Origin of the sequence: Streptomyces sp. M-16 (genome assembly GCF_052114405.1) — a bacterium.
Taxonomy (GTDB): domain Bacteria; phylum Actinomycetota; class Actinomycetes; order Streptomycetales; family Streptomycetaceae; genus Streptomyces.
This window is the reverse complement of record NZ_JBFRER010000041.1, coordinates 1-55,596: the sequence shown is the minus strand read 5'-3', so window position 1 is coordinate 55,596 and position 55,596 is coordinate 1. Positions and strand designations below refer to the sequence as shown.

39 protein-coding genes and 1 tRNA gene are annotated in these 55,596 nt (G+C 73.8%); 26 read left to right on the top strand and 14 right to left on the bottom strand.

The genetic code is table 11. The features are described from left to right. From AB4039_RS20235 to AB4039_RS20205, 7 genes are all read left to right on the top strand, one after another. Window positions 1–1,611: AAA family ATPase (locus tag AB4039_RS20235; RefSeq protein WP_442271407.1), on the top strand; the 1,611-nt coding region annotated here is incomplete at its 5' end. After that, the gene (locus tag AB4039_RS20230) at window positions 1,608–3,707 is read left to right on the top strand and encodes an Hsp70 family protein (RefSeq protein WP_442271406.1); all 2,100 of its coding nucleotides are present in this window, start codon (window positions 1,608–1,610) and stop codon (window positions 3,705–3,707) included. The genes AB4039_RS20235 and AB4039_RS20230, both read left to right, overlap by 4 nt. Then, window positions 3,707–4,897 carry a TRAFAC clade GTPase domain-containing protein gene (locus tag AB4039_RS20225; RefSeq protein ID WP_266845780.1) on the top strand — a complete coding sequence of 397 codons (1,191 nt, stop codon included), beginning with the start codon at window positions 3,707–3,709 and terminating at the stop codon, window positions 4,895–4,897. Before AB4039_RS20230 ends, AB4039_RS20225 begins: the two co-directional genes overlap by 1 nt. Next, window positions 4,894–7,413, top strand: a complete 2,520-nt coding sequence (locus AB4039_RS20220; protein ID WP_266845781.1) for a GTPase-associated protein 1-related protein — start codon at window positions 4,894–4,896, stop codon at window positions 7,411–7,413. The genes AB4039_RS20225 and AB4039_RS20220 overlap by 4 nt, the downstream gene beginning before the upstream one ends. A gap of 6 nt (window positions 7,414–7,419) precedes the next feature. Beyond that, window positions 7,420–8,970: a TRAFAC clade GTPase domain-containing protein gene (locus AB4039_RS20215; protein WP_266845782.1), complete on the top strand. Its 1,551-nt coding sequence runs from the start codon at window positions 7,420–7,422 to the stop codon at window positions 8,968–8,970. A gap of 127 nt (window positions 8,971–9,097) precedes the next feature. Further along, the gene (locus tag AB4039_RS20210; RefSeq protein ID WP_266845783.1) at window positions 9,098–11,944 is read left to right on the top strand and encodes a SpoIIE family protein phosphatase; all 2,847 of its coding nucleotides are present in this window, start codon (window positions 9,098–9,100) and stop codon (window positions 11,942–11,944) included. Window positions 11,945–12,199: 255 nt separating this feature from the next. Next, window positions 12,200–13,204: an ABC transporter substrate-binding protein gene (locus tag AB4039_RS20205; RefSeq protein WP_442271405.1), complete on the top strand. Its 1,005-nt coding sequence runs from the start codon at window positions 12,200–12,202 to the stop codon at window positions 13,202–13,204. A gap of 27 nt (window positions 13,205–13,231) precedes the next feature. On the opposite strand, the gene AB4039_RS20200 is transcribed toward AB4039_RS20205, so the two are convergent. Further along, window positions 13,232–14,188 carry a DUF4344 domain-containing metallopeptidase gene (locus AB4039_RS20200; protein ID WP_442271404.1) on the bottom strand — a complete coding sequence of 319 codons (957 nt, stop codon included), beginning with the start codon at window positions 14,186–14,188 and terminating at the stop codon, window positions 13,232–13,234. A gap of 483 nt (window positions 14,189–14,671) precedes the next feature. Between AB4039_RS20200 and AB4039_RS20195 the strand changes: the two genes are divergently transcribed. From AB4039_RS20195 to AB4039_RS20185, 3 genes are all read left to right on the top strand, one after another. Further along, complete coding sequence (locus AB4039_RS20195) at window positions 14,672–15,424, top strand: DUF4142 domain-containing protein (RefSeq protein ID WP_266845786.1); 753 nt, start codon at window positions 14,672–14,674, stop codon at window positions 15,422–15,424. A 9-nt stretch (window positions 15,425–15,433) separates the two neighbouring features. Further along, window positions 15,434–16,849 carry a DUF1996 domain-containing protein gene (locus tag AB4039_RS20190; protein WP_266845787.1) on the top strand — a complete coding sequence of 472 codons (1,416 nt, stop codon included), beginning with the start codon at window positions 15,434–15,436 and terminating at the stop codon, window positions 16,847–16,849. 133 nt (window positions 16,850–16,982) lie between these two features. Next, window positions 16,983–17,795: an RNA polymerase sigma factor gene (locus tag AB4039_RS20185; RefSeq protein ID WP_442271403.1), complete on the top strand. Its 813-nt coding sequence runs from the start codon at window positions 16,983–16,985 to the stop codon at window positions 17,793–17,795. A gap of 100 nt (window positions 17,796–17,895) precedes the next feature. Here AB4039_RS20185 and AB4039_RS20180 read toward each other — a convergent pair whose 3' ends face one another. Then, complete coding sequence (locus tag AB4039_RS20180) at window positions 17,896–19,125, bottom strand: PucR family transcriptional regulator (protein WP_266845789.1); 1,230 nt, start codon at window positions 19,123–19,125, stop codon at window positions 17,896–17,898. A 634-nt stretch (window positions 19,126–19,759) separates the two neighbouring features. On the opposite strand from AB4039_RS20180, the gene AB4039_RS20175 reads away from it, so the two are divergent. The 4 genes from AB4039_RS20175 (at window position 19,760) to AB4039_RS20160 (ending at window position 24,221) form a co-directional block, all read left to right on the top strand. Further along, window positions 19,760–20,875, top strand: coding sequence for a hypothetical protein (locus AB4039_RS20175; protein WP_442271402.1), 1,116 nt, complete (start codon window positions 19,760–19,762; stop codon window positions 20,873–20,875). Then, entirely contained in the window at window positions 20,872–22,320 is a 1,449-nt protein-coding gene (locus AB4039_RS20170; RefSeq protein ID WP_442271401.1) for an NADH-ubiquinone oxidoreductase-F iron-sulfur binding region domain-containing protein, read from the top strand. The genes AB4039_RS20175 and AB4039_RS20170 overlap by 4 nt, the downstream gene beginning before the upstream one ends. 155 nt (window positions 22,321–22,475) lie before the next feature. After that, on the top strand, window positions 22,476–23,522 hold the full coding sequence (locus AB4039_RS20165; RefSeq protein WP_442271409.1) for an SCO0930 family lipoprotein: 1,047 nt from the start codon (window positions 22,476–22,478) through the stop codon (window positions 23,520–23,522). A gap of 90 nt (window positions 23,523–23,612) precedes the next feature. Beyond that, window positions 23,613–24,221, top strand: coding sequence for a hypothetical protein (locus AB4039_RS20160; protein WP_442271400.1), 609 nt, complete (start codon window positions 23,613–23,615; stop codon window positions 24,219–24,221). A 77-nt stretch (window positions 24,222–24,298) separates the two neighbouring features. Here the strand turns inward: AB4039_RS20160 and AB4039_RS20155 are convergent, their stop codons facing one another. Then, window positions 24,299–25,213, bottom strand: a complete 915-nt coding sequence (locus tag AB4039_RS20155; RefSeq protein ID WP_266845793.1) for a cobalamin-binding protein — start codon at window positions 25,211–25,213, stop codon at window positions 24,299–24,301. A gap of 216 nt (window positions 25,214–25,429) precedes the next feature. Between AB4039_RS20155 and AB4039_RS20150 the strand changes: the two genes are divergently transcribed. After that, the gene (locus tag AB4039_RS20150; protein WP_442271399.1) at window positions 25,430–27,019 is read left to right on the top strand and encodes an alpha/beta fold hydrolase; all 1,590 of its coding nucleotides are present in this window, start codon (window positions 25,430–25,432) and stop codon (window positions 27,017–27,019) included. Window positions 27,020–27,045: 26 nt separating this feature from the next. On the opposite strand, the gene AB4039_RS20145 is transcribed toward AB4039_RS20150, so the two are convergent. The 3 genes from AB4039_RS20145 to AB4039_RS20135 form a co-directional block, all read right to left on the bottom strand. Next, the gene (locus tag AB4039_RS20145; RefSeq protein ID WP_442271398.1) at window positions 27,046–28,317 is read right to left on the bottom strand and encodes an MFS transporter; all 1,272 of its coding nucleotides are present in this window, start codon (window positions 28,315–28,317) and stop codon (window positions 27,046–27,048) included. Window positions 28,318–28,409: 92 nt separating this feature from the next. After that, on the bottom strand, window positions 28,410–28,823 hold the full coding sequence (locus AB4039_RS20140) for a PaaI family thioesterase (protein WP_266845796.1): 414 nt from the start codon (window positions 28,821–28,823) through the stop codon (window positions 28,410–28,412). A 54-nt stretch (window positions 28,824–28,877) separates the two neighbouring features. Continuing rightward, entirely contained in the window at window positions 28,878–30,893 is a 2,016-nt protein-coding gene (locus tag AB4039_RS20135) for an NADPH-dependent 2,4-dienoyl-CoA reductase (RefSeq protein ID WP_266845797.1), read from the bottom strand. A 192-nt stretch (window positions 30,894–31,085) separates the two neighbouring features. Here AB4039_RS20135 and AB4039_RS20130 point away from each other — a divergent pair, with 192 nt between their 5' ends. Beyond that, a complete protein-coding gene (locus tag AB4039_RS20130) occupies window positions 31,086–32,561 on the top strand; it encodes an alpha/beta fold hydrolase (RefSeq protein WP_442271397.1) in 1,476 nt (491 codons plus the stop codon). On the opposite strand, the gene AB4039_RS20125 is transcribed toward AB4039_RS20130, so the two are convergent. The 5 genes from AB4039_RS20125 to AB4039_RS20105 form a co-directional block, all read right to left on the bottom strand. Continuing rightward, window positions 32,524–33,393 (bottom strand): GNAT family N-acetyltransferase, encoded by an 870-nt coding sequence (locus AB4039_RS20125; protein ID WP_442271396.1) that lies wholly within the window; start codon window positions 33,391–33,393, stop codon window positions 32,524–32,526. The genes AB4039_RS20130 and AB4039_RS20125 overlap by 38 nt on opposite strands. 9 nt (window positions 33,394–33,402) lie before the next feature. Then, window positions 33,403–36,432, bottom strand: coding sequence for an alpha-mannosidase (locus AB4039_RS20120; protein ID WP_442271395.1), 3,030 nt, complete (start codon window positions 36,430–36,432; stop codon window positions 33,403–33,405). A gap of 108 nt (window positions 36,433–36,540) precedes the next feature. After that, entirely contained in the window at window positions 36,541–37,392 is an 852-nt protein-coding gene (locus AB4039_RS20115; RefSeq protein WP_266845800.1) for a carbohydrate ABC transporter permease, read from the bottom strand. Then, a complete protein-coding gene (locus AB4039_RS20110) occupies window positions 37,389–38,264 on the bottom strand; it encodes a carbohydrate ABC transporter permease (RefSeq protein WP_442271408.1) in 876 nt (291 codons plus the stop codon). The genes AB4039_RS20115 and AB4039_RS20110 overlap by 4 nt, the downstream gene beginning before the upstream one ends. 146 nt (window positions 38,265–38,410) lie before the next feature. Next, on the bottom strand, window positions 38,411–39,742 hold the full coding sequence (locus AB4039_RS20105; RefSeq protein WP_266845801.1) for an ABC transporter substrate-binding protein: 1,332 nt from the start codon (window positions 39,740–39,742) through the stop codon (window positions 38,411–38,413). A gap of 411 nt (window positions 39,743–40,153) precedes the next feature. On the opposite strand from AB4039_RS20105, the gene AB4039_RS20100 reads away from it, so the two are divergent. From AB4039_RS20100 to AB4039_RS20065, 8 genes are all read left to right on the top strand, one after another. Beyond that, window positions 40,154–40,228, top strand: a tRNA-Gly gene (locus tag AB4039_RS20100). Then, window positions 40,228–42,564, top strand: a complete 2,337-nt coding sequence (locus AB4039_RS20095; RefSeq protein WP_442271394.1) for a hypothetical protein — start codon at window positions 40,228–40,230, stop codon at window positions 42,562–42,564. The genes AB4039_RS20100 and AB4039_RS20095 overlap by 1 nt, the downstream gene beginning before the upstream one ends. 241 nt (window positions 42,565–42,805) lie before the next feature. Next, window positions 42,806–44,416, top strand: coding sequence for a benzoylformate decarboxylase (mdlC, locus tag AB4039_RS20090; protein WP_266845803.1), 1,611 nt, complete (start codon window positions 42,806–42,808; stop codon window positions 44,414–44,416). Window positions 44,417–44,471: 55 nt separating this feature from the next. After that, window positions 44,472–45,884, top strand: coding sequence for an FAD-binding oxidoreductase (locus AB4039_RS20085; protein ID WP_442271393.1), 1,413 nt, complete (start codon window positions 44,472–44,474; stop codon window positions 45,882–45,884). Continuing rightward, on the top strand, window positions 45,881–47,302 hold the full coding sequence (locus AB4039_RS20080; RefSeq protein WP_442271392.1) for a cytochrome P450: 1,422 nt from the start codon (window positions 45,881–45,883) through the stop codon (window positions 47,300–47,302). Before AB4039_RS20085 ends, AB4039_RS20080 begins: the two co-directional genes overlap by 4 nt. A 63-nt stretch (window positions 47,303–47,365) precedes the next feature. Beyond that, complete coding sequence (locus AB4039_RS20075; RefSeq protein WP_442271391.1) at window positions 47,366–48,733, top strand: hypothetical protein; 1,368 nt, start codon at window positions 47,366–47,368, stop codon at window positions 48,731–48,733. 8 nt (window positions 48,734–48,741) lie between these two features. Then, window positions 48,742–50,682 carry a peroxidase family protein gene (locus AB4039_RS20070; RefSeq protein WP_442271390.1) on the top strand — a complete coding sequence of 647 codons (1,941 nt, stop codon included), beginning with the start codon at window positions 48,742–48,744 and terminating at the stop codon, window positions 50,680–50,682. Further along, entirely contained in the window at window positions 50,679–50,903 is a 225-nt protein-coding gene (locus AB4039_RS20065; protein ID WP_266845808.1) for a hypothetical protein, read from the top strand. The genes AB4039_RS20070 and AB4039_RS20065 overlap by 4 nt, the downstream gene beginning before the upstream one ends. A 16-nt stretch (window positions 50,904–50,919) precedes the next feature. On the opposite strand, the gene AB4039_RS20060 is transcribed toward AB4039_RS20065, so the two are convergent. Then, entirely contained in the window at window positions 50,920–51,276 is a 357-nt protein-coding gene (locus tag AB4039_RS20060) for a hypothetical protein (RefSeq protein ID WP_266845809.1), read from the bottom strand. A gap of 190 nt (window positions 51,277–51,466) precedes the next feature. On the opposite strand from AB4039_RS20060, the gene AB4039_RS20055 reads away from it, so the two are divergent. After that, window positions 51,467–51,919, top strand: coding sequence for a universal stress protein (locus AB4039_RS20055; protein ID WP_266845810.1), 453 nt, complete (start codon window positions 51,467–51,469; stop codon window positions 51,917–51,919). Window positions 51,920–51,979: 60 nt separating this feature from the next. Here the strand turns inward: AB4039_RS20055 and AB4039_RS20050 are convergent, their stop codons facing one another. Together AB4039_RS20050 and AB4039_RS20045 are read right to left on the bottom strand one after the other, a co-directional pair. Further along, on the bottom strand, window positions 51,980–52,900 hold the full coding sequence (locus AB4039_RS20050; RefSeq protein WP_442271389.1) for a serine/threonine dehydratase: 921 nt from the start codon (window positions 52,898–52,900) through the stop codon (window positions 51,980–51,982). Window positions 52,901–52,914: 14 nt separating this feature from the next. Then, window positions 52,915–53,556 carry a TetR/AcrR family transcriptional regulator gene (locus tag AB4039_RS20045; RefSeq protein WP_266845812.1) on the bottom strand — a complete coding sequence of 214 codons (642 nt, stop codon included), beginning with the start codon at window positions 53,554–53,556 and terminating at the stop codon, window positions 52,915–52,917. 193 nt (window positions 53,557–53,749) lie between these two features. Between AB4039_RS20045 and AB4039_RS20040 the strand changes: the two genes are divergently transcribed. Next, the gene (locus tag AB4039_RS20040) at window positions 53,750–55,432 is read left to right on the top strand and encodes an alpha-galactosidase (RefSeq protein WP_266845813.1); all 1,683 of its coding nucleotides are present in this window, start codon (window positions 53,750–53,752) and stop codon (window positions 55,430–55,432) included. Window positions 55,433–55,596: the final 164 nt, after the last annotated feature.

Below are 55,596 nucleotides of genomic sequence, written 5' to 3'. Positions count from 1 at the left end.
GAGCGGGACCGCGGCCGGGAGCGCCTGCTGGCGCCCCGGCAGTCGGGCCGGCCGCGTGCCTTCGAGGACGTCGTGGCCACCGTGCACCGCCTCGTGGCCTCGCCGGACGCGGCGACCGCCTTCGTCTTCGAGGACGTCGACCACCACCTCCCTCCCGGCCAGGCCGAGTCCCGCCTGGGCTACCTGAGGCTGCGCGCCGCGATGACGGAGGCCGTGACCCCGCACGCGGCGCCCGGACCGGCCCCGCACGCGCGCAACGCGGTCCTGTGCGCGGTCGGTGACATCGGCCGGCTGCCCGGCTGGTTCCACCTGGAGGACCCCCGGATCGCCGCACTGCACATCGGCCCGCCCGACCCGAGCGAGCGCCGTCTGTGGCTCAGCTGGCTGCGGCGCTACTTCAACGGGGGGCAGGACTCCTCCCGCGCCGACCTCGAAGCCCTCGTCGGCGCCACCGACGGCATGGCGGGCTGGGACATCGACTCACTGGCCAGGACCTCGTGGCTGCGCAACGCGCCCGTGCGCAAGCCGGACCGGCTGCTGGAGCTGCACCGGCTCAACGTGAGCGTCGATCCGTGGACCCAGCTCGACCGGGAGACCGTCGCGGGGGCCGCGAGGGCCCTCGGCACGAGGGTGGTGGGGCAGTCCACGGCCGTGAACGCCGTCGCCTCGGCCCTCCAGTCGGCGTTCGTGGGCGTCGACTTCGGCAGTTCGGGTACGGCTCGCCCCCGGGGCGCGTTCTTCTTCGTGGGACCCACCGGCGTCGGCAAGACCGAACTCGCCAAAGCCGTCGCCGAGTTGATGTTCGGGGACCAGAGCGCCTACGCCCGCTTCGACATGAGCGAGTACCAGCAGGAGCACGCCGCCGAGCGGCTGGCCGGTGCGCCGCCCGGCTTCATCGGCCACGAACAGGGCGGCGAGCTGACCCGCCGGGTGCAGGAACGGCCTTTCAGCGTGCTGCTCTTCGACGAGATCGAGAAGGCCCACCCCAAGGTCCTGGACAAGTTCCTGCAGATCCTGGAGGACGGCCGGCTCACCGACGGGCGCGGTCAGACGGCGCACTTCTCCCAGTGCCTGATCATCTTCACCTCCAACACGGGCGCGGAGCAGGTCCAGAGCCTGCTGGAGGAGCGGGGCGAGCTCTCGTACCGGCAGCTGGAGGCGCACTTCACCCGGGCGGTGGAGGACAAGTTCCGAACGATCGGCAGGCCCGAGATCTATGGGCGGCTCAAGCCGGGAGTGGTCGTGTTCGACATGCTGCGCCACGAGCACGTCGTCAGCATCGCCGACCGGCTGCTGCGCCAGCTCGCCGAGTCGGTCCGCGAACGCCACCGCCTGGAGCTGGTCCCCGACCCGGACACCCTCCACCCGTGGATCACGGACCGGATGTCGGACCCCGAGCACCAGGCTTACGGGGGACGGCAGATCCGCAACGAGCTGGAGGTGGTGCGCTCGGCCGTCGTCAGCCACCTGCTGACGCACCGGCCGGATCCGGGCAGCCGGATCCGGGTCGGCATCGCGGCCGACGGTACGGCGCGGGTCGCCCCCGAGGGCGCGTGGCGGGACGGCGCCGCCGCGGCGTCGCGCGCGGACGAAGGGGGCGGACCGGCATGATCGCCATCGACCTCGGGCACCGGTACGGGCGCGTCGCGCGGATCGGCCCCGACGGCCGTCCCGAAGTGACGACGGCCGAGCTGACGGGCGTGGACGGGGTGCTCGACCCGGTCCGCGCGCTGCCGGGGCTGCTCGGCGCGTCCCGGGCCGAAGCGGGCTCCCCCGCCGTGGAGCCGGAGCGCGCGGCCCTCCTCGGGCTCCCGGTGTCGGGCGGGCGGGAGGACGAGCTGCGCTACGCGGTGGAGCGGGCCGGACTCGACGTCGCGCGCGTCGTACCGGAGCCCGTGGCCGTGGCCCTGCACTACGGGGCGGTCGCGGAGGGCGTGGACCACACGGTGCTCGTCTGCGACCAGGGGGCGACGACGCTGGACCTGAGCGTCCTGGCGATCGCCCCCGACCTCACCGTGCACGTGGTCCGCACCCTCAGCCTGCGGCTCGGCGGCGACGCCTGGGACGCGGCGCTCGCCGCGGCGCTGACCGGGGGCCTGCCGGAGGGCGCGGACCCGCTCGGGGCCGCGCGGACGCTCCGGGAAGGGCTCGACGGGTCGGACGTCGCCACCGCGTCCGCGGCGGACGCGGGCGGCGGGGGGCACCCGCTGACCCTGGAACGCGCCGCCTTCGAGCGGGCCGTGGCGCCCTTGCGGGAGCGCGTGCTCGCCGCCGTCGCGGAACAACTGACCACCGCGGAACCGGCCGTGGACACGGTGCTGCTCGCCGGCGGGATGGCCGCGGCGCCCGGGCTGCGGGCCGGGATCGAGGCCCTCCCGGCCGCGCGGGGCCTTTCGGTGCGCTGCGACCGGCCCGGACTGGCGGTCGTGCTCGGGCTGTTGTCCCTGCGGGACTTCGGCGTCCTGCGCGTGGTCACCGGATCCGCCGCGCCGTCGGCGCGGGCCGGCGCGTGGTACGCGGGAGCGGACCCCGGTCACGCGCGCGGGGAGGCCGGGTACCCCGGCCGGGACGCCGCCGGTGTCCGGCCGGACCCGGAGCCCGCCGTCACCGCGACGGACCCGGAGCCCCGCGACGGGCGCCCCCGGGCGCAGGACCCCGAGCCGGGGTCACGGCAGGGCGGCGCCCCGGCCGTCCATGACACCGGGCCGCCGGCGGGGGAGGCCGGCGCGGGCGGATTCCGGAGCGCCTCCGGACCGCCCGAGTCCGAGGGGGCCGTACGGGCGGAAACCGGGCCGCCGGACGCCGATCCGCCGCCCGCCGGGGCTCCGCACGCGCCGTACACCGGACCCGGGTACGACGAAGCACCCCCCGCGCAGGCCCCGGACGACGAAGCGCCCCCCGCCGGGCCCCCGTACAGCGGACCGTCCCCCGCCGGGCCGACGTACACCGGACCGCCGGACACCACCCCCGCGGAGGCTGCGGAGCCGCCCGGGGCCCGGGCCGCGGACCCGCCCGGCCGCGGCAGCCCGTACGACACCACGGCCGGGGCCCCGACGGGTTCCCCGTCGGAGCCGCGGGCCCTGTTCGCGGTGCCGGTGGACCAGCTCCAGGCCATCCGGCGCGGGGACCACCTCCTCGTCCTGTGGGCCTGGCCCGGGGACGCCCTGAGCGCACGGGTCCGCTGGCGCCGGGAGGGAGGCACCGCCGGTGCGGGCCCCGGCGCCGGGGACGTGGTGTGCCGGCGCCGGGTGTACGAGCACGACGGCGGGTTCGACCTGGCCGCGGGCCGGGAGGCCGTCATCCTCACCGTGGAGGCCCTGGTCCCGGAGCTCCACGAGGGCTGCGAGGGCGCGTCCTCGCTGGTCGTCCCCGCCGCGCCGCCCGTCGTCGCGTACGAGCCGATCGTGCGCCGGCGCCTCAAGGGCCGGGTCGCCACGGTCACCTTCACCTCGGCGACCGGCTGTGACCTGCCCGGTCTCCGCATCGTCCACAGCCTCGGCCGCTTCCGCCCCACCAGCACCGCCGAGGGCACCGTCCTGCACGAGGTACCCGCGCAGCGGCTGACCGCCGGCGCCCCCATGACCGTGGAGTTCCCGCTGCCCGCCACCCGCGGTCCGTCCTGGCTGGTCTGCTTCCCGGCGGACGCGGGCACCGACTCCGGAATCGACATCCGCCCGACGGCGCTGCACAGACTGCGAGTCACCTGATGGCCAAACGCCTCACCTGCCCCTACTGCTACGAGGGCTTCACCCCGCGGGAGATCCGCTTCCGCTGCAACAGTCGGCTGAGCCGTACCGGGAAGCAGTGCGCGCGCCGCCGCGACCAGGTGCTCGACCAGCGCAAGGGACCGCGCCGCAGCCACGACCTCGGCCCGGACTTCGCCGCGGACGGCCGCAAGCCCACGGCCGTCTGCCCGGACTGCGACGGTGAGAGCACCTACCGGATCTGCCCGGTGTGCCACTCCGAACTCCCCGTGCAGTTCGGCATGGTGGAGAACCGCCTGATCGCCATGGTCGGCCCGAAGGCGTCCGGCAAGACCGTCTACATGACCGTCCTCCTCCACGAGGTGCGCCACCGGGTGGGCGAGTCCTACGGAGCCGCCCTGATGGGCACGGACGACGCGACGATGAGGCGCTACGGCTCCGACTACGAGGACCGTCTCTACCGCGACAACCAGATGTTCCCCGGCACCCAGACCGCCTCCACCACCCTCAACCGGGTGGACCCGCTGGTCTTCCGGTTCGGCCTGCGCCGGCGCACCCTGCTCGGCGAACGCCCGCAGCACACCGTCCTGTCGTTCTTCGACACCGCCGGCGAGGACTTCAGCTCCCGGGAGAGCGTGGAGCTCAACACCCGGTACCTGTCCAACGCCGACGGCATCGTGCTGCTGCTCGACCCGCTGCAGATGCCCGGGGCCCGCGACAACGCGCTGCCGGGTACGCCGCTGCCCGGCACCGAGGGCCTGGACTCCCCCTTCAACGTCCTCTCCCGGGTCACCAGCCTGCTCCTCGCGCCCCGCTCCGGGCGCTCCGACCGGTTGCTCGACACCCCTGTGGCCGTCGTCTTCTCGAAGATGGACGCCTTCTGGCACCTGCTCGAACCCGGCAGTCCGCTGCGCGACCACGCGCCCTCGCGCGGCCGGTTCGACGTGGGTGACAGCCTCAGCGTCCACGAGGAGGTGCGCCGGCTCCTCAAGGACTGGGACGGGGTTCCCATCGACCAGCTGCTGAACAACCACTACTCCCGCTACCGCTACTTCGGCGTCTCCGCCCTCGGCCGCAACCCCACCCCCGACGCCCGGGTCGCCCCCACCGGCATCCAGCCGTACAGGGTGGCCGACCCGCTGCTGTGGCTGCTGAGCGAGTTCGGCTCGGTGCCGAAGGCGGGCCGGGGATGAAGCACTTCCAGCAGCTCTACTACACCTCCTGCGAACACGGACTCAGCGGCTTCTCCGGCTTCCAGTTCAATGCCGTCAGTCCGGGCGTCACGGCCGAGACCCGGCTGGCCGTGGAGGCGCTGGCCGGTTACGAGCCGCCCCGCTCGCTGGTGGAGTCGGACACGCCGGAGTCGCTGGAGCGCTGTCCGGTCAACCTCTGCTACCGGCCCCACGACCGGGCGGGGCGCAGCGCCACCGCCCTGTGCGTCCAGTACGTGGGCCGCGACTCCGCCCGGCGTTTCGGCAACTACTTCGCCCACGCCCTGCACAGTGAGGACTTCCCGGCGGCCGGGGGCGGACTGCTGCCGATCGAGTTGTGGAACTCGCCGGTGTGGACCCGCGCCGTGTCCCCGAGGACGGAGCTCCCGACGCTGGCCGGGCCCGCTCCCGGACCGCTCGATGTCCGGGCCGTGGGCGCGTTCCTGCGGGGCCATCCCCACGCGGCCCGGCTGCCCGGGCTGCTGGCCGCCGTGTTCGCCGCGCTGACCGAGCACGGCTCGGTGGTGGTGGTCGACCGTTCGACGGAGGAGATCGCGCACTGGTTCGCCGCGGTCTCCTACCTGCTGCCACCCCGGCTCTCCCGTGGCCTGTCCTTCGCCACCTACGTCCTGCGTCCGGCCCGCAGCCGACTGCACCTGATCGGCACCGTCCCCGAGCCGCAGCTCGCCTTCGCCCCGGACGACGAAGCGGCCTACACGGTGTTCGACTTCGCCCGGGGCGTGTTCCCCGAGGTGCCCGTCCCCGCACTGGTCCGGCTCCTGACCAGGATCGGTGTCGGCTCCGTCCGGCCCGTCTGGTCCTGGACCGCGGACTACGCGGAGGGCGGGGAGGAGACGCCGGACGACTGGCACGCCCCCGTCGCCGCGGCGGCGGTCTCCGGCGGCATCGCGCTCACCACGGCCGACGTGCACGCGGTGGTCGACTGGCTGGCCGGGGCCGGTCATCTGGGGGCGCGCCGGGCGGCCGTCGCCGCGGACATCCACCGCGAGCACCGGGGCCTGGACGACGCCCGGCTGACCGCGCTGAGCGCGGCCGCGAAGGCGGGCGGTGACAGCGCGGTCCACCAGGAGATCGAGGGAAAGCTGTGCGGGCTGCGCATGCGGGCCTACACGACCGCCGCCGAGGACGCCGTCGAGCCCGTACCGATCACCGATGCGGTGGCCCGCGAACAGGCCGCCGCCCTGTGGGAGCGGCTGCTGGAGACCGAGGTGCGGACCGCGCGCGAGCGCACGCGCCTGCTGCTCTGGGCCGTCGGCACCGGGCTGCCGGTACCGCGGCGGGTCATGGCGCGCGAGACCCTCGCCCTGTCCCACGCGCTGCTCGGGGCCATGGCGCCCGCGCCGGCGTTCCGGGACGAGGTGGCCGACCTGGTGCGCGTCCTGCCGGTGATGAGGGCCTCGCTGGCCACGGCGGTGGAGGAGGCGCTGGAACGACGCCCGGGGCAGGAACAGCTCTTCGCACAGTTCCCCGCCGAACTCCTGCACGAGGGCGACCTGATGGGCCGGCCCCTGCTCCTGGAGCACCACCTCCGGGCCAGGGCCGAGCGCGATCCCTCGAACACGGTCCCGATCATGTTCAGGATCCTGGAGATCCGCGGACGCACCTCACCCGACGAGGAACTGCTGCGCGCCCTCTGGCGGCAGCCCTCGCGCACCTGGACGCACCGGGAGGCGTCCCGCATCGCGGCGGAGCTGCCCCCCTCGGAACCGGTGGACGCGGCGGTCGGCGAGTGGTTGGACCGCGCCCTGAGGCAGGACATCGGGGAAGACGACGAGGACGCCCTCGCGGACTGTCTCCACCTGTGCCGGGTCCTCTCCCAGCCGCACCGCTTCGCCTGGCTGCCCGCGGGCGCCGCGGAGCACGTACGCGTCACCCTCGGCCTGGAGGCCGCGCTCCGCGAGGCCCGCGAGGCCACCGAGCTCCTCGCGGAGTTCGTGATCCCGGAGACCGGCCGGTGGGCGGCGCCGCGGGAATTGAGGCGCCGGTACCTGGTGGCGGCCATGCTGCGCCTGCCCGCCGATGTCGGCCGGCTCCGCGGCCGCCTGACGGAGCTGGAGCACCGCGACCTGGACCAGTACCTGTCGTTCCTGGGCCTGCGGATGGCGGGAGGCGGACCGGTCGACGACGTCCTGCTCAGTCATGTCGCCACCGTGGCCACGCTGCCCAGGGAGGCCCGGCTCACCCAGGCCCAGGAGGAGACGGCCGCGGGGCTCCGGGCCCATCCCGAAGGACACTGGCGCGCGACGGACCTGGAACGGCTGGAGCGGGTGGTACGGCCCCACGGGGCCGCGCTCGCCGACCACTACGCCGGGCGGGCCGAGGCCCGGCGACCCGGCCCGAGGGGCCCGTCCCGGTGGTTCTGGCCCTTCGGCCGGAGCGAAGCACCCGCGCCCGCCGACCCGCCGGACACCCCGGCATCGGGCACGTCCCGTAAAGCCCGCGCATCCCGCCCATCCCGCGAGAAGAAGGGCCGGTGACACCCGGTGGCCGAAATCGGCAGGTTCGTCCTGCTGCCCGTCCTCTTCCTCGCCGGGCTCGCCGCGTACCTGCCCTTCGCCCCCCTCATCGCCGCCCTGCGGGGCCTCGCGCTGGCCGTGCAGGTGCTCAGCGGGTACGGACGGACGCTGGTCGGCGTCGTGTACCGGCGCACCCCCGAGTTCCGGACGCTGCCGCCCTACCGCCCCCAGGACGAGGCGGTGAAGGCGTACCGCAACTACTTCTTCGGGCCGGCCTCCCGCGACCTGCGCCAACTGCTCACGCTGGAGGGGCGCTCGTACGCCACCACGGTCGGCGATGCCTTCCGCGCCGTGACCTCACGGCAGTTCGTCGCCCCGGCGCGGCACCGGGCGTTCACGATTCCGTACGGCCTGACGCTGTACCTGGGACTCTGCGCGGGCGCGGCCGCGGTCCTGCCGCTGCTCGGTCTGCTGCTCGCCCTGCACGCGCTCGTCCTGGCGCTGCTGACGGCCGGAGCCCGGCTCCTCGCCGGCACCCTCAGGGCCGTCGACCGGTCGGTGCTGTGGATGAAGCGGCTGCGCACCGGAATGCTCTGCCCGCACTGCTTCGAGCGGGTGCCCTACCCGGCGTACGACTGCCCCGGCCCCACCTGCCGGCGCCGGCACGCCGACATCCGCCCGGGGACGTACGGCATCTTCCGGCGCCGCTGCGAGTGCGGACAGCGCATGCCGACGCTGCTGATGCTGATGGGCCGTAACTCACGGCTCCAGGCGTACTGCGTCCACCCGCACTGCGGGAAGCCGATGAACACGGACGCCGGCCACATGCCCGAGGTGGTGATTCCGCTGATCGGCGGACAGGCTGCGGGCAAGACCCAGCTGATGGCGGCCATGCTGCTGTCCCTGGAAAACGCCGCGGCCGACGGCGGTCCGGCGATCACCCTCGCCGACGAGGAGTCGGACGCCAATTACCAGGTGCTGCGCGAGGTACTGCGGATGCGGGGGCACACCCGTGCCACCCAGAAGACCCTGCCGCGGGCGCACTCCTTCGTCCTCGGCGGCGGCCGGTCCCAGCGGCTGGTCCACCTCTTCGACACGGCCGGCGAGCGGTTCGTCGACCGCGAGGACACCGACGCGCTGCGCTACGCACGGGCCGCGCGCACCTTCGTCTTCGTGCTGGACCCGATGGCGGTGAAGGCCTTCTGGACCACCATGGAACCGCCCCCCGGCCCGCTGCTGGACCGTACCCTCGGCTCCACGGTCGATCCGGAGGAGGTCTTCGCCCGCTCGGTCCAGGCCGTGGCCGCGATGGGCGCGCCCCTGCGGCGCTCGCGCCTCGCGGTCGCCATCAGCAAGACGGACCTGCTCGCCGAGCACGGCCTGGTACCGGCCGCCCTCGAAGACGGTGACGGCGCCCGGACCTGGCTCCGTGAGGCGCTCGGCCTGCACAGCCTCGTCCAGGCCATGGATCTGAACTTCCGGGAGGTCCGCTTCTTCCGCACGGCCGCGGTGGCGGACGAGGAGGCCGGGGTGGACGGCAGCGTCGGGGGGTTCGTCGAGTGGTGCCTGCGCGGCTGACGCCGGCCGGCCGCGAGCTGGACTGCACCCCAACGGCATGGACCTGACCTGCGGGGATGCCAGGATCCCGGGTGCCGGTCCGGTCGCCGCCCGCTGCCGACAGCCCGTAGAGGTTAGAAGATGGACTATGAGCAACTACCTGGGAGGCCTCCGGCGCCGGCTGCTCCGCTCGGCTCCGAGCCCCTCGGCTCCCGCTCGGTCTTCCCCCTCGGCACACCGCCGGGAGGGGCAGCGGGAGCGGGCCCCGTCCCCCGGGGGAGGGTCTCGGCGGCCCCAGCGCCTGTCCTCCCTCCTGAGCGCGCGCAGCGTGGCCGGCGAGGTGTTCCTCCTCCAGCTGGCCGTCGTGGTCCTGCTCGTCGCCGCCGCGGTCCTGGCGCTCGTGGTGCAGGCCCGGAGTTCCGCCATGCTCGACGCCCGGCACCGTACCCTCGCCGCCGCCGGAACGTTCGCGGAGTCCCCGGGAATGGTCGCCGCCCTGCACAGCGCCCATCCCAGCGCGGTGCTCCAGCCGAGCGCCGAGGCGGCCCGRAAGATCGCCGGGGTCGACGGCCTGAACGTGTACACGCTGGACGGGGTCACCCTCGCCCACAGCGACCCGCGGCAGCTCGGCAAGCGCGTCGTCGGCCCCTTCGCCTCGGCGGCGGCCGGCAAGTCGTTCACCGAGACGTTCGCCGGGTCCCTGGGGCAGTCCGTGGTCTCCGTGGTCCCCGTCAAGGACGCCCGGGGCAACGTCATCGCCATCGTCTCCTCCCCGGTCACGGTCCAGAACGTCCAGAGCATGGTGAACGGGCAGCTGCCGGTCGTCCTCGGCAGCGCGGCCGCGGTGCTCGCCCTGTCCGCGGGCGGCACCGCCCTGGTGAGCCGCCGGCTGCTGCGCCGGACCCACGGCCTGGGACCGGAGGAAATGACGAGGATGTACGAACACCACGACGCGGTGCTGCACGCGGTCCGGGAGGGCGTGCTGATCGTCGGGGACGGCGGGCGGCTGCTGCTGGCCAATGACGAGGCGCGCCGGCTGCTCGATCTGCCGGGGGACGCGGAGGGACGCCCCGTCACGGACCTGGGCCTGGAGGAGGGGATCGCCGAGCGGATCACATCGGGCCGTTCCGCGACCGACGAGGTGCACATGGCGGCCGATCGGCTACTGGCCGTGAACATCCGGACCACCACCCCGTACGGCTCGGCCGGTACCGTGGTCACGCTGCGCGACACCACGGAGCTGCGGGCGCTGTCCGGCAGGGCGGAGGTGGCCCGCGAGCGGCTGAAACTGCTCTACGACGCGGGCGTGCAGGTGGGAACGACCCTGGACGTGGAGCGCACGGCGCAGGAGCTGGCGCAGGTGGCGGTCCCCCGGTTCGCCGACGTGGTCACGGTCGACCTGCTGGAGCCGGTGTTGCGCGGCGAGGAGCCGCCCGATGTGAACACCGAGATGCGCCGCACCGCCGCCGAGGGCCTCCAGGGCGACCATCCGCTCTACCCCGTCGGCCGGCTGATCCGGTTCGTTCCGTCCAGCCCGATGGCCGCCGGGCTGGCCGGCGGCCACGCGGTCCTGGAAGCGGACCTGCACGCCACCCGGCACTGGCGGGAGCAGGACCCGGCGAACGCCGAGCGGATCCTGGAACGCGGCATCCACTCCCTGATCGCCGTACCCCTGCGGGCCCGGGGCGTCGTGATGGGGATGGCCGGCTACTGGCGGGGGAAGGACGCCGCGCCGTTCGACGAGGAGGACGTGTCCTTCGCCGAGGAGCTGACCGCACGGGCGGCGCTGTCCGTCGACAATGCCCGCCGTTACACCCGCGAGCACACCGTGGCCGACACCCTGCAGCGCAGTCTGCTGCCCCGTGGCGTCCCGGAGCAGTCCGCCGTCGAGGTCGCGCACCGCTACGTGTCCGCGCAGGCCGGTGTGGGCGGCGACTGGTTCGACGTCATCCCCCTGCCCGGCGCGCGGGTGGCGCTGGTGGTCGGCGACGTCGTCGGGCACGGTCTGTACGCCGCCGCCACCATGGGCCGCCTGCGTACGGCCGTGTACAACTTCTCCACCCTCGACCTGCCTCCGGACGAGCTCCTGAGCCACCTGGACGAGCTGGTCGCCCACATCGACACCGACCAGCAGGAGTGGCAGGGAATCACCGGAGCCACCTGCCTGTGCGCCGTCTACGACCCCGTCTCGGGGCGGGTGACGGCCGCCACCGCCGGCCATCCGGGCCCCGCCATGGTCCTTCCCGACGGCAGCGTGTCCTTCCCCGAGGTGCCGGTCTCCCCACCGCTGGGCCTGGGCGAGGGCCTGCCCATGGAGACCGCGGAGCTGACCCTGCCCGAGGGCTCCCTGCTGGCGCTCTTCACCAACGGGCTGATCGAGGGCCGCGACCGCGATCCGGACACGGGCCTTGCGGCGCTGCGCGCCGCCCTGTCCGGGCCCGCCCGGACGCCGGAGGAAACCTGCACCGCGGTGATCGAGGCGGTGCTGCCCACCCGGCCCAGCGACGACATCGCGCTGCTGGTCGCCCGCACCCGCCGGCTGGACCCGGCGCGGATCGCCGAGTGGGACGTACCCCCCGATCCAGCGCAGGTGTCCCGGGTGCGCAACGCGTGCGCCCGGCGGCTGGCGGACTGGGGCCTGGAGGAGATCGCCTTCACGACGGAGCTCATCCTGAGCGAACTGATCACCAACGCCATCCGCTACGGGAGCGAGCCCATCCGGGTGAGGCTGCTGTACGACCGCAGTCTGATCTGCGAGGTCTCCGACGGGTCGAGCACCTCCCCGCACCTGCGCCGGGCCGAGGAGACCGACGAGGGCGGCCGCGGCCTGTTCCTCGTCGCGCAGTTCGCCCAGCGCTGGGGCACCCGCTACACGGACCGCGGCAAGATCATTTGGAGTGAGCAGGCCCTCCACGAGGCGGTGGCGGGGGGTGCGCCGTCCGCGACGCTCCCGGGGGAGGCGCTCCTGGCCGGCTGGGACGACGAGCCGCTCTGATACGCGCCGGGCGGTGGGAACGGCAGCGGACACCACCGGCTGGAACTGCGCTGCCGGGGGCATCGAACGTACGCTGGTCTCGACCGGTACGCGCCCGCCCGCCATGGAGCCTTAGTGCCCGCACCTCGTCTCCGGACAGCCGCCGTCGGAGTCTGCCTCGCCCTCGCGGCGGCGCCCCTCGGCGGCTGCGGAGACGAACCCCCCGCCGCGCCCAGGACCCCCGCGACGGCCACATCCGCCGCGGACGCCGGGGGCATGGCGGCACTGACCGCGGCGGCGAAGAAGGAGGGATCGCTCCACACGATCGCGCTCCCGAACGACTGGGCCAACTACGGCGCACTGATCGACGGCTTCGAGAAGAAGTACGGGATCAAGGTCTCGGTGGAGAACCCGGAGGGCAGCAGCCAGGACGAGATCAACGCCCTGAAGGAGCACAGGCGCGACGGCCGCGCCCCCGACGTGATCGACGTGGGGGGCTCCTTCGCCCAGTCCGCGGCGCAGCAGGGCCTGCTCGCACCGTACAAGGTCGTCCCGTGGGACAGCATTCCCGAGGAGCAGAAGGACCCGCACGGCCTCTGGTACAACAACTACGGCGGCTACGTCTCGATCGGCTGCGACGCCAAGCGCGTGAAGAACTGCCCCGCGACCTTCGCCGATCTGCGCAAGCCCGAGTACAAGGGCAAGGTCGCGCTCAACGGCAACCCGACCAGGTCGGGCTCCGCCTTCGCCGACGTGTACGCGGCGGCCCTGGCGAACGGGGGCTCCTTCGACGACATCCAGCCCGGTATCGACTTCTTCGCCGAGCTGAGCAGGAGCGGCAACTTCATCCCCGTCGAATCCACCCCGACGACGATCGAGAAGGGACAGACCCCGATCAGCATCGACTGGGACTTCCTCAACCTCGGATACGCCGACGAATTCCGCAGGAAGGGCGCGGACGTCGACTGGCGGACCGCCATCCCGTTCGACGGCAGTTTCGCCGAGTACTACGCCCACGGGGTGAACAAGGACGCCCCGCACCCGGCGGCGGCACGCCTGTGGCAGGAGTACGTCTTCAGCCCGGAGGGCCAGAACATCAGGCTGGGCGCCTACGCACGCCCCGTGCTCGTGGACGCCATGGCGAAGGACGGCACCCTCGACAAGGCCGCCGCGGACAATCTGCCGACGGTCGAGGGCACGCCGACGTTCCCCACGGAGGCGCAGCGGGAGAAGGCGAAGGAGACCGTCAACCGCAACTGGGCCGAAGCCGTCCCGGAGTGAGGGCCGGGCGGCCCACGGGGGTTCCGGTCATTGCCTGCGGCGCAGCTCGTCGAGCTGCTTCTCGAAGGCCTTCGTCTCCGCGATCAGGCGCTCGCGTGCGTCCTTCTGCCGCTCGTCGCCCCGGCTCTTGAACACCTCGGTGAAATGCGGCTGCAGCTGGGTCCACCAGCCGTGGTCCAGCATCGCCCAGGACTGCGGGCACAACGGGGCACGGGTCTTCGGCAGGTAGCCGGTGCCGACCAGGGGGGCGTGGAACTTCTTCGGGTCGCTCCCCTCCAGGTAGCACAGGAAGTTGAAGACCCGTTGCTGGGTGACGGGGTGATCACCGGAGAGCCCCTCCAGCGTCAGCCGGCCCTCCCTGCGGGCGATCTCGTCGAAGAGGACCGCTGCCGCCAGCGTCGGACCGGCCCCCACCTGGTTGATGGTGGAGAACGACGCGTACCCGTCGGCGGCGTCCTCCTCCAGGCCGAGGTTCGCCAGCACCAGCTGACGCTGCAGGGCATGGCCCAGCTCGTGACCGAAGATGAACCGGGCCGACAGCGCGGTCAGGTCGTCGGCGTTGAACTGGTCCGCGGGGAGCGGGGCAGGACGCTTGACGGTCTTGACCACGTCACCGAGGGTCTTTTCGATCTCGGTCAGGAACGCCGCCGTCACGAAGATCGTCCTGCCGTCGGGCTGGGTGACCGCGTCCGTGACCCCGGGCGGGACCTTGTCGGTGACCTTCACGACCAGGTCGTGCGGGAGGGCGAGCGCCTCGTTCACCCAGTCGGCGGCCTGCTCCAGCACGCCGGACCTGCGGACCACGTCCACGGCGTGCCGGTCCTTCGGCTTGATCGCGTCGTCCTCGTAGACCACGGTGACCTCGCCGCCCGTGGCGGCCGCGCCGCCGTCGACGCCGCACGAGACGGCGGCGAAGCCGACGGCGAGCAGCGCCCCCACGGGAGCGGTCCGCAGCAGGGCCGTGTACCCACCGGCGCTCGACACCCCGGCCGGCTCCTCTCGTTCGTCACGACGCGGCAGCGAGCGCGTGCGCGCCCGAAGGGGACCCGAGCCCGAGAACCCGGCATGCGGATTATGATCGAAGTGGCTTTTGTCCACAAGCGCCCTTTTAGCGCAATTTCCTTCCCTCGATTCGGGGCAGCGGTGAGCCGCTGGACGAGGGCCTGATCCGCGCCTCGATCACCGGGACCGACTACGGCGTCGCGGAGGTGCTGTGACCGCGTGTCGAGCCAACGGCCTTGCCCTGAAGGGTTGTTGAAAGGTCGAACGCGGCAAGATAGCAGTCTTTCGAGGACTTGCCCGGATGTTTATCCGATGGTGATGGTCCTTCCTCCGTGACGCCACACCGGGCACTAGCGTCCCGTGGCACCCCAGGAGAGCCGGATGTGCGGGTGTGCACCGCACGGCACGCGCCGGCGGCCGGCACGGCCCCGACTCTCCTGCAGGACCACGGAGCAAGGAGGCAATGTGCTGTCATTCCGGCGGCGATCCGGCAGCGGCTTGTCGGTGGCCACGAAGTACACGATCGGAAGCGGCCTGGTCATCAGTGCCCTGGCCGTCACGCTGATCGCGCTGCTGATCCCCGTGGCCAAGTACGGCGACCGCGCCTCGGCCGCCACGACGGGACCGGCGGCACCGGCTGCGGGGATCGTGGACGACGGCGCCGGGATCATGAGCACGGCGTACGGGCCGCTCACCCCCACCGACCGGGACTTCGTCCGCAAGGTGCGGCTCGCCGGGCTCTGGGAGCTGCCCGCGGGGCGGCAGGCCCAGCAACGCGGGACGCGCCCCTCCGTGCGCACGGCCGGGGAGCACCTCGTCATGGGCCACACCGACCTCGACCGCCAGGTCCTCCAGGTCGGTCAGGCCCTCGGCATCGACCTCCCCGACCGGCCCAGCGCGCAGCAGCAGGGCTGGCTCGACCAGATGACGGCCGCCCAGGGCAACGAGTACGAGCGGCTGTTCGTGCAGTTGCTGCGGCGGGCGCACGGCAAGGTGTTCCAGCTGGTGGCGCAGGTCCGGGCGCAGACCCGGAACTCCATGGTGCGGGCCCTGGCCACCTCGGCCAACACCACGGTCCTGGACCACATCTCGGTCCTGGAGGAGAGCGGGCTCGTCGACTTCGACTCGCTCTCCGACGCGAGCCCGGCCCCGTCCTCCCCCTCCTCCCCGGTCCACCAGGGGGCGTCGTCCCCCTCCGATGTCCGATCGACGAAGTGAAGTGATCACATGAGTCAAAAGGGCCACAGGCGCCCCCGGTTGAAACTCCTGGCCGCGGCGTGCGCGCTGGTACTGGGCGGCGGCGGGGTCGCCGTCGTCGCGGGCAACGCGAACGCCGGCCAGGACGCCGGCCGCACCGGCGAGGTGACCGCGACCATCGACTGTCCGGACGTGGGCGACCGGCTCACGGACGTACCCGACCAGGCGCGGGCCGAGGTCGACCAGAACCTCGCCCAGCTCGACGGCCAGGTCGCCGACGCCTACCGGCAGCTCGCCGCGGGGCAGGTGAGCAAGAAGAAGGTCCAGAAGGACGCGCTCCTGGGCCGGCTCAAGGACCAGCGCTCCACCACCATCCGGCGGGTGTCCGACGTGATCGGCCGTTCCGCCGGACGCCCCGAGGGGCTGGACGCGCTGAGCGGATGCGCCATGAAGGAGGCTCCCGCGGAAGCCGACCCCGGTGTCGGCGCGGCGGCCGACGCGGCGGTCGCCGCCGCGGCCGACCCGGCACGCGATCCCGACGCCGCACGCAGCATCGGGCAGAAACGGGGGCCCGCCCAGAGCGACTTCGTCTCCATCGCCAAGGTACGGCCGAACGTGAACGCCCCCGCCGCCGGGCGCGGCGCCTCCACCGGCTCGTTCTCCTCGCAGTGCGGGCGCAACGAGAACGGCCACTTCAACCCCGACAACGTCATCGTCGCCCCCGGCGTCTCCAACGGCGCCCACCACATGCACGACTACGTGGGCAACAAGACGACCAACGCCTTCTCCTCCAACAACAGTCTCGCGGCCTCCGGAACCACCTGCGGCAACGGTGACCAGTCCGCCTACTACTGGCCGGTGCTGCGGCTGCGCGACGGGAAGGCGGAGCGGGACGCCAAGGCCCCGGGCGGCGGACAGGACGCCAACGTGGGCACGATCCTGCGGCCGAAGCAGGTCACGATCGACTTCAAGGGGAGCCCCGTCGGCCAGGTCAAGGCGATGCCGCGCTTCCTGCGCATCATCACGGGTGACGCGAAGGCCTTCACCAACGGCACCGCCAACGCCAACGCCTCCTGGAGCTGCACCGGTTTCGAGGACCGGCAGCTGAAGGACAAGTACCCGATCTGTCCGAAGGGCAGCGACGTGGTGCGCACCTTCACCTTCCAGAGCTGCTGGGACGGCCGCAACACCGACAGCGCCAACCACCGTACGCACGTGGCCTTCGCCGACAAGGCGGGCCGCTGCCCGAAGGGTTTCACCGCCATCCCGCAGCTGGTGCAGCGGATCACCTACGGGGTCGCGCCCGGTGCCCGCTTCGCGGTGGACAGCTTCCCGGAGCAGCTGCACAAGCCGGTGACCGACCACGGCGACTTCATCAACGTCATGTCGAACGGGCTCATGGCCCAGGCCGTGAGCTGCATCAACGGCGGGCGCACCTGCCGCTGACGCAATCCGGGACGGGCGCCGGCCCGGGGCTCGTCCCGGGCCGGCACCCGTACGTCCGTACCCCTACGCGTACGCGTCCGGTGCCCGCGGCCGCCCGGACGGACGCCGAAAGAAAGCGGCGAGGAGGAGTGCGATGCCCGGATCACGCGAGACCGCGGACCGTCCACGTCCGCCGGAGGGGGAGCAGGTCGCTGCGCCCCCCGACGCGGAGCTCACCCGGCGCCTGCGCCTCCCCGGCGGCGATGCCGAGGAGGCGGCCGTGCGTGAGCTCCTCTACCGGCGGCACCGGCACGCCGCCCTCGCCTGCGCGCGCACCTGCTGCCGTACCCCGCAGGACGCCGAGGACCTGGTGTCGGAGGCGTTCTTGCGGACCTTCCAGGCCGTCCGCTCCGGCTCCGGGCCCCGGGGGCCCTGGCGCGCGTACCTGCTGACGGTGGTCCGGCACACGGCGATGGAGTGGCGCGACCGCGCCGTACGGACCCTGCCGACCGCGGACTTCGACTCCTGGTGCCGGCAGGCGCCCGGCGGCGACCCGCAGGGACAGGTGATGGCCGACGAGGACCGCCGGCTCGTGGTGCGTTCCTTCCGGGCGCTCCCGGCGCGCTGGCAGATCGTCCTGTGGCACACGCTGGTGGAGGAGGAGTCCCCGCACCGGATCGCGGCGCGGCTGGGCATCACCCCGAGCGCGGTGAACTCGCTGGCCTTCCGGGCCCGCGAGGGGCTGCGGGAGGCGTACCTCGGCGCCCATCTGGACGCGGCGGCGGGCGGCGGGCGGTGCGGCCACTACAGCGGCATGCTCGGCACGGCGGTCCGGCGGGGCGGTACGCAGCGCCCGCGAGGGCTGGTCCGCCACCTCGCGGAGTGCGGCCCGTGCGCGCGGGCCTACGCGGAGCTGCTCGACCTCAACGCGACGCTGCGCGGCGCCCCGGCGCCCTTGTCGGCGTAGGCCGTTCGCCCCTCCGCGCGCGAACGGCGTCCGCCCGGCCTCCCCGTGGTACGGGGAGGCCGGGCGGTTCCGGTGCACGGGCGGCGCGTCCGCGCGGTGCTCAGAGGCCGTTGACCCGGGCCATCCGTCCGACGACCAGGGGGGTGAAGTCGGCGGTGACGACACGCGCCGTCCGCCGGCCCACCCGCGAGTGCTGGCGGCGCACCTGGGCCATCAGGCGGCGGCTGCGCAGGGCCATCTCCAGTTCGAAGCGGGTCCGCGGATCGCGCAGACCGGGTCCGAAGAGCTTCTCCAGCTGCCGCATGCGGTAGCGCACGGTCTGCGGGTGCACGCTCAGGGCCTTGGCCGCCTCGGGGGCCCCACCGCCCTCCAGCCACGCGAGCAGGGTGACCTCCAGGCGCTCGCTCTGGCGCGGGGTCAGATCGGCGAGGGGGCGCAGCCAGCGGGCGGCCAGCGCGTGGGCCAGGGGCTCGTCCTGGAGCAGCAGGAGCGTGGAGAGGTGGTCGTCCACGAAGACGGCGCGGGCGTCCGGGCCGCCGCGGTTGGGGGTCAGGGTGAGCAGACGCAGGGCCCAGCGCAGTGAGGAGGCGGTGTCGCGGAGGGGGACCGCGTGGCCGACGGCCGCGAACCGGCCGCGCAGCGGGGGTTCGAGGGCGGCCCGGGTGTCCGGGTCGGGGCTGGGGAGCAGCAGGCACGGCCGGCCGGCGAACATGCCGGGGAGGGCGTCGTCGAGGACGGCCGCCAGTTGCTGGGTCTCGCCGGGCGTGGCCAGCGCGATGGCCCGTACGGCCACCGGGAGGGGCCATCCGGCGGCCTCGGACAGCTCGGTGAGGGAGGCGTGGGAGGCCACGCGGTCGTCGGTGAGGGCCTTGAAGAGCTCCTGGCGGGCCCGGTCGCGGGGGGCCGTGGGTTCCGGGCGGGCGCCGTGGGCGCCTTCATGGGGGGCCGCGTCATCGTGCCGCGCGGGGCCGTCGCCGTCGGGGCGGCCGTGGGCGTGACCGGCGTGAGCGTCGTGGTCGTGGTCGTGGTCGTGGTCGTGGGCGTGACCGGCGTGGCCGTGGGCGTGACCGGCGTGGCCGTGGGCGTGAGCGCTGTGGCCGTGGCCCCCGTGACCGCCTCCACCAAGGCTTCCGCTTCCGTGACCGTGCTCGCGCACCTCCGAGAGTCCCGGGCCTCGCAGGTCCTCGTGCCGGCCACCGTGGACGGCGTCCGCCGCCACGTCGTGCCGGTCCTCGACCTCGTCCGGCGTCTTCGTGCCGGGCCCGTCGTCCGCCGCGTCCCGCAGTGGCTCGTCGCGGTACCCAAGTGCGGCGAGAAGGGCGTCTTCCACCGCTTGTCGGAGAATTTCGTCATCGATGGCATCGTTGTCATCGACAAGTATGGAAAATCCGGGAATTCCATGCAGAAGCTCCTCCACTATCTCCCCGGCCAGCGCGGGGAGTTCCCTGCGCAGGACACGGGTCCACTCGCCGCGAGGGCGGGACCAGATGCGGTTCAGAAGTTCGCACATCGTTTCCTCGTTCTTGCCGGGGTGAGGCCTGTCCGGTGCAGGAGCGACAGGCCCGCCAAGGTCGCCTGCCTCGCCAACGACCGTGCCTGTAACGACAGTTGCAGCTACCACACGCCCTCCTGGACGGTTCCGGCCACCTTCGGTCCCGCGGGTTTGCCTTGATTTTGCCGTCGGGGACGCGTAGACGACGAGGGGTGCGGTGGCCTGTCACAACCTCCACTGGAGGGGAATCCTCCGGGCTCGTTCGACGCACCGGAGACGGGGTGCGAGAAATTATCACGTTTCGATAAATCCTGTGGAGATGCTGCGCAGCTCCACGATGCTTCTGCACTCCGGCCCCGAGCCCTTCGGCCGACGTGGGAATTCCACAGCGCTGCCGGCCACCATCGACCACAACTCCCGGGCGCCGAGCGCCAGGTGGAGTGCTCGGAGCCCAGGCGCACAGGAGAACTGGATGCCCCTGCCCCAGCCTCACATGCCCCGCTCCCACAGAGCCCGACGCGGGAGCCGCCACGCCGCGGTGGCCCCGGCCGCGGGAAAACGGGCCGTCCGGCGGCCTCCGCTTCTGCCCGTCGCGGGGCGGCTGCGCACCAGCGTGGTCTGCGCCTCCCTCGCCGCTCTCGTCTCCCTGATCGTGGCGGCGCGCGCGGGCGCGCTGACCCATCTGTGGGACTTCCTCGACTTCGGGTCGGGCGTGCTCTCGCTCGTCTCCCTCACCTCCACCGTCCTGTGGGGGCTGGTGGCCACCGACCGGGTGCTCCTCGGATCGGGGCACCGGCTGCTCGCGCAGGGCGTGCACCGCGGGCTGGCCGTCGCGGGGCTGGGCTTCCTCGCCCTGCACATATGGGTCAAGGTCACCGAGGGCCACACGGGCGCCACATCCGCGCTGGTGCCGTTCACCGACGCGAACCGGCCCGTCGTCATCGGCCTCGGCACCCTGGCCGGATATCTCTTCGTGAGCGTGGCGGTCTCCGGCGCCCTGCGTAGTGTGTTCGCCACCAATCGCCGCTCCATGTGGTGGCGGGCCCTGCACATCGGCGCGTACCCGGCGTGGGGGGCCTCCCTCGTGCACGGGCTCAAGGCGGGCCGTCCCGCCGACCTTTGGGTGACGGCGGCCTACGTCCTGGGCGTGGCCGGTGTGATGGGGCTGCTCGCCGTACGGCTGCGCACGCGCAGGCGCGAGGCGTCCGCCCCGGCGAGCGCCCCGCAGTCCGCCGCGGCCACCCGCAGCGCCCGCGGCCCCCGTTCCCGGGGCTACTCCGTACGGGACGTGCCCCTCACGGGGCTGGTCGCCGGACGCCGCGGCGGGCCGGCGGGTGCTCCCGAAGGCTCCGCCCGACCGGCCGCGGCGACCGCACCCGTCGCGCAGGGCGCGCAGTTCACCCAGGACACGCAGGCCATGCAGGTGACCCAGGCGCTGCAGGCCGTGCAGGTGACCCAGGCCATGCAGGCCGTGCCGCCCCAGCCCCAACACCCGCCGTACGCCGCCGCCTACGGACCCGGCCCGTCCGCGGACGCCGGCGCCGCCACGGGCTTCGGCCCGCTCGCCGGGCGGGAGGGCCGGCGGTGAGCGAAGCGCCGCGCCCCGGCCTCGGCTGCGTGGGCACCCCCCGGCTGCTGACCGGACTCGACCGGTTCCCGCGGCTGGACCGCGATGCCCACGAGGCCGCGCACGGACCGCTGCCCCGCTACCGCCCGGACGAACTCGTCGACCTCGCCGCCGACATCGACCTGCGGGGCCGCGGCGGGGCGGGCTTCCCCTTCGCCCGCAAGCTGCGCGCGGTCACCCAGTCCGCGCGGGGACGCGACGGGTTGACCGCCGTCGTCGTCAACGGCAGCGAGGGCGAGCCCAGTTGCCTCAAGGACAAGGCGCTCCTGCTGCACGCCCCCCACTTGGTGCTCGACGGTGCCCTGCTGGCCGCCGCCGCGGTCGGCGCCGAGGACGTGGTGATCGCCGTGACCCGCCCCGACGTGGAGCGTTCGGTGCGCGACGCCGTCGCCGAACGGGGCCGGGGCGGGCGCCAGGTGCGCGTGGCGCTGCTGCCCGAACGGTTCGTCACCGGCGAGGGCACCGCGATGATCAACGGTCTCAACGGCGGCGCCACGCTGCCGTCCGGGCAGCGGGTGCGCACCAGCGAGCGCGGCCTCGGCGGGGTGCCCACCCTGCTGTCGAACACCGAGACCTACGCCCAGCTCGCCGTCGCCGCGCGGCTCGGCGCCGCCGGTTTCCGGTCGGCCGGGCTGCCGTCCGAGCCGGGCACCGTCCTGCTGACGGTCGCCGGCTCGACGGTCATCGAGGCCCCGACCGGGACCTCGTTGGCGTACGTCCTGGAGCTGTGCGGTTTGCGCCCCGGGCAGGGCGTGCTCGTGGGCGGTTACCACGGCCGCTGGCTGGATCCCGGCTCGGCCCTCGGCGCGGAGGTGTCCCGGCAGTCCCTCGCCGCCTTCGGTGCGGTCCTGGGGGCGGGCGCGGTACTGCCGCTGCCCGAGGACACCTGTCCGGCGGGCGAGGTGGCCCGGGTGACGCGCTGGATGGCGAACGAGTCGGCGGGCCAGTGCGGTCCCTGCGTACGGGGCCTGCCCGCGCTGGCCGACGTACTGGAGGCGGCCGTCGCGGGCGGGGGCCGGAGCGCCCTCGAAGCGGTGGAGGCGCGGATGCTCGGGGTGCGCAGACGCGGGGCGTGCAGCCACCCGGACGGCACCTCGCACTTCGTGGCCTCGGCCCTCGCCTCCTTCCCCGACGAGTTCCGCGACCACGCGCTCGGCAGCGGCTGCGGCCGGCGGGTACTGGGGGCGCTGCCGCTGCCCGACGACGAGAGCCCGGAGCGGCTGGTCGTGGACTGGACGCTGTGCAAGGGGCACGGGCTGTGCGTGGACGTCCTGCCGGACGTCGTACGGCTCGACGCGGACGGCTATCCGGCACAGGCCTCCATGCCGGTGCCGGAGCGGCTGCGACCCAAGGCGCTGCGCGCCGTGCGGCGCTGCCCGGCGCTCGCCCTGCGCATCCAGGAATGAGCCGCGCACGGCCCCGCCGCACCCCCGAGTTCATTCTTGGCGCGATCTGACAAATTCCCGGGGATATTCGTTTCGGGGGCTCCGGGCCCCGTATCAATTACTCAGGCAATGCGAACAGACGCGGGACCCAAACCGAAGGAGAGACCGTGAAGAGAATGCGCCGTGAAATACTCGCCGGGTCGGCGGTCGCGGTACTGCTGCTGACGGCCGGGTGCGGGCTCTCGGACAAGTCCTCCGCGAAGGGGGATTCCGTGCAGCCGGTGGGTGACAGCAAGGCGCTGGACGCCTACGGCTCGGGCTACGGCTCGGGCTCCGGATCGCTGCCGGGGTACGGAAGCGATACCGGGGCCGCGCCGGCCGGCGGGGCCGCGGCGGCCGGCAAGGGCGGGGCGGCCGGGGAACTGAAGGTACGGGAGGCCGCGGACCTGGGCTCGGTGGTCACGGACGCCGAGGGGTTCACCCTCTACCGGTTCGACAAGGACACGGCGAAGCCGCCCAAGTCGAACTGCGAGGGGGACTGCGCCAAGGTCTGGCCCGCCGTGTCGGCGGACGACGCCTCTGCCGGGGCGGGGGTCAAGGCGGACCTGCTCGGTTCCGTGACCCGCGCCGACGGCACCCGGCAGCTGACGCTGGGCGGCTGGCCGGTGTACCGCTACGCGAAGGACACCAAGGCGGGCGACACGCTCGGCGAGGGCGTCGGCGGCACCTGGCACGCGCTGGGCCCGGACGGGAAGCCGTCCACCGCGTCCAAGGGCGCGGGCGGCGGGGGCATGGACATGGGCACCGGCGCGGGCATGAACACGGGCTCCGGGACGACGGAACAGCCGCCGGCGCAGCCGCAGGTCTCGCTGTCGGTGCGGCAGAACGCGCAGCTCGGTCCGATCCTCGCCGACGCCCAGGGGCGCACCCTCTACCGGTTCGACAAGGACAGCGCCTGGCCGATGAAATTCGGCTGCCTCGACGCCTGCCTCGACACCTGGAAACCGGCCCCCGCGATCGACAAGACGAAGGTGAACGGAATTGCCGCCGGATTGGTCGGATCGGTGAAACGGCCCGACGGTTCGGAACAATTGACGATCGACTGCTGGCCGGTTTACACATTCACCGGGGACAAGGAACCCGGAGACATCAACGGACAGAACAAGCAGGGCCTCTGGTTCGCCGTGACCGACAAGGGCAAGAAGACGAAGGCGGCCGGATAGAGCGGCCCGCACCCCCGATCCCGTGGTGCCCGGCCCCCCTCCCCGTCGGGCACCACGACCCCCTTCCCGATCCGTCAGCGAGGTTGTCCCATGCCGTCCACCGACCGACCGACGGGCCGCCTCCTGACGGCCGTTGCCGTGATGTGCGCCTCGCTGCTGTGCGGGGGCTGTGGCGAGAGCCGGCCGCCGCACGGGGCCGACGCGGCGGCCGGCTCCGTACCGGCGGCGAAGGCCGCCCCGGCCTCCCCGGGCGCCCCAGGCGCCCCAGGCGCCCCAGGCGCCCAGGGCGCCCCGGGCGCCCCGGGCATCTCCGTGGAGGAGATCGCCGGCGTGCTGGGCTGCACCGCCGAGCTGAGCGTCGAGGCGGACGAACTGCGCCAGGGAGCCTGCGAGACGGCGCAGGGCGCCTACAGCGTGGCCACCTTCGCCGCGGATCAGGGCCTGCGCTCCTGGCTGGCGGAGACCCGGACCTACGGCGGCGTCTACCTGGTCGGCGACCGCTGGGTGGTCACCGGCCCGTCGGCGCAGGCCCTGACCGCTCTGCACGACCGGCTGGGCGGCACCCTCGAAAGCGGCACCTCCCACGAAGGCCACTCCCCCTCGGCCGCCGACCCCTCGGCGGCCGGCACCTCAGCGGCCGACCCCTCGGCGGCGGAGCACTCCCCCGCGGAGCACTCCTCCTCCGCCCACGGCCACTGACGCCCCGCCGCACCGGGTCCGGCCCCGGTGCGGCGGGGTCGGCCCGCCCGCTCGGCCCGCCCGCTCGGCCAGCCCGCTCAGCCCAGCCGCCGCGCCTCGGCCGCGGTGACCGGCTCGCCCGCCCGCACCCCGTGCAGGACGTGCGCCAGCACCTCCGCGCCCCGTACGACGCGCGGGCCGGGCCGGTTGAAGTACGCGGGCCCGTCGAGCACCCAGACGTTGCCCGCCCGGACGGCCGGCAGCTCGGCCCAGCCGGGCAGCTCCGTCAGCAAGTGGCTCTCGCGCAAGGTGCGTTCGGGCGCGAAACCGCAGGGCAGGACCAGCAGCACGTCGGGACGGGCCGCCCGGACCGCGTCCCACGTCATCGGCACGGTGTGCTCGCCGGGCGCGGCGAGCAGGGGTTCCCCGCCGGCCGCGGCGATCTGGTCCGGGACCCAGTGTCCGGCCGGCCAGAGCGGGTCGAGCCACTCCACGGTGACCACGCGAGGGCGGGGCCGTCCCGCCGTCAGCCGCTCGACCTCGTCGAGCCGGGCGCGCAGCGCGTCCCGCCTCCGCTCCGCCTCCGCGCGCACGCCGAGCAGGTCGCCGACGGTGACCAGGCATTCCAGTACGTCGTCGAGGGTGCGCGGTTCCAGACTCAGGACGCGGGAGCCGGCGTCGAGGACGCGCACCGCGCGGGAGACCGCGGCGTAGGAGACGGCGCAGACGTCGCAGAGGTCCTGGGTGAGCACGACGTCGGGGGCGAGTGCGGCCAGTGCCCCGGTGTCGAGGGTGTAGAGGGAGGAGCCGGAGTGGGCGGCCCCGCCGACCGCGTCGGAGATCTCCCGGCTGCTGAGTTCCTCGGCCGTGAACTGCGCCCGGGTGACCACGGGTACGCCCTCCACCTCGCGCGGCGGCCAGTCGCACTCGTGGGTGCGGCCGACCAGATCGGCGGTGAGACCGAGCTCCGCGATCATGTCGGTGGCGGCGGGCAGCAGGGAGACGATGCGCATGGCGCGACTGTAGCCCGGCGGCGGCCGATGCCACCGGCGAGGGGGCGGGACACGGTGGACGGGGCGTCAAGGGGCGCGGCGCGTCGGCCAGTTGTCCGGAATTCCGCTCATTCGTGAGGAGCACGAGGGCCGCCCTGAGGGATGATTCGCCCGGACGCCGCGTACTCCATCGTGAGCGGGGAACCGCCCCCCTCTCTCCGAAAGGAACGGCTCTTCGTGCGCCTCAGCCCGCATCCGCGCGTACCGCGCTTCGCGCCCCTGCTCGCCGCCGCCGGTCTCCTCGCCGCCGCCCTCCCCCTCGTGTCCGCGAACGCGGCGGCGGCCGCCCCGGCCGACGGCCACCGTCCTCCGAAGCCCTCCTGGCACCGGTGCGACGCGGGGCAGCCCGCCTCGTACGAGTGCGCGACGATCAAGGTCCCGCTCGACTACCGGCGGCCCGAGGGCCGGCGGATCGATCTCGCGATATCCCGCATCAAGACCCCGGACACCGCCAAACGGCACGGGGTGATGCTGATGAACCCGGGCGGTCCCGGCGGGACGGGCCTGGACCTGCCGCTGATGATGGAGGAGTCGATGCCGAAGGAGGTCAGGGAGCGGTACGACCTGATCGGCTTCGATCCGCGCGGGGTGGGCCGGAGTTCTCCGGTCACCTGCGGGCTCAGCGAAGCCGAACAGAACGTCGACCGGGCCTACCGGCCGGAGACCTACGCCTCCGACGTGGCCTGGGCGCGCACCGTGGCCGACAAGTGCCGGGAGAAGGCCGGCGACGTCATCCCGTACATCACCACCCGCAACACCGCCCGCGACATGGACGCCATCCGCGCGGCGCTGGGCGAGCGCACGGTCTCCTACGTCGGCTACTCGTACGGGACCTACCTGGGCGCGGTGTACTCCCAGATGTTCCCGCAGCGGACCGACCGTTTCGTCCTCGACAGCGGGGTCGACCCCGAACGCGTGTGGCGCGGCATGATCCAGGTGTGGGCGACCGAGGCGGAACCGGCGTTCCGGCGCTGGGCGCGGTGGACGGCGGAGCGGGACGGCGAGTACCACCTGGGGACCACCGCGGAGGCGGTGTCGCGGACCTTCTGGGACCTGGTGGCGCGCGCCGACCGCGATCCGATCGAGCTGGAGGGGCGGAAGCTGACGGGGGACGACATCCGGTCCGCCCGGGGCGTGTTCTTCTACCCGGCGACGGCGGCCCCGATGGTGAGCGCGCTCAAGGCGGCGGCCGAGAGCGGGCCGCGGCCGTCGGGCCCTTCCGCGGCGGAGCTGATGAAGGCCCTGCGTCCCGCCGGGCCGGCCCCGGACACCGGCACCGCCGTCTTCTGGTCGGTGGTGTGCGGCGACACCGACGCCTGGCCGCGCGATCCGGAGCAGTACCGGCGGGACGCGGTGAAGGACGAGCGGCGGTACCCGCTGTACGGGGACATGGCCTCCAATATCAAGCCGTGCGCGTTCTGGGAGCGTCCGCGGGAGGCGGTGACGCCGATGAAGACCCGGGCGAACGTCCTGACCGTGCAGAACGAGTGGGACTCGCAGACCCCGCTGGTCAGCGGGCAGGGCCTGCACCGCTCGCTGAAGGGCTCGCGGATGGTGCTGGCGATGGGCGGCGAGGGGCACGGCGTCTACCTGGCCGATCCGAGGTCCTGTGCGAACGCGCCGGTCAACGCCTACCTGTCCACGGGCCGGCTGCCGGCCGAGGACGTGACCTGCCGGACGCCTGCGGCCGGGGGCGAACGCGGCGCGGCGCCGCAGCCGCAGCGCCCGCTGCCGCTGCCGTTCCCGGCGGCGCCGCAGCGCTTCTGACCCGGATCCGGCTCCGCCCGCTCCCGCTACGGGCTCGCGATCCCGGACCCGCGTCCCGGGCGCGCGCCCGCGGCGTCCGGGGGCGTGCCCCCGGGGCCGGGACGGCTGCCGCGCAGCGGGGTGAGCAGCCCGGCGCCGAGGATCAGCAGGCACAGGGCACCGGCGGCCAGGCTCACCGCCGGTACCCCGTGCCGGCGGGCGAGCAGGGTCAGCACGGCCGCCCCGACCGGCCCGGCGGCGTTGTGCACCGTCCAGAACGCGGAGGTGACCCGCCCCAGCAGCGGTTCGGGGGTGATCTCCTGACGCAGGGTCATGGAGCAGACCCCGCCGAGGGTGAGTCCGAACATGAACACCACGGACGCCCCCGCGACCACCGGCACGCTCCCGCTGACCCCGGTGACCACGACGGCCACAGCGATCAGCGCGACGGAGCCCAGCCAGCAGGTGCCGAAGCCCAGGGCGCGGCGCAGCCGCCCGGCCGCGAAGGCGGCGGCGACGGCGCCGAGGCCGCTGACGGCGATCACGTAGCCGAGGGTGGCGGCGGAGCGGCCGAGGTCGTGCCGGACGCGGAAGATCAGCAGGTCGGTGGCGCCCATGGTGACGAAGGTGAGGAGGGTCAGCAGGACGGTCAGGGAGCGCAGCACGGGCTGCGCCCACAGGAAGCGGAACCCGGCGAGGAACCTCTCCCGGAAGCCGCCGCCCGCGGCCGGGCGGTGTTCCCCGTCGCCGTGGCGGCCGAAGCGCACCCACCGCAGGGTGACGGCCGAGACGGCGAAGGTGGCCCCGTCCACGGCGAGCGCCCAGCCGGCGCCGGCGCCGGTGGTGATCAGGCCGGCGGCCACCGGCCCGAGGAGGGTCCCGAACGCGAAGGTGCTCATCAGGCGGCCGTTGGCGGCGGTCAGGTCGCGCGGCGGGACCAGGCCCGGGACGGCGGTCACGTACGCCACGTCGAACAGGGTCTTGAGGACGGCCACCGGCACGGTCAGGAGGTAGAGCACCCAGATCCGCGGGGTGACCGCCCAGAGCAGGGGCAGCGCGCAGAGCAGGACGGCGCGCAGCAGGTCGCACCCGATCATCAGCCGCCGCCGGTCGGTCCGGTCGACCACGGAGCCCGCGAAGGTGCCGGTGAGGATCCCGGTGGCCCCGGAGACGGCGGTGAGCAGCCCGAGCTGGCCCACGTCCCCGGTGGCGTCGAAGACCAGCAGGGGCAGCGCCAGCAGGGAGACGGAGCCGCCGAGCACGGACAGGGCCTGGCCGAGCCAGAAGACGGTGAAGTCCCTGTTCCGGCTCAGCTTCACCGGCCCCTGATCCCGGTCCTGATCGTGATCCTGATCCTGTTCCCGATCCCGTTCCCGATCCCGATCCCGCTCCGGTCGGCCGGTGCCCCCGCTCACCCGAGCAGGGCGTAGACGGTGGAGGCCTTGGCGGCGGGTTCCCGGCCGCCGTCGGGGGTCAGGGTGATGTCGGCGAAGGCCATCCGCTTGCCGAGTTTGGTGATCCGTACGTCGATCAGCACGTCGGAGCCGGTCACGGGCCGCTGGAAGCTCGTCGACTGCTGGACGGTGGTCATCGGGCCGTACGCGCCGCGCGCGGCACTGATCGCGATGACGGTGGCGGTGTCGGCGGCGGCCATCAGGGCCTGTCCGCTGAGTCCGCCGCCGTCCCGGGCCAGGCTCTCGGACCAGGGCAGCCGCAGGACGGCGTGCCGTTCGCCCGTCTCCTCGACGGTGAGTCCGAGGGCGAGCACCCAGGGGGCGAAGTTGTCGTGGAGGATCTTGTCCGCGTCTGCCGGTGTCAGCGTCACCCGGAGATTGTGGCGGCCCTGCCCGGACCGCCACAACTCCTTTGCCCCGGGGGCTCAGAGGCGCGCGGCGAGCTCCGTGCCCTGGCGGATGGCCCGCTTGGCGTCGAGTTCGGCGGCCACGTCGGCGCCGCCGATCAGGTGCGCCTCGATCCCCGCGGCGCGCAGTGCCTCGTGGAGTTCGCGGCGCGGCTCCTGTCCGGTGCACAGCACGACGGTGTCGGCGGGGACCAGGTGCGGCTCGCCGTCGACGGTGATGTGCAGGCCCTCGTCGTCGATCCGCTCGTACGTCGCGCCGGCGACGGAGACCACCCCGCGGTGCTTGAGCTCCGCGCGGTGGATCCAGCCGGTGGTGGTGCCGAGGCCGGCGCCGACCTTGGTGGTCTTGCGCTGGAGGAGGGTCACCCGGCGCGGGGCCGCGGGCCGCTCGGGGGCGGTGAGCCCGCCGGGACCGGCGTACGCGGTGTCGACGCCCCAGTGCCGGAAGTAGACGGCGGGGTCCTGGGAGGCGCCCTCGCCACTGTCGGTGAGGAACTCGGCGACGTCGAAGCCGATGCCCCCGGCGCCGACGACGGCGACGCGTTCGCCGACGGGGACGCCGTCGCGCAGGACGTCGAGGTAGCTGACGACCCCGTCCCGCTCGACGCCCTCGATGGCGGGGGTGCGCGGGGTGACGCCGGTGGCGATGACCACCTCGTCGAAGCCGGTCAGGGTCTCGACGTCGGCGCGCGTGTCGAGGCGGACCTCGACGCCGCTCGCCGTCAGCTGGTTGCCGAAGTAGCGGATGGTCTCCTCGAACTCCTCCTTGCCCGGGATGCGGCGGGCGACGTCGAGCTGGCCGCCGATGTGGCCGGAGGCCTCGAAGAGGGTGACGGCGTGGCCGCGTCCGGCGGCGGAGACGGCGCAGGCGAGGCCGGCCGGGCCGGCGCCGACGACGGCGACGCGCTTCTTCGTCCGGGTCGGGGACAGCACGAGTTCGGTCTCGTGGCAGGCGCGCGGGTTGACCAGGCAGCTGGTGATCTTGCCGCTGAAGGTGTGGTCGAGGCAGGCCTGGTTGCAGCCGATGCAGGTGTTGATGGTCTCGGGGCTGCCGGCCGCGGCCTTGGCGACGAAGTCGGCGTCGGCGAGGAAGGGGCGGGCCAGCGAGACCAGGTCGGCGCGGCCGTCGGCGAGGATCTCCTCGGCGATCTCGGGGGTGTTGATGCGGTTGCTGGTGACGAGGGGTACGGAGACCGCGCCCATCAGCCGCTTGGTGACCCAGGTGTAGGCGCCGCGCGGGACGGAGGTGGCGATGGTGGGGATGCGGGCCTCGTGCCAGCCGATGCCGGTGTTGATGATCGTGGCGCCGGCGGCTTCGATCTCCTTGGCGAGGTGGACGACCTCGTCGAGGGTGGAGCCGCCGGGGATCAGGTCGAGCATCGAGAGGCGGTAGATGAGGATGAAGTCCTCGCCGACGGCGGCGCGGGTGCGGCGGACGATCTCCAGCGGGAAACGCACGCGGTTCTCGTAGGCACCGCCCCAGCGGTCGGTGCGCTTATTGGTGGCGGCGGCGATGAACTCGTTGACCAGGTAGCCCTCGGAGCCCATGATCTCGACGCCGTCGTAGCCGGCGAGCTTGGCGAGGCGGGCGGCGCGGACGAAGTCCTCGACGGTGCGCTCGACCTCGATGTCGGTCAGCTCGTTCGGGACGAAGGGGCTGATGGGGGCCTGGATGGCGCTGGGGGCGACCAGGTCCTTGTGGTAGGCGTAGCGGCCGAAGTGGAGGATCTGCATCGCGATCTTCCCGCCCTCGGCGTGCACGGCCTCGGTGATCACCCGGTGCTCGGCGGCCTCCTCCTCGGTGGTGAGGCGGGAGCCGCCCTCGAAGGGACGGCCCGCGTCGTTGGGGGCGATGCCGCCGGTGACGATCAGACCGGCGCCGCCGCGGGCGCGCTCGGCGTAGAAGGCCGCGAGGCGCTCGAAGCCGCCCGCGTGCTCTTCGAGGCCCGTGTGCATCGAGCCCATGATCACGCGGTTCGGCAGGGTGGTGAACCCGAGGTCGAGCGGGCTCAGCAGGTGCGGGTACGGGCTCATGGGTGGGCGTCTCCTCGCGCGGGGGTGATGAACCTGTTCTAGCGAGGCGGGACAGGTTTTGCAACTAGGTGCATAACCGGGGGCGGGTCCGCGCGACCGCCGCCCTCGCAGGGAGCCCGCAACCCCGGGCCCGCGCCGCCGCCCCCTGTGGCGCAGTTCACGGACGACCCCGGCACGGGTAGCGTCTGCCCGATGATCGATCGGCACATGGTGACGGCGAACGGGATACGCCTGTCGTACGAGGTCTCCGGCCCTCCGGACGGCGACCCGCTGCTCCTGCTGCCCGCGCTGGGCGAACGCGCCGGCGACTGGGCCCCCGTACGCGAGGTGCTCGACCGGGAGCGCCGGGTGTACGCCGTGGACCTGCGCGGGCACGGTCGCAGCGACCGCCCCGGCGACTACTCCCTGGAACTCATGCGGGACGACGTCATCGCCCTCCTCGACGCCCTCGGCCTGGACCGGGTGGACCTGGTCGGCCATTCCATGGGCGGGGTCGTGGCCCACCTCGTCGCGCAGGCGCGGCCCTGGCGGGTGGTCCGGCTGGTCCTGGAGGACGCCCCCGCGCCGCTGCCCCGGGAGGCGCCCGCACCGGTCCGCCCCGAGGGGGAGCTGCCCTTCGACTGGGAGATGGTGCTCGCCGTCCGGGCCGGGCTCGACCGGCCGGACCCCGCCTGGCTGGCGGGCCTGGGCCGGATCACGGCCCCGACCCTGGTGGTGGCGGGCGGCCCGACGAGCCACGTACCGCGGGAGAGCATCGCCGAACTGGTCCGCCGCATCCCCGGCGCCCGCCTGCACACCATCCCGGTGGGCCACCTGATCCACACCGCGGCACCCCGTGCATTCACCGCGGTGGTCGCGGAGTTCCTCGGGGAGCTCCCGGACGCCGAAACGGCCCGGCGGTGGCTGGCCGAGGACGGCATCACCCAGGTCGGCGAGGAGACCTGGTACGACGCCGAGCCCCCGGCCGCCACGCTGACCCGCGACCACGTCGCCGAGGGCCTCGGCTGCATGGCGTTCACCGACGAAGAACTCGACGCGGCCGGCCGGCTGCGCGTGGCCATGGGGCTGATGGAGGTGCTCGGCGACCACGTCCTGGTGATCGGGCAGATCCACCAGGCTCACACCGGCGTCGGCGGCCCGCTTCCCGCGGAGGCCCTGTGGGGCGGGTACCGGCGGCGGCTGGAGGCCGTCCCGGAGTGCGAGGCCCTCCTCTCCTCCCTCTGGTGCACCTGGTTCGAGGACCACAGGACCTCGGCGGAAGCCTTCGCCGGGGTCCTCGGCGAAGACCGCGAGCGGCTGGTGCCCGGGGCGCCGGAACCGCTGCTGCGCCGGGCCCGCCGGGTCCTGGAGAACTCCGGCCCGGTCCCGTGGGAGGCCAAGGCCCCCACCCTCCGGGCCGCCGCAGGCGTCCCCGGGCTGCGGCACGCGGTCTTCCGCGCCCTCCTGCTCGGCTATCACGACAGCTACGGGGACCTCGACCCGGCCGGAGCCCTCGTCCTGCTCGACCGGCTGGAACTGCCGGCCGGCACCCCGCACGCGGCGCCGCTGCGCAGCGTACTGGCCGCCGGACACCGCAACCACCGCCACGACCCGGAGGTCTGGAGGGCCGCCGCGGGCACCGGCGGAGGCGCTACAGGTCGATCGAGCGGAACTCCTCCAGCACCGTGAAGCCGGCGCTGTCGTACAGCCGCATCGCGACCTCGTTGCCGCCGAAGACGTTGAGCATCATCGCCTCGTCGCCGCCCTGCCGGGTGGCCCACTCACCGACGGCCATCGCGGCCCGGCCGTAACCCCGGCCGCGGTACTCCTCGTAGACCTCCAGCGAGAAGCCGAAGGTCACGCCCGGCAGGAAACCGTGGTTCACCCAGCCGGTGCCGATCACCTGCCCCTCGGCCTCCATCGCGTAGAACGCGTGCCCCGGGGTCCGGTATCCCTGCGGGAGGTACCGTGCGAAGTCCTCGTCGGACTTCGCCTTCGCCTGCTCCGGGGTCAGCGCTCCGGACCGTACGATGTCCGCGACGTACGCGGCCTCCTCCGCGGCGTACCAGCCCGGGAACTCCTCCTCGGTGAGCCGGCGGACCGTCAGACCCGTCGGCAGCCCGGGCCGCTCGGCCGCGGCGCGCATCATGTTCCGCCCCCGGAGGGGGTAGTCGGCGAACGCTCCCGGACCGCCCGTGAGGCGCACCTCCACCCGCTCCGCGCCGCGCTCGGCGCACCACCGCTCGGCCCACGGCCGCCCCTGCGCCGCCGTCAGGTCGTGGATCCGGCCGACCGTCGCCCCGGTTCCCCCGTCGTCCCCGTCGCCGCCGCTCAGCTCGACCGCGATCCAGCCGGTGCCGTCCGTCGCCACGGTCCAGCCGTCGATCCCCCGCACCGCGCGTTCCAGCAGGGCCCGGGCCAGTGGCTCCGGGCATCCGGCGGACCGGTACCCGGCCAGGACGCGGGCCTCGAAGCCCGCGCGCCACGCGTCCCGGTCGGGGGCTATGCCGATCTCGTTCATCCGGACAGCCTACTCACGGCGGCGGCACAGCCGGAGGGTGACGATCTGGAACGGGCGCAGGGTGAGGACGGTCGCGCCGTCCGGGGCCGGCGCGCCCACCGCCGCGCCGTCCAGGGGGCGTTCGAGGAGGTCGCTCTCGATCGCCGCCGTGATCGGGAAGTCCGGTGTGAGGGTGGCGGTGGCGCGGCCGCCGCGGGATTCGTAGAGGCGGACGATCACGTCGCCGCTGCGGTCCTCGGCCAGTTTGACCGCCTCGACGACGACCGCGTCCTCGTCCACCGCGATCAGCGGGGCGACCGGGCCCGCGCCGGGGACCACCCGTTCCGGCAGGTTCAGCGCGTGGCCCTCGCGCACCGCGTCCTCGATCCGCGCGCCCGGCGCCAGCGAGAAGCGCAGGCGGTGGACGCCCTGATCGGTCTCCGGGTCCGGGTAGCGCGGGGCCCGCAGGAGGGAGAGGCGGACCGTGGTGGTCTGTCCGCCGTCCCGGCGCACGTCGCGCGTCACGTCGTGGCCGTACGTGGAGTCGTTGACGACGGCGGCGCCCCACCCCGGCTCCGCCACGTGGATCCACCGGTGCGCACAGATCTCGAACTTGGCCGCCTCCCAGGAGGTGTTGGTGTGGGTCGCCCGGTACACGTGCCCGAACTGGGTTTCGGAGGCGGACCGTTCGGCCTTCACGTCCAGCGGGAAGGCGGCCTTCAGGAACTTCTCCGTCTCGTGCCAGTCCACTTCCGTCACCATGTCCACCGTCTTGGCCCCGGCCCGCAGGGTGATCGACTGGACCACCGACGAGCGGCCGAAGGACCGGCCGACGCGGACCGTCACCGCGTCCGGACCGGCCGCCACCTGCGGCGGCGCGTCCACCTCCACGAGGTCGGTGACGCTGTTGCGGTAGAAGGAGTCGATGTCCCACGCGTCCCACATGTTCGGGAAGTCGGGGTGGATCTGGAGCAGGTTCGCGGCCCGTCCCGGGGCCACCGCCTCGCGGCGCGCCTCCAGGTCGTACGCAGACACGATCAGCCCGCGGCCGTCGATCCGCACCCGCAGCCGCCCGTTGGCCAGGACGTGCCCGCCGCCGGGCGGCTCCTCCACGGTGACCGGCCGCCCCTCCTCCCGCGGCACGCCCGCGCCGCCCGCCGGGATGCCGCGGCGTGCGTGCGGGGCGCAGTTGAAGACCAGCTCCGCGGTGCCCTCCCCGGCCAGCGCCAGCTGCGCGGCCAGGACGATCCCGCGCAGTTCCTCCCGTACCTTCGCGTACGTCGCGCGCGCCTCGCGGTGCACCCAGGCGATGGAGGAGCCGGGCAGGATGTCGTGGAACTGGTGGAGCAGGACGGTCTTCCAGAGCCGCTCCAGGTCCTCGTACGGGTAGCCGAAGCCGGGCACGCGCACGGCGGCCGTGGCCGCCCACAACTCGGCCTCGCGCAGCAGGGATTCGCTGTGCCGGTTGCCCTGCTTGGTCTTGGCCTGGGAGGTGTACGTGCCGCGGTGCAGCTCCAGGTACAGCTCGCCGGCCCAGACGGGCGCGTCCCCGTACTCGGCGCGGGCCTTCTCGAAGAAGGCGTCGGGGCGTTCGATCTCCACGCGCGGGGAACCTTCGAGGTCGCGCTGGCGGCGGGCCCGGGCCAGGTGTTCACGGGTGGGGCCGCCACCGCCGTCGCCCCAACCGAAGGGGGCGAGGGAACGCGAACCCCGTCCCTTTTCACGGTAGTTGCGGGCGGCGTGCGCGAGCTGGGCGCCGCCGAGGTCGCTGTTGTAGGTGTCGACGGGCGGGAAGTGGGTGAAGACGCGGGTGCCGTCGATGCCTTCCCACCAGAAGGTGTGGTGGGGGAAGGCGTTGACCTGCGACCAGGAGATCTTCTGGGTCAGGAACCAGCGGGAGCCGGAGAGTTTGACGATCTGCGGCAGGGCGGCGGTGTAGCCGAAGGAGTCGGGCAGCCAGACGTTGCGCGTCTCGATGCCGAACTCGTCGAGGAAGAACTTCTTGCCGTAGAGGAACTGGCGGGCCATGGCCTCGCCGCCGACCATGTTGGTGTCGGACTCCACCCACATGCCGCCCACCGGCACGAACTGGCCGTCCGCGATCTTCTTCTTGACCCGTTCGAAGAGCTCGGGCCGGTGGGTCTTGATCCAGTCGAGCTGCTGGGCCTGCGACATGGCGAAGACGAACTCGGGGTGCTCGTCCATCAGGGCGACCATGTTGGACGCCGTCCGGGACACCTTGCGCACCGTCTCGCGCAGCGGCCACAGCCAGGCCGAATCGATGTGGGCGTGGCCGACCGCGCTGATCCGGTGCGCGGAGGCGTTCGCGGGGGCGGCGAGCACCGTGGTGAGTCGGGAGCGGGCGGCGGCGGCCGTGCCGGGGACGTCGGCGAGGTCCACCTCGTCCAGCGCGGAGTCGACGGCCCGCAGGATCGCGTAGCGACGGGCGTCGGCCCCGTCGAGCTGGGTCATCAGGTCGTACAGGACTTCGAGGTCCTGGACGAGTTCCCAGACCTCGGTCTCGAAGACGGCGAGGTCCATCCGGGCGATCCGGTACAGGGGCTGGTCCGTGCTGGTGAGCCGGTCGCCCTCGTACGTGGGGGCGTGGTCGACCAGGACCGGGTTGGAGGCGCCCTCGACGTACCACTCGACGCGTTCGCCGCCGGCCGCCGCGTCGGCCACCCGCACCCAGTCGTTGTACGGGTTGAGCGCCTTGACCTCGCTCCCGTCGGCGCGGTGGACCAGTCCCTCGCACTGGAAGCCCGGCATCATCCGGTCGAAGCCGAGGTCGAGGACGGCCTCGACCGTACGGCCCGCCCAGTCGGCCGGTACGGCGCCGGTGACCCTGAACCAGGTGGTGCCCCAGGCGGGGCCCCACGCGTCGCCGGCGGCGCAGGGCCGGTAGGGGGCGGCCAGCGCCTCGGCTACGGGAACGGGCTCGCCCGGGGCCTCCCAGCGCTCGACGGTGAGCGGGACCGGGCGGGTGCGGACGGCGGGCTTGATGCGTTCGTGCAGGACCCGGCGGAGGCGGTGTTCGGTGATGTTGCGGTCGTCGTGCATGACGGCGGCTCCCGTGGACGAGGGGTCGGACGGCGCGGGACGGCGAACGGGCGGATCGGGTGACTCCGGCCACCCGGTGGCCCGGGTGGTCCAGGGAACCCGGACGGGTCAGGTCTTGACCGCTCCCTCGCCCACCCCCTTGAAGAAGAAACGCTGGAGGGCGAAGAAGAGCAGCATCATCGGCAGGAACGCGGCCATGGCTCCGGCGGCGATGATCCGCTGGTCGCTGGTGGTCGTGGCGCCGGCGAGGGTCTTCAGGCCGAGCTGGAGGGTGTAGTGCTCGCTGTCGGTGAGGACCAGCAGCGGCCAGAGGAAGTCGTCCCAGGCGCCCATGAAGCTGGTGATGCAGACGACGGCGAGGGCCCCCTTGGCGGCCGGGAGGAAGACCCGGGTGAAGCGGGTCCACTCGTTGGCCCCGTCCAGGACCGCGGCTTCCTCGATCTCCTTGGGGACGGCCAGGAAGGCCGCCCGCATGACCATGATGTTGAGGACCGAGACCGCGCCCGGCAGCCAGACCCCGATCAGGGTGTCGACCAGGCCCATCGCGCGGACCGTGAGGAACATCGAGATCATGACGGACTCGAAGGGGAACATCAGGGTGGCCACCAGGAGGGTGAAGACGCTCTTGCGGCCCTTCCACGCGGCCCGCGAGAGGGCGTAGCCGCCCATCGCCGCGAAGAGCATGTTCGAGGTGATCGCGAGGAGCGCCACCGTGAGGGTGTTGCCCACGTACTGCAGGAGCGGGAAGGACTCGGCGACGCGGAGGTAGTTGTCGAGGGTGGGCCGGGAGGGCAGCACGCCGTCGTAGACGTTCTCGGTGCGGCCCCGCAGCGAGGTCAGGAACTGCCAGACGATCGGCCCGAGGACGACCGCGAGCATCAGCAGCAGCGTCGCGTACCGGGCGGCGAGTCCGAGCCGGCGGCGCCGGCGGGCCTCCCGGGAGGGGGCGTGGGCGCTCATTCCTCGTCCCCCTTCGACAGGCGGCGTCCCAGCAGGCTGAAGACCAGTGTCAGGAGGAACAGCAGGATCGACAGGGCGCTGGCGTAGCCGGTCTCCCCGGAGAAGCCGAGGCCGACCTGCCGGATGAGGAAGGGCAGGGTGCGGGACCCGCCGCCGGGGCCGCCGCTCTCGCCGCCCAGGATGTAGATCTCGGTGAAGACGCGCAGGGCCGAGATGGCGGAGAGGGTGCCGACCAGCAGCATCATCGGTTTCACCTGCGGGACGGTGATGCTGAAGAAGCGGCGTACGGGGCCGGCGCCGTCGAGGGCGGCCGCCTCGTAGAGGGCGGCGGGAACGTTCCCGAGGGCCGCCAGGTAGAAGACCATGTAGTAGCCGAGGCCCTTCCACACGGTCACGATCATCGCGGAGACCAGCAGCATGGTGCTGTCGGTGAGGAAGGGGATGGGCCCGGAGATCACGCCGATCCGCTCGAAGACCGTGTTGACTAGCCCGTCGCTGCGCAGCACCCACTGCCAGATCAGGCCGACGACGACGGCCGAGGCGATCACCGGGGTGTAGAAGGCGGAACGGAAGAAGCCGATGCCGGGGACCTCGGTGCGCACGAGGACCGCGAGGGCCAGCGGCAGCAGGACCAGACAGGGCACGACGACGACCAGGTAGAGCACGCTGTTGCCGGTGGCCACCCAGAAGTCGGGGTCGGCGAAGGCGCGGGTGTAGTTGTCGAAGCCGACGAAGGAGCCGCCGCGCAGGATCTGGGCGTCGGTGAAGGAGAGGACGACGGTGTTGACGAAGGGCCAGAGGCTGAACAGGACCACCATCAGCAGGCCGGGGGCGAGGAAGAGGTAGGGGGTCCACCACCTGCGGTGGGGCAGTCCCGGGTCGGCCCCGGTCGCCCGGTTCGCCGCGCGCGGGCGTCTGCGCGCGCCGAGCCGGGCCCCGGCCGGGGCCGCGGTCGGGGCCGGGGTCGGGGACGCGGCTGGGGACGGGGACGCGGCCGGGGACGGGGACGCGGCCGGGGTCACTTCCGCACCGTCGCGGCCAGCAGCCGGTTGGCCTCCTCCTGGGCCTTGCGCACCGCCGTCCGGGCGTCCTCCTCCCCCTTCACGGCCTTCTGCATCTCGCGCGCCACCGCGTCGCCGACCTGACTGGTCCACTCGACGGGCGTGTTGGCGTCCAGGTCGGCGGTGGCGAGCTGTCGGGCGCCGATCGCACGGGCGAGGGTCTCGGCGTCCTTGCCGTCGCCCTCGTCGGAGAAGTACGGGTCGGCCAGGCCCTTGGCGTTGGAGGGGTAGATGGTGGCCTTCTTGGAGAACTCCACCTGGTTGGGGCCGTTGGTCACCCACTTGGCGAACTCGGCGGCTGCGTCCGGGTGCCGGGTGTCCTTCCTGATGCCGAGGGACTGGGCGTAGATGCCGATGTGGCCGAGGGTGCCGGTGACGGCGCCGGCGACGCGGGTCTGGGCGTAGATCTGTGGGGCGTTGAGCCTGATGTCCTTGACGAAGCCCGGGGAGCCGGGACCGAAGACCAGCTTGCCGCCGCCGTAGAGCTGGTTGATGTCGTCGGCCTTGAGGAGGGACTCCTTGGGCATGGCGCCCTTGGCGTAGAGGTCCTTCATCCGCTCGGCCCACGCGACGGCCTTGTCGGTGTCGAAGGTGAATCGGTCCCGTGAGGCGTTCAGGAGCGGGACGCCCATCTTCTGCCAGTCCCCGGGCAGCCGGCCCTTGGGGTCGGCCATGAAGGCGGAGTACCGGCCGCCGGAGCGGGCGGCGATCTGCTCGGCGTAGTCGAAGAACTGCTCGACGGTGGTGGGGGGTTTGTCCGCGTCGAGGCCCGCTTCGTGGAAGAGGTCCTGGTTGTAGGTCAGGATCTCCGGGGTCACGTACCAGGGGTAGGCGTACACGCCGTCGCCCTTGCCGGGAAGTCTGAACTGCTCCCAGGCGCCGGGGACGTAGTCCTTGGCGACGGCCGCGTCGAGCGTGGCGACGTCGGCGAGCATGCCGCGGTCGCCGAGCAGCTGGAAGGAGTCCGTGGAGAGGTTGACCACGTCGGGGAGGGCTCCGGCCTGGGCGTCGGCGACGAGCTTCTCGTTGTAGCCGTCGCCCGGGACGTCCTCCCACTTCACCGTGACGTCCGGGTACTTCCTCTCGAAGGAGTCGATGACCCCCTGGACGTATCCGGTGTACACCGGCTTGAGCTGGAGGGTGCGGAACGTGATCTCCCCGGCCACCCTGCCGGTCTTCACCGCCTCCTTCGTGTCCCCCGCGCCGCCGAGGCCGCAGGCGGAGAGGGAGAGGAGGGAACCGGCCACCAGCGTGGCGAGGGCCGTACGGGCCAGCTGTGAACGAGTCATCGTCGCCGCCTTCCGGGGGAGTTCCGGCCTCGCTGCCGGAACGCTCCGCCCACGCTGTCCGGAAACCGGGACCCCGTCAACGAGCCCGAAAGCCCACTGGCCGACGGCACATACGTCCCGAAACGCGACAGGTGACCTCGACGGTAGCTTCAAGCCTTCGCCACACCCGCCATTGACCTGGACTGATGCGCTTTAGTTCAAGCCTTCTCCGCGAAGGTATCGGTTCGATAACGAAGATGATTGCACGTCAGTGTTTGACTTCTTATCGACGGTTGTTCCGGGCCGGTACTAATGCGCTTTACCCCCGCGTTCGCGAAACCGCTTTACCCACAGGTACGGCCCGCCCGCACCGCGGTCCGCGCAAAACACGTTGTGCGGCCGCCTCCCACCGCCTACGTTCGTGGCGAACGACGGCGTGTAGCTCAGCAGCAGAGCACCGGGCTACCTTCCCGGAGGGCGCAGGGGCGGAACCTGCCACGTCGGCCATGAACGCAGACGCTGACCAGCAGCTCCCGCACCCGTCCCCGTCCGTCTCCGCGTCCCCGTCCTACGCGGCGGACCGGCTCGCCCGGGCCCTGCGGACCTCGCTCACCCACGAGGACGCGGCCACCCGCGAGCGGGCCGGGGCCCGTGCCCGCCAGTGGCGGGACGTCCTGTCCGGCATGGCCGGGGGCACCCTGTCCATCGGATCGCGGACCCCCGTCGCCACCCTGCCCGCCTGGGTCACCCCGGAAGTGGTCACCGGAGGCTTCGCGACCGGCTCGGCCGCGGCGGACGGGCCAATGCTGCCCCACGAGAGGGAGACCGCCCGGCGGGCCGGCGTACCGGCGACCCGGTCGGCCCTCTTCGCCCACCACCTCACCGAGGACGGCCTGCGCGACCTGTGGTCCCTGCTCGACAGCGGCCGCTACGAGGTGCACGCGCCCGAGGAGGCGGCGCTGGCGACGGTGGCGTGGCTGGTGCGCGCCGGCCGGTTCGACTCCGCCGCCGAACTCGTCGCGGAGTTGAGCCCGTTCGCCGACCGGCTGCGGTTCGCCCCGCGGCCCTCCGACCGGCCCGTGCCCGGAGTGGACTGCCTGCACCGCCGCACCGCGGGCGAGGCCGCCGCCGCGCTGGCCCGGCGCAAGCCCCACCCGGGGGTGGAGGCGCAGCGCGAGGCCCTGTCCGTCTGGCGGCCGTTCGAGGACGAACTGCTCGCGCACCGGCTGGCGGTGGCCGGGGCGGACGCGCCTCCCCCGGGCTGGCGCGCCGAGGGGGCCGCGCTGCTGGCCCGGTACGCCGGCCTCGCGGCCGCGCACACCCGCTGCACCAAGCACCTGGACCCGAAGTCGAACGCGGCGATCCTGCGGCGCGCCCTGGCGGAGGAGCTCGCGGGCCGCGCCCTCGCGCCCCGCCTGGCCGGGCTGCTGCGGGTCGCCGTCACCTCCATGGTCGCCAAGCGCGGCGCACCCGGCTCTCCCGGGCACACCCGGCTGCGGCTGGCCCGCGCCGAGCACGCCGCGCTGCCCCCGCACCACGCGCTGGCCGCGCTGGTGCTGCGGCGGATCGCCCCGCTCGACGAGGACCGGGGCATCCCGGACGTGGCGGCGGCGGTGGCTCCGGTGAGCGAGCGCGAGGCCCGGGAGACCGGGCTGCCCGAGGGCGCGGTGGTGCCGCCGGCCGTCGCCGCCACCGTCCGCGGTGCGCTCAGCGCCCCGTTGGAGGTGCTCGTGGAGCGCGGGGTGGTGCCGTCCGCCGAGGTGCTGGCCGCGCTGGTGCCGCAGCTCGTCGCCGCGGTCACCGCCGAGCGGTACGCCGACGCGCCACTGCGGACCCTGATGGCGGCGACGTACCGCGCCTTCCGGCGCCGGCGCTCCCTGCTGCTGCTCAACCTGGAACACCAGGTGCGGATCGGGGAACTCCCCTGGGTCCGGGCCGTTTCCGACGACCTGTCCGACGACCTCTCCGGCGACCTCTCGGACGGGTCGGCCGACCGGGAGCCGGCCCAGGAGGCGCTGCGGCGGCTCGGCGAGCTGGCCGTGTGCGTCTTCCCGGCCACCGTGCTGCCCAATCCCCTGGTGCGTGAGCTGGGCGAGCTCTCCCGGCGGGCGGAGCTGGGCGCGCCGTTCGTGGAGGAGCTCGCCGCCGACATCTTCATGGGGACCTTCAGCCCGAAGTTCCTCGTCGCCGCGCGGATCGCCGCCGACCTCCTCGAAGGGAGCCTGTACGCGCGCTACTACGGCATCGACTACGCGGCGGTGCGCCGGATGGCGGTCGCGCAGGCCGCCGACAGCGCGCTGCGCGGCCACCCGGCCCGCACCGCGCCGGAGTTCGCCGCGCTGTGCGCGGAGCGGGCGGGTACGGCAACCCGGGGCTGGTCCACGGCAGCGAACGGCACCGTGATCGAGCAGGCCCAGATCCTGACCACGCACAACCTCGCCACCCTGGCCGCGCGGGCCCGGATCGCACCGCCGCCCGGCTGGGCACGGCCGGCGCGGGACTGCTTCGGGACGGTGTGCCGGCTGCTGGCCCGGGTGGAGGGCAACCCGCGCCCGATGTCCACGATCAAGGACGCGGCGTACGCGTGGCGGCAGATGCTGTTCCACCTGTCGCTGTGCGAAGCGGCGGAGCAGGAGGAGGTCCTGGCCTGGATCGAGGCGGAGGCCGCACGCCGGTCCGGGCACGTACGGACCCTGCTGGCCCCGGCCCTCGCCGGGCTCCGCCTGGTGGCCGGGGGCGGTTCCTTCGGTGCGGACGGCACCGCCGAGGCCGGCCGGGCCCGCCGGCTGCTGGGCTGGAGCACCGGCCGGCACTGGATGCGGGGCAGCGGGCTGCCGGGGTAGCCGGTTCCCCGGGCGACGCCCGGACGGTCAACCCCGCGCACCCGGGACGTCCACCGTCCGGGTGGTCGACGCGTCCGCCGTCCCGGGAGACGGCCGGCCGGGGCGGGCCGTAACACGCGGAGCGGGTGGCCGGCAGGGGGTTCTCCACGGCCGACCCGAACGGATCATGGGTTTTGCCTTGATCAACGCAATGTGATGCATTGATCACCCACTGCTTCCGTCTGCTCCGCTAAGGAACCCCATGCGTACGGTCCGCGAGTCGGTCCTGGACGTCCTGCGCACACGCGGGATGACCACGGTGTTCGGGAACCCGGGCTCCACCGAACTGCCCATGCTCAAGCACTTCCCCGACGACTTCCGCTACGTACTGGGCCTGCAGGAGGCCGTCGTCGTGGGCATGGCCGACGGCTTCGCCCTGGCCTCCGGCACCACCGCCCTGGTCAACCTGCACACCGGCCCGGGTACGGGCAACGCCATGGGCGCGATCCTCAACGCCCGCGCGAACCGGACCCCGATGGTGGTCACCGCCGGCCAGCAGGTCCGCGCGATGCTCACCATGGAGGCCCTGCTGGCCAATCCGCAGTCCACCCTCCTGCCCCAGCCCGCCGTCAAGTGGGCGTACGAGCCGCCGCGCCCGGCCGACGTGGCGCCGGCCCTCGCCCGCGCGGCCCAGATCGCCGAAACGCCGCCGCAGGGACCGGTGTTCGTCTCCCTGCCGATGGACGACTTCGACGTGGTGATCGACGAGGCCGACGACCGGGCCGCGCAGCGGACCGCCGCCCGTACCGTCACCCATGCGTCCGTGCCGTCCGCCGAGGCGGTACGGGCGCTGGCCGCCCGCCTGGCGGGTGCCCGCAGCGCCGTCCTGGTCGTCGGCAACGACGTGGACGCGGGCGGGGCCTGGGACGCGGTCGTGGCCCTGGCCGACCGCACCGGGCTGCCCGTGTGGTCGGCGCCCACCGAGGGCCGGTGCGCGTTCCCCAAGTCCCATCCCCGCTACCGGGGGACGCTGCCGCCGGCCATCGCGCCGCTCGCGCGCTGTCTGGAGGGCCACGACCTGGTCCTCGTCATCGGCGCCCCGGTGTTCTGCTACTACCCGTACGTCCCCGGCGCCTACCTGCCCGAGGGCGCCGAGCTGGTCCAGCTCACCCGCGACGCGGAGGAGGCGGCCCGCGCCCCCGTCGGGGACGCCCTGGTCGCCGACCTGGCGCTGACCGTACGGGCGCTGCTGGCGGAGCTGCCGGAGCGGCGGGCCCCGGAGGCCGCGCCGCGCATCGAGCGGGCCGTCTCCTACGCGGAGACGGACGGGGTGCTGACCCCGCTCGCCGCGATGTCGGCGATCGCCCAGGGCGCCCCCGAGAACACCCTCTGGATCAACGAATCGCCGTCCAACCTGGGCCAGTTCCACGACGCGACCCGGATCAGCACCCCCGGTTCCTTCCTCTTCACCGCGGGCGGCGGCCTGGGCTTCGGTCTCGCCGCGGCCGTCGGAGCGCAGCTCGGCGCCCCCGACCGGCCGGTGGTCTGCGTCATCGGCGACGGTTCGACCCACTACGCCGTCCAGGCGCTGTGGACCGCCGCCGCCTACCGGATCCCGGTGACCTTCGTCGTCCTGAGCAACCAGCGCTACGCCATCCTCCAGTGGTTCGCCCAGGTCGAGCGGGCCCAGGGCGCGCCCGGCCTGGAGATCCCGGGCCTGGACATCACCTCGATCGCCACGGGCTACGGCGTACCGGCCCACCGGGCGACCGGCGCGGGCGAACTCACCAAGCTCGTACGGGAGTCGGCCCTCCAGCAGGACGGCCCGGTGCTCATCGACGTGCCCGTCGCCACCGAACTCCCCTCGATGTAGCCCCAGGCTCCGAGGCCACCCCCGCAGTCACCCCGCACCGTCCCGGAAGGCCGGCATGCCCCCCACCACCGACACGCCCCTCCTGCTGTCCGCGCTCCGCTCCGAGCTCCCCGACGAGGCCCTGCTCACCGACCCGGCGGTGCTGGCGGCGCACTCCCGGGACTCCGCGCCCTTCTCCGCGTGCGGGACCCCGGCCGTCGTCGCCGTCCCCCGGACCGCCGAGCAGGTCGCGCACGTCATGCGCACCTCCTACGCGCTCGGCGTGCCGGTCGTCCCGCAGGGCGCCCGAACGGGGCTCGCGGGCGCCGCGAACGCGGTCGACGGCTGCATCGTGCTGTCCACGGCCGCGATGGACCGGATCCTCTCCGTCGACCCGGCCAACCGGCTGGTGCGCTGCGAACCGGGGGTGACCACGCGCCGCCTGGCCGACGCCGTCGCCGAGCACGGGCTGAYGTACCCGCCGGACCCCGCCTCCTGGGAGCACTGCACCATCGGCGGGAACATCGCCACCGGCGCGGGCGGCATCTGCTGCGTCAAGTACGGGGTCACCGCCGACTACGTCCTCGGCCTGGACCTCGTCCTCCCCGACGGCCGCCGGCTGCGCACGGGCCGGGACACCGTCAAGGGCGTCGCCGGCTACGACCTCACCCGGCTGGTCGTCGGCTCCGAGGGCACCCTGGCCGTGGTCGTCGGGGCCACCCTCGCCCTGCGGCCCGCCCGGCCGCCGGCCCTCTCCCTCCTCGCGCAGTTCCCCTCCCTCAAGGCGGCCGGCGAGGCCGTCGCCGCGATCACCGCCGCCGGGCACACCCCGTCCGCGCTGGAACTCCTCGACCGGGCCACCACGGAGGCCGTCGTGAACCTCGGCCGCCACCGGCTGCTGCACACCGGGAGCGCCGCCACACTGATCGTGGAGAGCGACGGCGTCGACCCCTCGTCGGACCTGACCGCCATGGAGCTGCTCTGCAAGGAGGCCGGGGCCGACCACATCGCCACCGCCGCGACCGCCGAGGAGGCCCGGGAGATCATCGAGGCGCGCCGGCTGGTCAGTCCGGCGCTCGCCGCGTACATGGCCTCCCGGGGCGGCGGGCTGACCGCGTTCATCGAGGACGTGGCGGTGCCGCGGTCCGCGCTGCCGGAGCTGGTCGGGCAGATCGAGCGGATCGCCTCGCACCACCGGCTGCAGATCTTCACCCTCGGGCACGCCGGGGACGGGAACCTGCACCCCACCGTGGTCTTCGACGAGTCCGACGCGGACGAGTCGGCCCGCGCCCGGTCGGCGTACGACGACATCATGGAGGCCGGTCTGGCCCTGGGTGGCACGACCACCGGGGAACACGGCGTCGGCACCCTGAAGCGGGACTGGCTGGAGCGCGAACTGGGCCCCGTGTCGCTGGAGTTGCAGCGGGGCCTCAAGCGGCTCTTCGACCCGCGGAACCTCCTCAACCCCGGAAAGGTGGTCACGGCATGACCCAGTCCGCCGAGACCGGGACCGGAGCCGCCGGGCGCCGCCCCTCCGAAGCCCCCGGGGCCGCCGGGACCGGGGCCGCCGGGACCGGGTCCGCCGCGCGCCCGGCGCCCGCCCCGCTGCCCCCCGTCCGGGCGGGGCTGGCGGAGACCGTCCGCTTCGTCGCCACGCACACCCTGCCGGTGTTCGTCCGGGGCGTCGCCAACCCCCGGTTCGGGGTGATGTCCCTGTACTCCCGCGTCAACCAGCCCGCCTGGTCCAACGCGACGCTGCGCGCCATGCGGGCCCGGCACCGCGGGGCGCCCGTCATGGTGCGGGCACTGTCCGGCGAGATGCTGGTGCTGCTGGACCAGGCCGACGTCCGGCGGTTCTTCGAGGAGCCGGTGTCCACGCTCGCCATGGACGCGAAGGACAAGTACGACAGCCTCTCGGTGTTCGAGCCGACCGGCGTGATCTGCTCGCACGGCCCGGTGCGCGAGGACCGGCGGCGGGTCAACGACCGGGCGCTCGCCGCCGACCGGCCGGTGCACCCCTCCTGCGAGGAGTTCCGTACGGTCGTCGAGGAGGAGTGCCGGCGGCTGACCGCGCGGAGCGTCGTCGGGTTCCCGCTGTTCCGGAAGGCCATGACCCGCATCTCCCGGCGGGTGGTCCTCGGCGACCAGGCCGCCGGGGACCAGGAGCTGTCCGACCGGCTCGTGACCCTGCGCGGGCACGCCAACTGGATGGGCCGCAGGCGCCCGGAGGCGGCGAAGGCGCTCTACGCCGAGGTCGAGGACCGGATCGCCCGGTACGCGGCCGCCGCGCCCGCCCACACCCTGGCGGCCCGCGCGCTGAGCGAGCCCTCCCCGGACGGCACGGACCCGCTCGGGCAGACCCATCACTGGCTGCTCGGCGTGGACCTCGCCGCGCCGGTGGTGCTGCGCACCCTGTTCCTGCTGGCGCACCACCCCGCGGAGCAGGAGGCGGCGCACGCCGACGCGGCGGCCGGCACGGCGGGGCTGCCGCGGCTGCGGGCCTGCCTGGAGGAGTCGGTCCGGCTGTACCCGATCGTCCCGGACCTGGTACGGGTCACCCGTACCGAGACCGAGTGGCGCGGGGTGCGCTACCCGGCCGGGACCAACGTCCTCGTCCCGATGGGCTTCCACCAGCGCGACCCCGAACAGGTCGACGGCGGCAACCTCTTCGCGCCCGGCCGCTGGCTGGTGCCGGACGTGCACGGGGACACCCGGGTGGCCCCGTTCAGCCACGGCGGGGCCCGCTGCCCGGGCGAGCACATCGCCCTGCTGCTGACCTCCCTGGTCTGTGCCGAGGTGCTGCGCGGCCACCGCATCACCGCGGCCCGCCCGGCCCTCGACGTGGCGCGCCCGCTGCCGGGGATCCTCGACACGGCCGCCCTCCGCCTGCGCCTCACCCGCCGCTGAACCGACCCGTGAGCCAGGGCCCGGACGCCCCGGAGGCGCACCGGGCCCCAGAGAGGGAGTGTCATGCCCCCAGCCGTCCCGTCCGTCACCGAACCGGACGTCGCCTCGCTGCACGCGGTCTGCGCCGAGCTGGCCGAGGCCGCCGACGCGGTACGGGAGGCCGCCCGCTACGCCTCCCGCGTCGCCCTGTCCCCGCGTCCGGCGCCCGCCACGGCCGGCCCCCGCCGCCGCCGGCGCGGCAACCGGCGGGAGCTGCTGTCCGCGCTGACGGACTCCCGGGGCTTCGGCTGGGCCCCGCACGGCCGTCACCCGCTGGCCGGGGCGCTCTGGCTGGCCGGCGTACTGACCAGCAGGGAGAGCCTGGCGGTGAGTCTGGCCGTCGAGGGGCTCAAGGCCCGGATCCGGGCGGCGTCGGTGCGCCACCCGGAACTGCTGGAGAACCCGACCACCTCCAGGGTGCTGCGCGCCATCGACGAGGACCGGCAGGCCGAGGCGGTACGGGTGTTCAAGGGACTGCTGACGGAGAAGGGTGCCGAGTACGCGCTGGCGCTGCTGGCGCCGTCCTTCGCCGACATCATGGCCTGGAACGCACTGACCGACGAGAACCCCTTCAACGACAACGCGGGCTGGCAGATCGCCACGGGCCGCCCCCTGACCTCGGACTGCTTCCTGGGGATCAGCGCGGCGCTCTGGTCGGTGCTGGACCGGGGCGCGGGCCGGGCCGAACCGCACACCGCGTCGGCCGAACTGCTGGAGGACCTCGACACCTCCGGCTCCATCGTGGGCTACGTCCGCAACATCGGGCGCATCGGCACCGGCGGCCTGCTGCTGGTGCAGCAGGTGGCCGGGCCGGACGGCGTGGCCCGCCACGTCGTGCAACTGGCCGGGATGGGCAAGGCGTTCAACGCGCAGGGCCCACAGGACCTGGTGGGCGCCATCGACGCGGTCGGCGCCCGCGAGACCCCGTACACCCGGGCGGTCGTCAAGGCGCTGCGCCGGCTGGTCCCCTCCGGCACGGAGGTGGCCCTGGTGGGCCACAGCCAGGGCGGGATCACCGCCATGAACCTGGCGTCGAGCCGGGACTTCAACGCGCTGTACACGGTCACGCACGTGATCGCGATCGGTTCGCCCGTCGACCACAAGCGGGCCGCCGACCCGCGGACGCGGGTGGTGTCCCTGGTCAACGAGCACGACATCGTGCCCAGCCTGGAGGGGCGTTCGGCGGTCTCCCCGTACGCGCCGCCCGCCGGCTTCACCGAGTTCACCTGGGCCGACGACACCCACGCCTTCCCGCTGTGCCACGCGGCCGAGCGGTACGCGCACAACCTCGAACACGACGTCCCGCACGCGCGGGCGCACGTCGACTCCGAACTCGCCCCGTTCCGCGGCCGGGTCACCGGCACGCACTTCTTCACCCTCCACGACCGCTGAGGACCCCGATGACCGAGACCACCCCCCGGACCGCCGAGCCGACCGCTCCCCCGACGCCCCCGGGGGCGCGGGGGCGGGACGGGAACACGGACGACGGGCCGCCACCGCCGGAGAGGCCGCACCCGACGCCCCCCTCCCCGGAGCCGTACGGGCCGCCCGGGGTTCTGGAACGGCTGGAGTCGGCCGCGTTCTCCCTGGTCAACCGCAGCTACGAGTGGTACGAACTGCCCGCCCCGCTCGGTTTGTTGAACCTGGCGGTGCTCCGCGAGGACCTGCGCCGGCACAACCTGCACGACACCTTCGGCGCGGGCGGCGAACGCGACCGGCGCCCCACCGCGCAGCCGGCGCCGTACCGCTCGTACGACGGCTCGGGCTACGACCCGTACGACGTGGACATGGGCCGGGTCGGCACCCGGCTGGACCGCAACGCGCCGCTGCACATGGCCTTCCCCGACGGGGAGGACCTGATGGCGCCCAGCCCCCGCGAGGTCAGCCGGCAGCTGCTGGCCCGGCGGGGTTTCGTCCCGGCGCCCACGCTGAACCTGCTGGCCGCGGCGTGGATCCAGTTCCAGAACCACGGCTGGGCCAACCACGGCGACAACGAGGAGGCGGAGCCGTTCACCGTCCCGCTCGCCGCGGACGACGACTGGGAGGAGCAGGCCGGCGGCTGCCCGATGCGGGTGAACCGCACCCGTCCCGACCCGGTCTCCCACACCACGCCCGGCGCCCCGCCGACGTACGAGAACACGGTCACCCACTGGTGGGACGGTTCGCAGATCTACGGCTCGGACGAGGCCCGCTGCCRCTCGCTGCGCACCGGGGAGCACGGGCACCTGATCCTCGACGGCGGCCGGCTCCCGGCCGATCCGCGGCCGGGCATGGGCTGCCTGGACGCCACGGGCATGAACAGCGACTACTGGGCCGGGCTCTCGCTGCTGCACACGCTCTTCGCGAAGGAGCACAACTCCATCTGCGACCTGGTCCGTTCGCACCACCCCACCTGGGACGACGAGCGGCTCTTCCACACGGCCCGGCTGGTCAACACGGCCCTCATGGCGAAGATCCACACGGTCGAGTGGACCCCGGGGATCCTCGACACCCCGGTGCTCCGGCAGTCGATGAACGCCAACTGGCACGGCCTGCTGCCGCGTTGGGTGACGCGCCGGTTCGGCCGGATCGGCGGCGAGGCCCTGAGCGGCATCCTCGGTTCCCGGACCGACCACCACGCCGCGCCCTTCTCCATGACGGAGGAGTTCGTCTCGGCGTACCGGCTGCACCCCCTGATCCCCGACGAGATCACCGTCCGCGACCACCGGCGGGGCGGGACGCGGAAGGTCATCGGATTCGACGACATGCAGGGGGCCATGACCCGGGACTCGGTCGACGCGTACGGGACGAGCGACCTGCTCTACACCTTCGGCGTCACGCACCCCGGCGCCCTGGTCCTGCACAACCACCCGGACGCGCTGCGCAACCTCAAGCGCCTGTCGGGCGAGCACGTCGACCTCGGGACCGTGGACATCCTGCGCGACCGCGAGCGCGGCATCCCCCGTTACAACGCCTACCGGCAGATGCTGCGCAAGCGGCCCGTCACCTCCTTCGAGGAGCTCACCGGCGGCCACCCGGGCGACACCCCGCTGCTGCGGGAGCTCTACGACGGCCGGCTCGACCGGGTCGACACCCTCGTCGGGAACCTCGCCGAACCCCGCCCGGCGGGCTTCGGGTTCAGCGACACCCTCTTCCGGATCTTCATCCTGATGGCCAGCCGGCGCCTGAAGAGCGACCGCTTCTTCACCACCGACTACCGGCCGGAGGTGTACACGCCGGAGGGGCTGCGCTGGATCGACCGCAACTCGATGGTCACGGTGCTGCTGCGGCACCACCCCGAGCTGGCGCCCGCGCTGGCCGGGGTGACGAACGCCTTCGCGCCCTGGAAGGAGCAGGCGTGAGCGGGCGGCCCGACCCGGCGGAGGGGCTGCGCGCCCACGCCGCCACGCTGCGCGAACGCGCCCGGCGGCTGCGCGGCGCCTGCGAGCACCTCGACTGGAAGGGCGCGCAGGCGGACGCCTTCCGGGCCCGCGTGGACGAGCTGGCCCTGCGCTGCGACACGGCCGCCGCGGGGCTGGCCCGCTCCGCCTCCCGGCTGGACGGCCGGCCGGGAGGCGGGTGACGCCCCGGCAAAGGGGCTACTTCATGCGGTACTCGGCCTTGTCCGCGAGCTTTCCGTCCTTGAAGCAGAAGCGCAGCACGTCGTCGCCGCTGTCGCTGGTGGAGAGGTACCAGGAGCAGGTGCTGCCCGCGGGCTCGGCCGGACCGCCCTCCTTGAGGGCGGCCTTGACGAAGGTCTCGCCGGAGGGCAGCCTGCCGCGGACCTCGCCCTCCGGGTCGCCGACCTTGGCCTCCGCGTAGACCTTCGGGTCGACCAGGGTCTTGTCGGCCACGTCCAGGACCTTGGAGACGCCGAAGAGCAGCGCGACGGCGAGCCCGATCCCCACCACCAGCGCCACGCCGCAGCCGATCAGACATCCCTTGCGCTGAGCCATCGCCCGTTTCCTCCGTGCCGTCGCGTTCCGGCGCGTTCCCGCCGTCGTACCGACCTTCGCAGCGGGCGGGCCGTCCCCGCTGTCCCCCAAAGTCTTCGGCCGCCGCGACGATCGTCGTTCGAGGGCGGATCCCCCGGCCCGTGTATACAGGGAGGGAGGGACGATCCGGACGAACCGAGAGGAACCCACTGTGAGTGAGACCATCGAGCCCCTGATCGTCGTCGGCGTGGACGGTTCGGCCCATTCGAAGGAAGCCCTCCGCTGGGCGGTGGGCCAGGCGAGGGCCACCGGGAGCCGGGTGCACGCCGTCATGAGCTGGCAGTGGAACACCAACCCGTTCGCGGTGGGCACCGCGGAGCAGGCGGAACTGGTGTCCGCCGAGGAGGGGGCGCGGCAGCGGCTGGCGGACACCGTCGCCGAGGCGGTCGGCGCCTCGCCCGGCGTCCCGGTCTTCCGCCGGGTCGAACAGGGCCCGCCGGCCCGGGTCCTGGTGGAGGCCTCCCGGGAGGCGGAGCTGACGGTGGTCGGCACGCGCGGGTACGGCGGGATCAAGGGCGCCCTGCTGGGCTCGGTGAGCCAGCAGGTCGTCCAGTACGCCGCGAGCACGGTGGTCGTGGTCCGCGACGGGCAGGAGGCCCCGTAGGCCCGGTCGCCGGGGCGGCGCGCCGGCTGCCCGCGCCGATCGATCGGGCTCCCGTACCGGTCAGAGGTCGGCGGGGTCGGTGTTGGCACCGCACAGGACGACGGCGACGCGTTCGCCAAGCGGCCGCTCCGCGGTGCGCAGGGCCGCCAGGGCGGTGGCGGCGCCGGCCTCGACCACGATGCGGTGCTCCTCCCACAGGGCCCGGCGGGCGGCGGTGATGGCCTCGTCCGGGACCAGGACCGAGGTGGCGTTGCCGGCGCGGGCGGCGGCCAGCGCGTCGGCGGAGACCCGGGTGGCGCCGAGGGAGTCGGCGGCCACGGAGGCCACGGGGACGTCGACGGGGCGGCCCGCCTCCAGGGCGGCGTTCAGGGCGCGGCAGTGCTCCGGTTCGGCCGCGACCACCCGTACGCCGTGGGCGCGGGCGGCGGTGGCGACGCCCGCGAACAGACCGCCGCCGCCGACCGCGACGACGACGGTGTCCAGGCCGGGCAGGGCGGTCCGGATCTCCTCCAGCAGGGTGCCGGCGCCGGCGGCCACCAGGGGATGGTCGTAGGCGTGGCTGCTCAGGGCTCCGCTGTCGGCGGCGAACTCCCGGCAGGCGGCCAGCGCTTCGGCGTAGCGGTCCCCGACGAGCCGTACGTCGGCGCCGTAGCCGCGCAGGCGTTCCACCTTGACGCGCGGCGCGTTGACGGGGAGGAAGACGGTGGCGGGGACGCCGTGCGCGCGGGCCGCCCAGGCGCAGGCGAGGCCCGCGTTGCCGCCGGAGGCGATGGTGACCCCGGCGACGGGCAGGGCGCCGGCCTCACGGTGGGCCGCGAGGAAGTTGTGGGCACCGCGGGCCTTGAAGGAGCCGGTGTGCTGGAGGTGCTCCAGGGCGTACCAGACCCCTTCGGTGGCGGGCACGACGGCGGCGGGGCGGATCGTCCCCGCCACCCGGCGGGCGGCGGCGCGGACGGCGGCGTGGTCGAGCTGCTGTTCCATGGTCGGACTGCCTTTCAGACGGCGGGCCGGGCGGCCTCGATGAGCTGGCGCAGGGCGCCGTAGTACACCTCGTGGTCGGTCAGCGGGGGCAGTACGTCGGCCAGCCCGCCGGCCAGCACCGGGAACTCGGCCGGATCCAGCGCGGCGAGCGCGGCGCGGGAGGCGGCGGTGACGGCGCCCGGGTCCCGGTGGTCGACGAAGGCGGCGCTGCCCAGGGTGAGCAGGTACATGCGGCGGTAGACGGTCATGGCCTCGGCGGCGCTCATCCCGGCGGCGACGCTGTCGGCGAGGGCGGGTTCGACGAGGCGGGCCAGCAGCTGACGGCCGAGCCAGGGCCGGCCGCCGCGCAGCACGAGCAGTCCGGGGTGGGCGGTGAGCAGCCGGTAGAGCGCGCCGAACCGCCGCTCGGTGGCCTCGGCCCAGTCCGTGCCGGCGGGGATCTCGGGGAGCTGGGCGGCGAGGTGTTCGGTGCACAGGTCGAGCAGACCGGCGAGGTCGACGCAGCGGCGCTGGACGGTGGCGTGGGAGACGCCGAGCCGGTCGGCGAGGGCACGGAAGCTGAGGGCCCCGGGGCCTTCCTCGTCGAGGACGCGCAGGGCGGTGAGGGCGATGGCCTCCGGTGTCGCCCGGTCCAGGGCGGTGGATCTCCTCGGCATGAGATACAGCGTATCAGCCAGTGGCACATACGCCGTATCAGCGTGCTGGCGGGCCCCGGCCGCGCTCCCGACTGCACCCATATTGCTGGTCATTGACGTGGAACCATCGACTTATGTTGACAGCGGGTAGTCGCACCGCTGCACTGGGCGCACGAACGCCCCCGCCGGTACGCCACCACGTCAAGGAGACCCCGTGCCGCCTCGCCTGCGCGCCTCGCTCCCCTGCCTGACCGCGGCCGCCCTGCTGGCCCTCGCGCTCTGCCCCGCCCCGGCGGCGGCCGAGCCGACGGCGACCTGGGACACCCCGCTCGCCCTCACCCCGCCCATGGGGTGGAACAACTGGGCGCACTACATGTGCGACGTCGACGAGGCCACGGTGGTCGCCAACGCGGACGCGCTGGTCTCCAGCGGGCTCGCCGCCAAGGGTTACGACACGGTGACCGTCGACGACTGCTGGATGGACAAGAGCCGCGACGCGCAGGGGAACCTGGTCGCCGACACCGCGAAGTTCCCGCACGGCATGGCCTGGCTCGGCGCGTACCTGCACGGCAAGGGGCTGAAGTTCGGCATCTACGAGGACGCCGGATCCCTCACCTGCGAGCGCTACCCCGGCAGCGGCGCCCCCGAGGGCGGCGGCGCGGACCACTACGCCCGCGACGCCCTGCGGTTCGCGTCCTGGAACGTGGACTACGTGAAGATGGACGGCTGCAACCTGTGGGTGCCGCCCGGCAGGACCAAGGAGGAGGCCTACCGCGACGCCTACAACTCCGTAGCCCGCGCGCTGCGCGACAGCGGCCGCCCGATGGTGCTCTCGGCCTCCGCGCCCGCCTACTTCCAGCAGGGCGAATGGGGCGGCTCCGACTGGCACAAGGTGCTCGACTGGGTCGGCGAGACCGGCCAGCTGTGGCGCGAGGGCCGCGACATCAAGGTCTACAAGCCCTCCGCCCCCGACACCTCGCGGTGGAGCTCCGTACTCGGCAACTACGGCTACAACCGGTGGCTCGGCCGGTACGCGGGCCCCGGCAACTGGAACGACCCCGACTTCCTGATCGCCGGCGCCCCGGGGCTGACCGACGCGGAGAGCCGCAGCCAGGTCGGGCTGTGGGCGATGATGGCGGCCCCCTTCATCCTGTCCTCCCGGGTCTCCGAACTGACCCCGGGCGGCCTGGCGGCCCTCGGCAACACCCGCCTGATCGCCCTCGACCAGGACCCGATGGGCCGGCAGGGCTCGGTCGTCTCCTCGAACGCCACCTTCGACGTCCTGGTCCGGCCGCTGGCGAACGGCGACCGCGCGGTGGCCGTGCTCAACCGCTCCGGCGCCACCCGGGACGTCTCGGTACCGCTGGCCGACATCGGGCTGCGGACCTGCACGGTGGACGCCGAGGACCTGTGGAGCGGGCGGACCACCGCGGTCTCCGACGCGCTGACCGGGCGGCTCGCCGCACACGACACGGCGGTCTGGCGGCTCACCCCGCACGGCTGCGCCGAGGCCGTGCCCACCGGTCAGCTCAACGGCCTCGGGGCCGCGTGCGCCGACGGGGCCAACACCAGCGGCGTCGGCGCCGTCGTACTGGCCGGCTGCACCGCCGGAAGCGACCAGCGCTGGACCCTGGGTGGCGGCGGACGGGTGCGGCTGGACGGGAAGTGCCTGGCGGCGGGCGGGAACGCGGTCGTGGAGCTGACCGACTGCGCCCCCGGGCGCCAGGCGGGACAGAGCTGGCACCACCGGCGCGACGGGGCCCTGGTCGAGGAGACGAGCGGCCAGTGCCTGACCGCCCCGGCCGCGCCCGCGACCCCGGACGCCCCGGCCGAGCGGCTGCGGCTGGCCCCCTGCGGTGACCACCGGGCCGACCAGGCCTGGTCGCTGCCGGTCTGACGGGGCCCCGATGACGAAGCCGCCGCCCCGGGCCCGGCCCGGGGTCCGCCCGGCGCTGCCCGTGCTGGCCCTCGTACTGCTGGCCCTCGYCGGCACGGGAGCCGCACCCGGGGCGACGGTGCGCGGGGCCGCGGCGCCCAGGGCCGCCGCGCCCGGAGCGGCCG

Coding starts and splice junctions, on each gene's coding strand:
- AB4039_RS20230 (WP_442271406.1), top strand. CDS start 1,608: ATGATCGCCATCGACCTCGGGCACCGGTACGGGCGCGTCGCGCGGATC.
- AB4039_RS20225 (WP_266845780.1), top strand. CDS start 3,707: ATGGCCAAACGCCTCACCTGCCCCTACTGCTACGAGGGCTTCACCCCG.
- AB4039_RS20220 (WP_266845781.1), top strand. CDS start 4,894: ATGAAGCACTTCCAGCAGCTCTACTACACCTCCTGCGAACACGGACTC.
- AB4039_RS20205 (WP_442271405.1), top strand. CDS start 12,200: ATGGCGGCACTGACCGCGGCGGCGAAGAAGGAGGGATCGCTCCACACG.
- AB4039_RS20190 (WP_266845787.1), top strand. CDS start 15,434: ATGAGTCAAAAGGGCCACAGGCGCCCCCGGTTGAAACTCCTGGCCGCG.
- AB4039_RS20185 (WP_442271403.1), top strand. CDS start 16,983: ATGCCCGGATCACGCGAGACCGCGGACCGTCCACGTCCGCCGGAGGGG.
- AB4039_RS20175 (WP_442271402.1), top strand. CDS start 19,760: ATGCCCCTGCCCCAGCCTCACATGCCCCGCTCCCACAGAGCCCGACGC.
- AB4039_RS20165 (WP_442271409.1), top strand. CDS start 22,476: ATGCGCCGTGAAATACTCGCCGGGTCGGCGGTCGCGGTACTGCTGCTG.
- AB4039_RS20160 (WP_442271400.1), top strand. CDS start 23,613: ATGCCGTCCACCGACCGACCGACGGGCCGCCTCCTGACGGCCGTTGCC.
- AB4039_RS20155 (WP_266845793.1), bottom strand. CDS start 25,213: ATGCGCATCGTCTCCCTGCTGCCCGCCGCCACCGACATGATCGCGGAG.
- AB4039_RS20135 (WP_266845797.1), bottom strand. CDS start 30,893: ATGAGCCCGTACCCGCACCTGCTGAGCCCGCTCGACCTCGGGTTCACC.
- AB4039_RS20130 (WP_442271397.1), top strand. CDS start 31,086: ATGATCGATCGGCACATGGTGACGGCGAACGGGATACGCCTGTCGTAC.
- AB4039_RS20125 (WP_442271396.1), bottom strand. CDS start 33,393: ATGAACGAGATCGGCATAGCCCCCGACCGGGACGCGTGGCGCGCGGGC.
- AB4039_RS20120 (WP_442271395.1), bottom strand. CDS start 36,432: ATGCACGACGACCGCAACATCACCGAACACCGCCTCCGCCGGGTCCTG.
- AB4039_RS20115 (WP_266845800.1), bottom strand. CDS start 37,392: ATGAGCGCCCACGCCCCCTCCCGGGAGGCCCGCCGGCGCCGCCGGCTC.
- AB4039_RS20105 (WP_266845801.1), bottom strand. CDS start 39,742: ATGACTCGTTCACAGCTGGCCCGTACGGCCCTCGCCACGCTGGTGGCC.
- AB4039_RS20095 (WP_442271394.1), top strand. CDS start 40,228: ATGAACGCAGACGCTGACCAGCAGCTCCCGCACCCGTCCCCGTCCGTC.
- mdlC (WP_266845803.1), top strand. CDS start 42,806: ATGCGTACGGTCCGCGAGTCGGTCCTGGACGTCCTGCGCACACGCGGG.
- AB4039_RS20080 (WP_442271392.1), top strand. CDS start 45,881: ATGACCCAGTCCGCCGAGACCGGGACCGGAGCCGCCGGGCGCCGCCCC.
- AB4039_RS20075 (WP_442271391.1), top strand. CDS start 47,366: ATGCCCCCAGCCGTCCCGTCCGTCACCGAACCGGACGTCGCCTCGCTG.
- AB4039_RS20060 (WP_266845809.1), bottom strand. CDS start 51,276: ATGGCTCAGCGCAAGGGATGTCTGATCGGCTGCGGCGTGGCGCTGGTG.
- AB4039_RS20050 (WP_442271389.1), bottom strand. CDS start 52,900: ATGGAACAGCAGCTCGACCACGCCGCCGTCCGCGCCGCCGCCCGCCGG.
- AB4039_RS20045 (WP_266845812.1), bottom strand. CDS start 53,556: ATGCCGAGGAGATCCACCGCCCTGGACCGGGCGACACCGGAGGCCATC.